This window comes from Pseudomonas sp. ENNP23 (genome assembly GCF_001728945.1).
Lineage (GTDB): Bacteria > Pseudomonadota > Gammaproteobacteria > Pseudomonadales > Pseudomonadaceae > Metapseudomonas > Metapseudomonas otitidis.
Window position 1 is genome coordinate 57,672 of record NZ_LYSP01000017.1, and the last position, 49,265, is coordinate 106,936.

At 65.3% G+C, this 49,265-nt stretch carries 45 protein-coding genes, 3 tRNA genes and 1 pseudogene (1 of these 49 only partly in view); 12 read left to right on the top strand and 37 right to left on the bottom strand.

Features of this window, described 5'->3' with window-relative positions:
- Positions 1 to 1,781 carry the 5' portion of a phosphogluconate dehydratase gene (gene edd / locus A9G05_RS11815; protein ID WP_069561163.1) on the bottom strand. The gene continues 46 nt to the left of window position 1, outside the view, so 1,781 of the gene's 1,827 nt are visible here — the first part of the coding sequence; it begins with the start codon at positions 1,779 to 1,781; its stop codon lies off the left edge, out of view.
- A 232-nt stretch (positions 1,782 to 2,013) separates the two neighbouring features.
- Positions 2,014 to 2,817, bottom strand: coding sequence for a dienelactone hydrolase family protein (locus tag A9G05_RS11820; protein WP_069561164.1), 804 nt, complete (start codon positions 2,815 to 2,817; stop codon positions 2,014 to 2,016).
- 120 nt (positions 2,818 to 2,937) lie between these two features.
- Here A9G05_RS11820 and A9G05_RS11825 point away from each other — a divergent pair, with 120 nt between their 5' ends.
- Entirely contained in the window at positions 2,938 to 3,366 is a 429-nt protein-coding gene (locus A9G05_RS11825; RefSeq protein ID WP_069561165.1) for a copper chaperone PCu(A)C, read from the top strand.
- A 4-nt stretch (positions 3,367 to 3,370) separates the two neighbouring features.
- Here the strand turns inward: A9G05_RS11825 and A9G05_RS11830 are convergent, their stop codons facing one another.
- Genes A9G05_RS11830 through gorA form a run of 3 tightly spaced genes read right to left on the bottom strand, consistent with a single transcriptional unit; the run spans position 3,371 to position 5,744 of the window.
- Entirely contained in the window at positions 3,371 to 3,751 is a 381-nt protein-coding gene (locus tag A9G05_RS11830; RefSeq protein WP_069561166.1) for a VOC family protein, read from the bottom strand.
- A gap of 3 nt (positions 3,752 to 3,754) precedes the next feature.
- Positions 3,755 to 4,378 (bottom strand): trimeric intracellular cation channel family protein, encoded by a 624-nt coding sequence (locus tag A9G05_RS11835; RefSeq protein ID WP_069561167.1) that lies wholly within the window; start codon positions 4,376 to 4,378, stop codon positions 3,755 to 3,757.
- Positions 4,379 to 4,385: 7 nt separating this feature from the next.
- Positions 4,386 to 5,744, bottom strand: coding sequence for a glutathione-disulfide reductase (gorA, locus tag A9G05_RS11840; RefSeq protein WP_069561168.1), 1,359 nt, complete (start codon positions 5,742 to 5,744; stop codon positions 4,386 to 4,388).
- Positions 5,745 to 5,845: 101 nt separating this feature from the next.
- Between gorA and A9G05_RS11845 the strand changes: the two genes are divergently transcribed.
- On the top strand, positions 5,846 to 6,268 hold the full coding sequence (locus A9G05_RS11845; protein WP_069561169.1) for a VOC family protein: 423 nt from the start codon (positions 5,846 to 5,848) through the stop codon (positions 6,266 to 6,268).
- A gap of 89 nt (positions 6,269 to 6,357) precedes the next feature.
- On the opposite strand, the gene galU is transcribed toward A9G05_RS11845, so the two are convergent.
- The 3 genes from galU to A9G05_RS11860 all read right to left on the bottom strand — a co-directional run bounded on the left by galU (position 6,358) and on the right by A9G05_RS11860 (position 8,972).
- Positions 6,358 to 7,197, bottom strand: a complete 840-nt coding sequence (gene galU, locus A9G05_RS11850; protein ID WP_069561170.1) for a UTP--glucose-1-phosphate uridylyltransferase GalU — start codon at positions 7,195 to 7,197, stop codon at positions 6,358 to 6,360.
- A gap of 48 nt (positions 7,198 to 7,245) precedes the next feature.
- A complete protein-coding gene (locus tag A9G05_RS11855; RefSeq protein ID WP_069561171.1) occupies positions 7,246 to 8,607 on the bottom strand; it encodes a UDP-glucose/GDP-mannose dehydrogenase family protein in 1,362 nt (453 codons plus the stop codon).
- Between the two features lie 77 nt (positions 8,608 to 8,684).
- Positions 8,685 to 8,972, bottom strand: a complete 288-nt coding sequence (locus tag A9G05_RS11860; RefSeq protein WP_069561172.1) for a hypothetical protein — start codon at positions 8,970 to 8,972, stop codon at positions 8,685 to 8,687.
- Positions 8,973 to 9,166: 194 nt separating this feature from the next.
- Between A9G05_RS11860 and A9G05_RS11865 the strand changes: the two genes are divergently transcribed.
- Positions 9,167 to 9,358, top strand: a complete 192-nt coding sequence (locus tag A9G05_RS11865; RefSeq protein WP_069561173.1) for a carbon storage regulator — start codon at positions 9,167 to 9,169, stop codon at positions 9,356 to 9,358.
- 7 nt (positions 9,359 to 9,365) lie between these two features.
- Here A9G05_RS11865 and A9G05_RS11870 read toward each other — a convergent pair whose 3' ends face one another.
- Positions 9,366 to 10,067, bottom strand: coding sequence for a YoaK family protein (locus tag A9G05_RS11870; protein ID WP_069561174.1), 702 nt, complete (start codon positions 10,065 to 10,067; stop codon positions 9,366 to 9,368).
- Between the two features lie 85 nt (positions 10,068 to 10,152).
- Positions 10,153 to 11,031, bottom strand: a complete 879-nt coding sequence (locus A9G05_RS11875; protein WP_083272552.1) for an oxygenase MpaB family protein — start codon at positions 11,029 to 11,031, stop codon at positions 10,153 to 10,155.
- Positions 11,032 to 11,115: 84 nt separating this feature from the next.
- Here A9G05_RS11875 and A9G05_RS11880 point away from each other — a divergent pair, with 84 nt between their 5' ends.
- Positions 11,116 to 11,724, top strand: coding sequence for a TetR/AcrR family transcriptional regulator (locus A9G05_RS11880; protein ID WP_069561176.1), 609 nt, complete (start codon positions 11,116 to 11,118; stop codon positions 11,722 to 11,724).
- Between the two features lie 16 nt (positions 11,725 to 11,740).
- On the opposite strand, the gene A9G05_RS11885 is transcribed toward A9G05_RS11880, so the two are convergent.
- From A9G05_RS11885 to uvrY, 7 genes are all read right to left on the bottom strand, one after another.
- Entirely contained in the window at positions 11,741 to 12,175 is a 435-nt protein-coding gene (locus A9G05_RS11885) for a hypothetical protein (RefSeq protein WP_069561177.1), read from the bottom strand.
- Between the two features lie 156 nt (positions 12,176 to 12,331).
- Positions 12,332 to 12,418, bottom strand: a tRNA-Leu gene (locus tag A9G05_RS11890).
- Positions 12,419 to 12,609: 191 nt separating this feature from the next.
- Positions 12,610 to 12,683 (bottom strand) — tRNA-Cys (locus tag A9G05_RS11895).
- 43 nt (positions 12,684 to 12,726) lie between these two features.
- Positions 12,727 to 12,802 (bottom strand) — tRNA-Gly (locus tag A9G05_RS11900).
- A 68-nt stretch (positions 12,803 to 12,870) separates the two neighbouring features.
- The gene (pgsA, locus tag A9G05_RS11905; RefSeq protein ID WP_069561178.1) at positions 12,871 to 13,431 is read right to left on the bottom strand and encodes a CDP-diacylglycerol--glycerol-3-phosphate 3-phosphatidyltransferase; all 561 of its coding nucleotides are present in this window, start codon (positions 13,429 to 13,431) and stop codon (positions 12,871 to 12,873) included.
- 33 nt (positions 13,432 to 13,464) lie between these two features.
- Positions 13,465 to 15,288, bottom strand: coding sequence for an excinuclease ABC subunit UvrC (gene uvrC / locus A9G05_RS11910; RefSeq protein WP_069561179.1), 1,824 nt, complete (start codon positions 15,286 to 15,288; stop codon positions 13,465 to 13,467).
- Positions 15,288 to 15,932 (bottom strand): UvrY/SirA/GacA family response regulator transcription factor, encoded by a 645-nt coding sequence (gene uvrY, locus A9G05_RS11915; RefSeq protein WP_069561180.1) that lies wholly within the window; start codon positions 15,930 to 15,932, stop codon positions 15,288 to 15,290. The genes uvrC and uvrY overlap by 1 nt, the downstream gene beginning before the upstream one ends.
- Before the next feature lie 841 nt (positions 15,933 to 16,773).
- Here uvrY and A9G05_RS11920 point away from each other — a divergent pair.
- The 8 genes and pseudogenes from A9G05_RS11920 (at position 16,774) to A9G05_RS26555 (ending at position 22,719) form a co-directional block, all read left to right on the top strand.
- Positions 16,774 to 17,016 (top strand): hypothetical protein, encoded by a 243-nt coding sequence (locus A9G05_RS11920; RefSeq protein WP_069561181.1) that lies wholly within the window; start codon positions 16,774 to 16,776, stop codon positions 17,014 to 17,016.
- A 237-nt stretch (positions 17,017 to 17,253) separates the two neighbouring features.
- Positions 17,254 to 17,385, top strand: coding sequence for a hypothetical protein (locus A9G05_RS28430; protein WP_338135439.1), 132 nt, complete (start codon positions 17,254 to 17,256; stop codon positions 17,383 to 17,385).
- A gap of 228 nt (positions 17,386 to 17,613) precedes the next feature.
- Positions 17,614 to 18,126 carry a GNAT family N-acetyltransferase gene (locus A9G05_RS11925; RefSeq protein ID WP_069561182.1) on the top strand — a complete coding sequence of 171 codons (513 nt, stop codon included), beginning with the start codon at positions 17,614 to 17,616 and terminating at the stop codon, positions 18,124 to 18,126.
- A gap of 42 nt (positions 18,127 to 18,168) precedes the next feature.
- A pseudogene (locus tag A9G05_RS11930) lies at positions 18,169 to 18,459 on the top strand (integrase); the annotation flags it as partial.
- A gap of 385 nt (positions 18,460 to 18,844) precedes the next feature.
- The gene (locus A9G05_RS11935; protein ID WP_069561184.1) at positions 18,845 to 19,513 is read left to right on the top strand and encodes an SOS response-associated peptidase; all 669 of its coding nucleotides are present in this window, start codon (positions 18,845 to 18,847) and stop codon (positions 19,511 to 19,513) included.
- Positions 19,514 to 19,579: 66 nt separating this feature from the next.
- Positions 19,580 to 20,344: a hypothetical protein gene (locus A9G05_RS11940; protein ID WP_069561185.1), complete on the top strand. Its 765-nt coding sequence runs from the start codon at positions 19,580 to 19,582 to the stop codon at positions 20,342 to 20,344.
- 33 nt (positions 20,345 to 20,377) lie between these two features.
- Positions 20,378 to 21,559, top strand: a complete 1,182-nt coding sequence (locus A9G05_RS11945) for an ATP-dependent Clp protease proteolytic subunit (protein WP_069561186.1) — start codon at positions 20,378 to 20,380, stop codon at positions 21,557 to 21,559.
- 11 nt (positions 21,560 to 21,570) lie between these two features.
- A complete protein-coding gene (locus A9G05_RS26555; protein WP_083272553.1) occupies positions 21,571 to 22,719 on the top strand; it encodes a DnaJ domain-containing protein in 1,149 nt (382 codons plus the stop codon).
- Here the strand turns inward: A9G05_RS26555 and A9G05_RS11950 are convergent.
- The 20 genes from A9G05_RS11950 to A9G05_RS12055 form a co-directional block, all read right to left on the bottom strand.
- Positions 22,688 to 23,299, bottom strand: a complete 612-nt coding sequence (locus tag A9G05_RS11950; RefSeq protein WP_069561187.1) for a KilA-N domain-containing protein — start codon at positions 23,297 to 23,299, stop codon at positions 22,688 to 22,690. The genes A9G05_RS26555 and A9G05_RS11950 overlap by 32 nt on opposite strands.
- Before the next feature lie 169 nt (positions 23,300 to 23,468).
- The gene (locus tag A9G05_RS27225) at positions 23,469 to 29,321 is read right to left on the bottom strand and encodes an LPD38 domain-containing protein (protein WP_139131137.1); all 5,853 of its coding nucleotides are present in this window, start codon (positions 29,319 to 29,321) and stop codon (positions 23,469 to 23,471) included.
- Positions 29,314 to 30,975 carry a hypothetical protein gene (locus A9G05_RS11975; protein WP_069561192.1) on the bottom strand — a complete coding sequence of 554 codons (1,662 nt, stop codon included), beginning with the start codon at positions 30,973 to 30,975 and terminating at the stop codon, positions 29,314 to 29,316. The genes A9G05_RS27225 and A9G05_RS11975 overlap by 8 nt, the downstream gene beginning before the upstream one ends.
- 61 nt (positions 30,976 to 31,036) lie before the next feature.
- Positions 31,037 to 32,056 carry a hypothetical protein gene (locus A9G05_RS11980; RefSeq protein ID WP_139131138.1) on the bottom strand — a complete coding sequence of 340 codons (1,020 nt, stop codon included), beginning with the start codon at positions 32,054 to 32,056 and terminating at the stop codon, positions 31,037 to 31,039.
- 3 nt (positions 32,057 to 32,059) lie between these two features.
- On the bottom strand, positions 32,060 to 33,001 hold the full coding sequence (locus tag A9G05_RS11985; RefSeq protein WP_069561194.1) for a hypothetical protein: 942 nt from the start codon (positions 32,999 to 33,001) through the stop codon (positions 32,060 to 32,062).
- Positions 33,002 to 33,005: 4 nt separating this feature from the next.
- The gene (locus tag A9G05_RS11990; RefSeq protein ID WP_069561195.1) at positions 33,006 to 35,027 is read right to left on the bottom strand and encodes a hypothetical protein; all 2,022 of its coding nucleotides are present in this window, start codon (positions 35,025 to 35,027) and stop codon (positions 33,006 to 33,008) included.
- On the bottom strand, positions 35,027 to 37,045 hold the full coding sequence (locus A9G05_RS11995) for a hypothetical protein (RefSeq protein WP_069561196.1): 2,019 nt from the start codon (positions 37,043 to 37,045) through the stop codon (positions 35,027 to 35,029). Before A9G05_RS11995 ends, A9G05_RS11990 begins: the two co-directional genes overlap by 1 nt.
- A 9-nt stretch (positions 37,046 to 37,054) precedes the next feature.
- Positions 37,055 to 37,498, bottom strand: a complete 444-nt coding sequence (locus tag A9G05_RS12000) for a hypothetical protein (protein WP_083272554.1) — start codon at positions 37,496 to 37,498, stop codon at positions 37,055 to 37,057.
- Position 37,499: 1 nt separating this feature from the next.
- Entirely contained in the window at positions 37,500 to 37,883 is a 384-nt protein-coding gene (locus A9G05_RS12005; protein WP_069561197.1) for a hypothetical protein, read from the bottom strand.
- A gap of 7 nt (positions 37,884 to 37,890) precedes the next feature.
- Complete coding sequence (locus A9G05_RS12010; protein WP_069561198.1) at positions 37,891 to 38,409, bottom strand: hypothetical protein; 519 nt, start codon at positions 38,407 to 38,409, stop codon at positions 37,891 to 37,893.
- Positions 38,406 to 39,602 (bottom strand): hypothetical protein, encoded by a 1,197-nt coding sequence (locus A9G05_RS12015; protein ID WP_069561199.1) that lies wholly within the window; start codon positions 39,600 to 39,602, stop codon positions 38,406 to 38,408. The genes A9G05_RS12010 and A9G05_RS12015 overlap by 4 nt, the downstream gene beginning before the upstream one ends.
- A 2-nt stretch (positions 39,603 to 39,604) precedes the next feature.
- Positions 39,605 to 40,240 carry a hypothetical protein gene (locus A9G05_RS12020; RefSeq protein WP_139131139.1) on the bottom strand — a complete coding sequence of 212 codons (636 nt, stop codon included), beginning with the start codon at positions 40,238 to 40,240 and terminating at the stop codon, positions 39,605 to 39,607.
- An 8-nt stretch (positions 40,241 to 40,248) separates the two neighbouring features.
- A complete protein-coding gene (locus tag A9G05_RS12025; RefSeq protein WP_069561201.1) occupies positions 40,249 to 40,656 on the bottom strand; it encodes a hypothetical protein in 408 nt (135 codons plus the stop codon).
- 59 nt (positions 40,657 to 40,715) lie between these two features.
- Complete coding sequence (locus A9G05_RS12030) at positions 40,716 to 41,114, bottom strand: hypothetical protein (protein ID WP_240921087.1); 399 nt, start codon at positions 41,112 to 41,114, stop codon at positions 40,716 to 40,718.
- A gap of 11 nt (positions 41,115 to 41,125) precedes the next feature.
- Positions 41,126 to 42,229 (bottom strand): N4-gp56 family major capsid protein, encoded by a 1,104-nt coding sequence (locus A9G05_RS12035; RefSeq protein WP_069561202.1) that lies wholly within the window; start codon positions 42,227 to 42,229, stop codon positions 41,126 to 41,128.
- A 263-nt stretch (positions 42,230 to 42,492) separates the two neighbouring features.
- Positions 42,493 to 43,545 (bottom strand): hypothetical protein, encoded by a 1,053-nt coding sequence (locus A9G05_RS12040; protein ID WP_083272555.1) that lies wholly within the window; start codon positions 43,543 to 43,545, stop codon positions 42,493 to 42,495.
- 18 nt (positions 43,546 to 43,563) lie between these two features.
- Positions 43,564 to 43,737 (bottom strand): hypothetical protein, encoded by a 174-nt coding sequence (locus A9G05_RS27640; protein WP_160158578.1) that lies wholly within the window; start codon positions 43,735 to 43,737, stop codon positions 43,564 to 43,566.
- The gene (locus tag A9G05_RS12045; protein ID WP_069561203.1) at positions 43,734 to 45,836 is read right to left on the bottom strand and encodes a genomic island protein; all 2,103 of its coding nucleotides are present in this window, start codon (positions 45,834 to 45,836) and stop codon (positions 43,734 to 43,736) included. Before A9G05_RS12045 ends, A9G05_RS27640 begins: the two co-directional genes overlap by 4 nt.
- A 1-nt stretch (position 45,837) precedes the next feature.
- Positions 45,838 to 47,379 carry a hypothetical protein gene (locus A9G05_RS12050; RefSeq protein ID WP_069561204.1) on the bottom strand — a complete coding sequence of 514 codons (1,542 nt, stop codon included), beginning with the start codon at positions 47,377 to 47,379 and terminating at the stop codon, positions 45,838 to 45,840.
- A gap of 113 nt (positions 47,380 to 47,492) precedes the next feature.
- Positions 47,493 to 49,265 (bottom strand): GDSL-type esterase/lipase family protein (locus A9G05_RS12055; protein WP_218187193.1); only part of this gene is annotated, 1,773 nt, incomplete at its 5' end.

Sequence of the window (49,265 nt, forward strand, 5' to 3'; positions counted from 1 at the left end):
TCGGCGGAGCTGAAGGCAGCCCGCATGAAGGCGAACAGCTCACGGCCGCAGCCGACTTCGGCCTGGTGCATGGGGGGGGCGGGTTCGCGGGCGGCGAACTCGGCGGCGTCCACCTTCAGTTCCAGGGTGCCGGCCACGCCGTCGACGCGCACGATGTCGCCGTCGCGCACACGGGCCAGGGGGCCGCCGTCATAGGCTTCGGGGGTGACGTGGATGGCGGCGGGGATCTTGCCGGAGGCGCCGGACATGCGCCCGTCAGTGACCAGCGCGACCTTGAAGCCACGGTCCTGCAGGACGCCGAGGAAGGGGGTCATCTTGTGCAGCTCGGGCATGCCGTTGCAGCGCGGCCCCTGGAAGCGCATGACCGCCACCAGGTCGCGATCCAGCTCGCCGGCCTTGAAGGCATCGGCCAGGGCCTGCTGGTCGTGGAAGACCCGTGCCGGGGCCTCCACCACGCGGTGCTCGGGGGCGACGGCGGAGACCTTCATCACCCCACGGCCGAGGTTGCCCGTCATCACCCGCAGGCCGCCCTCCGGGGAGAACGGCCGCGCGACGGGCCGCAGGATGTTCTCGTCCAGGCTCGCGGCCGGGCCTTCGCGCCAGACCAGGTGGCCGTCCTCCAGGAAGGGCTCCTGGGTGTAGCGTCGCAGGCCACGGCCGGCGACGGTCTCGACATCTTCATGGAGCAGGCCGGCATCCAGCAGTTCGCGCACCAGGAAGGCGACGCCGCCGGCGGCCTGGAAGTGATTGATGTCGGCCTTGCCGTTCGGATAGACGTGGGCCAGGGTCGGCACCACTTCGGACAGCTCGGCCATGTCCTGCCAATCGAGCTGGACCCCGGCGGCGCGGGCGATGGCCGGCAGGTGCAGGGTGTGGTTGGTGGAGCCGCCGGTGGCGTGCAGGGCAACCACGGCGTTGATCAGCACGCGCTCGTCGACGATGTGCCCCAGCGGCACGAACTGGCCGGCCTGGCGGGTCAGGCGGGTCACCTGGCGCGCGGCTTCGGCGGTCAGGGCCTCGCGCAGGGGCGTGCCGGGGTTGATGAAAGAGGCGCCCGGCAGGTGCAGGCCCATGATCTCCACGAGCATCTGGTTGGTGTTGGCGGTGCCGTAGAAGGTGCAGGTGCCGGGGCTGTGGTAGGCCTGCATCTCCGCTTCCAGCAACTCGTCGCGGGTGGCCTTGCCTTCGGCGTAACGCTGGCGGACTTCGGCCTTCTCCTTGTTGGAGAGGCCCGAGGGCATGGGGCCGGCGGGTACGAACAGCGACGGCAGGTGGCCGAAGCGCAGGGCGCCCATCATCAAGCCGGGGACGATCTTGTCGCACACGCCGAGGAACAGCGCGGCGTCGAACATGTTGTGGGACAGGGCGATGGCGGTGGACATCGCGATCACTTCGCGGCTGGCGATGCCCAGCTCCATGCCCGGCTCGCCCTGGGTGACGCCATCGCACATGGCCGGCACGCCGCCGGCGACCTGGCCGACGGAGCCGATCTCGCGCAGGGCCTGGCGCAGCACCTCGGGGTAGGTCTCGTAGGGCTGGTGGGCGGAGAGCATGTCGTTGTAGGCGGTGACGATGGCGACGTTGGCCGAGTCCATCAGCCGCAGGCGCTGCTTGTCGATGCCGCCGCAGCCCGCCACGCCGTGGGCGAAGTTGGCGCATTGCAGGCTGCCCCGCTGCGGGCCCTTGCTGGCCGCGTCCTGGATCATCGCCAGGTAGCGTTCGCGGGTCGGTCGGCTACGGGTGATGACCCGCTCGGTGACTTCCAGAATGCGAGGGTGCATGTTGGGGCTCCAGGGGAATATCTTGTTTTAATTGCGTCAAGATAACGCATAAAGACAAAATATCACCACATGCGTGCGGATATTTTGTTATTAAAACAACATTTTTCGAACAGTTGCTCTCGTCTGACAGCGCGCCCCGGTCGAGGTGCCGGGGCGACGACGGGCGCGCGAACGGGTCGTGCTGGCGGGGTGAGCGAGCCGGCGCCAGGGAGCCCCTGCCGCAAGCCCGTCATTAGGGGAAGATTTCCTTGAAGAAGCCCTGCATGTCGGCCCAGGAGTTCTCATCGGCGACCTTGCTGTAGGCCAGGTCCGGGCCTTTCTCGCTGCCGTGGCCGGCATGGCTGAGGCGGTCGGCGTCGGGGTTGGTGAAGCCGTGCTTGGCCTTGGGCTGGAGGACGAAGCGGTAGTTGGCCTCGGCGGCGTCCATCTCGTCCTTGAAGGCGGCGACGTCGGCCTTGGTGACCATGCTGTCCTGCCCCCCGTGCTCCACGAGGATGCGCGCCTTGACGCTGCCCTTGGTAGCGGGGGTGGCGGTGGCGAGGGCGCCGTGGAAGCTCACCACGCCGGCCAGCGGAACGCCCTGGCGGGCCATGTCCAGCACCACCTTGCCGCCGAAGCAGTAGCCGATGGCGGCCAGGCGGCGATTATCGGTCAGGGGCTGCTGCTTGAGCAGGTCGAGGCCGGCGAGGAAGCGTGCCTTGGCGGCGGGGGCGTCCTTGAGGGCAGCCTGCATGAAGGCGGCGGCGTCGGCCGGGTGCTCGGTGTTCTTGCCTTCGCCGTACATGTCGATGGCCAGGGCGCTGTAGCCCAGCTCGGCGAGGTCGCGGGCACGGCGCTTGGCGTAGTCGTTCAGGCCCCACCATTCATGTACCACCACCACGCCGGGGCGCTTGCCCTCGATGGCATCGTCGTAGGCGTAGTAGCCCACCAGGGCGGTGCCGTCGGCGGCCTTGTAGTGGAGTTCCTTGGTCCTGACCTCGGCCTGGGCGATGCCCGCGAAGGCCAGCAGGGCGAACAACAGCGACGATCTGCGCATTTCGATTTCTCTCCGGGTTCAGCGAAGCTGGGCAGCGTGCAAGTGTCGCGGTTTTTCGGGGCTTTCGCCAACCGCCGTTGCCAGGTGAAATAGCACTCCCAACACCTTGCCGAGGTTGCCATGCGTCGCTCGTCGTTCCTCCTGCTGTTCGCCCTCGCCTGCCCCTGGGCCCTGGCCGATGGGCCACGGGCGGGGAATCTGGAGCTGGGGCCAGCCTGGAGCCGGGCCTCGACCTGGGACGCCACGGCGCGGGAGGTCTACCTGGACATCCACGACCGGGGCGGCGATGGCGACCGGCTGAGCGGCGCCAGCTCGCCGCTGGCCTGGCGGGTGGACCTGCAGACCACGGTGCGCATCGGCGAGGCCCGCCGGGTGATGACCCTGGTGTCGTTCGGCATTCCCGCCGGGGGCACGCTGGCGCTCAAGCCGGAGGGCAGCCACCTGACACTGGTGGGGCTGCGCCAGCCGGTGACGCCCGGACAGCGCATCCCGCTCATCCTGCGCTTCGAGAAGGCCGGCGAGGTGCGCGTGGAGGCGACGGCGCAGTGACGGTTCAGGCGAGGTAGCGACCGATCTCGATCAGGTTGCCGTCCGGGTCGCGGAAGTACACCGACTCGATGGGCCCGAGGGCGCCGGTGCGGCGCACCGGCCCCTCCTCCACCGCCACGCCCTCGGTAGCCAGGTGGGCCAGCAGGCGCTCCAGCGGCCAGGTGGTGACCAGGCACAGGTCGATGGCCCCCGGCTGCGGGTGCGCGGCCTTGGGCTCGAACTCCCGTCCGGCCTGATGCAGGTTGAGCTTCTGCTGGCCGAAGGCCAGGGCGCTGCGGCCCTCGCCGAACACTTCGTGACGCATGCCCAGCACGCGCTGGTAGAAATCCACGGTGCGGGGGATGTCGGCGACGGTGAGGACCAGGTGATCGATGCGTTCCAGCATGGGTCAGTGCCTGTCGAGCAGGTGGAAACGGGGCAGCGAGAGCCCCCAGCGGATGGCGGCCAGGCGGGTGCCGAGCACCACGGCCATGGCGATGCCAGTGTCGAGCCAGCGCGGCAGCCCGACGGCCAGCAGCCCGACGAACACCAGGGAACCGGCGATGCAGGCGATGGCGTAGATCTCCTTCTGGAAGATCAGCGGGATCTCGTTGCAGATCACGTCGCGCATCACGCCCCCGGCGACGCCGGTGATGACGCCCATGATCACCGCCGTGCTCAGGGGCACCTGGTGCTGCAGGGCGACCTCGGTGCCGTAGACGGTGAACACGGCCAGGCCGAAGGCGTCGGCCACCAGCAGCCCGGTCTCGTGGATGGGCCGGGTCAGGCGGACCCAGAGCACGGTGCCCACAGCGGCCAGGGAGGCGACGAGGATGTAGGTGTCGTCGCGTATCCAGCTCACCGGGTGGTTGCCGAGGATGACGTCGCGCAGGGTGCCGCCACCCAGGGCGGTGATGATGGCGATCACCAGCACGCCGAACAGGTCCATGGACTTGCGCCCGGCCATGAGCGCGCCGGTGATGGCGAAGACGGCGACGCCGAAGAGGTCGGACAGGTAGAAGAGCTGTTCCATGGACCGATCAGTTCCCCACCGGGGTGCGCATGGTGACGAATTCCTCGGCGGCGGTCGGGTGCACGCCGATGGTCTCGTCGAAGATGCGCTTGGTGGCGCCGGCCTTGAGCGCCACGGCCAGGCCCTGGATGATCTCGCCCGCCTCGGGGCCGACCATGTGGCAGCCGAGCACGCGGTCGCTCTCGGCGTCCACCACCAGCTTCATCAGGGTGCGCTCCTGGTTGTCGGTGAGGGTCAGCTTCATGGCGCGGAAGCGGCTCTCGAACACCTTGATCTTGTGCCCGCGGCCCCGCGCCTGCTCTTCGGTCAGGCCGACGGTGCCGATGTTGGGCAGGCTGAAGACGGCGGTGGGGATGTTGTCGTAGTCCACCGGCTGGTACTCGGCCGGGCGGAACAGGCGGCGGGCAACGGCCATGCCTTCGGCCAGGGCCACCGGGGTCAGTTGCACGCGACCGATGACATCGCCCAGGGCGAGGATCGACGGCTCGGTGGTGCGGTATTCATCGTCCACCTTGATGAAGCCGCGCTGATCCAGCTCGACGCCGGTGTTCTCCAGGCCGAGGTTGTCCAGCATCGGTCGGCGACCGGTGGCGTAGAACACGCAATCGGTCTCCAGGCTGCGGCCGTCCTTGAGGGTGGCGAGCAGGCTGCCATCGGCCTGCTTCTCGATGCGGGTGATGTCGGCGTTGAACTGCAGGTCGAGGCCCTTGCGGGTCAGCTCGTCACGCAGGTGGGTGCGCACGGCACCGTCGAAGCCGCGCAGGAACAGGTCCTGGCGATAGAGCAGCGAGGTGTTCGCACCCAGGCCGTGGAAGATCGAGGCGAATTCGACGGCGATGTAGCCACCGCCCACCACCAGCACGCGCTTGGGCAGTTCGCGCAGGTGGAAGGCTTCGTTGGAGGTGACGGCGTGCTCGCGGCCGGGGATGTCCGGCACCTGGGGCCAGCCGCCGGTGGCGATGAGCAGGTGCTCGGCCGTGAAGCGCTGCTCGCCAACTGCCACGGTGTGGGCGTCGAGGATGCGCGCATGGCCTTCGAGCAGGGTGACGCCGGCGTTGACCAGGAGGTTGCGGTAGATGCCGTTGAGGCGGTGGATTTCCTTGTCCTTGTTGGCGATCAGGGTCGCCCAGTCGAACCCGGGCTCGCCGATGGACCAGCCGTAGCCGCGGGCCTGCTCGAAGTCTTCGGCGTAGTGGGCGCCGTACACCAGCATCTTCTTCGGCACACAGCCGACGTTGACGCAGGTACCGCCCAGGTAGCGGCTTTCCGCTACCGCGACACGGGCACCGAAACCGGCAGCGAAGCGAGAGGCACGTACGCCGGCGGAACCGGCGCCTATGACGAAGAGGTCGAAATCGTAGGCCATGGCAGGGGTCTCCAGAAACAGGCGGCCAGCATACCTGAACCGGTGTTCCTGACCAGTTGCCGCGCCTATCCTTGAGCCTGGTACGCCGAAGGAGGAGCACCATGCGCCCTACCCTCACTCATCTCGCCCTGCACGTACCCGAACTGGAGCCGTGCATCGCCTTCTACGAACGCTATTGCGGCATGCGGGTGATCCACTCGCGTGCCGGCAAGGGCTCGCGCATCGTCTGGATGGCCGAACCGGGCCAGGAGCACCGTTTCATCTTCGTGATCATGCCCGGCGGACGCCCGCGTGACCTGGCCGCCGACGACTACAGCCACTTCGGTTTCGCCCTGGAAAGCCGTGAGGCGGTGGATGCCCTGGCCGCCCGCGCGGCGACCGATGGCTGCCTGGTGTGGGCGCCCCGGGACGAGCCCTTCCCGGTGGGCTACTACTGCGGCCTGCGGGACCCGGCGGGCAACTATGTGGAGTTCAGCTATGGCCAACCGCTGGGGCCGGGTTCGGAAGGGATGGAGATTCCCTGAGACAGTCTTCCCGGGCGGAAGCCAGGGCTACCTGAAGCAGATACGACAAGGCCGCCCGGAGGCGGCCTTGGCTGACGCGGTGGGGCCTGTCAGTAGGCCTTGCCGGTCTTGTAGAGGTTCTCGAAGCAGTAGTTGGTCGCGTCGATGTAGCCTTCGGCACCGCCGCAATCGAAACGCTTGCCCTTGAACTTGTACGCCAGCACGCAACCGTCCTGGGCCTGCTTCATCAGGGCGTCGGTGATCTGGATTTCGCCGCCTTTGCCCGGCTCGGTCTCTTCGATCAGCTTGAAGATGTCCGGGGTCAGGATGTAGCGGCCGATGATCGCCAGGTTGGACGGGGCGTCTTCCGGCTTGGGCTTCTCGACCATGCTGTTCACGCGGTAGATGTCGTCACGGATCATCTCGCCGGCGATCACGCCGTACTTGGAGGTTTCCTCCGGCGGCACTTCCTGGATGGCGACGATGGAGCAGCGGAACTGGTTGTACAGCTTGACCATCTGGGTCAGCACGCCATCGCCTTCGAGGTTGAGGCAGAGGTCGTCCGCCAGTACCACTGCGAAGGGTTCGTCGCCGATCAGCGGACGGCCGCTGAGGATGGCGTGGCCCAGGCCCTTCATTTCCACCTGGCGGGTGTAGGAGAAGCTGCACTGGTCGATCAGGCGGCGGATGCCGACCAGGTATTTCTCCTTGTCGGTGCCCTTGATCTGGTGTTCCAGCTCGTAGCTGATGTCGAAGTGGTCTTCCAGGGCGCGCTTGCCGCGACCGGTGACGATGGCGATCTCATTGAGACCGGCGTCGAGCGCCTCTTCAACCCCGTACTGGATCAGCGGCTTGTTCACCACCGGCAGCATTTCCTTGGGCATGGCCTTGGTAGCGGGCAGAAAACGGGTACCGTAACCAGCGGCCGGGAACAGGCATTTCTTGATCATGTTGAACCTTGAATAAGGTGGGTGTGGGCTGAGTGCGGCGAAGTCTAATCACGCCGCTGTCGCCTTACAATGCCCCGCAGGTGGGCGTCCGACACCGCGATAGAGGAACCCCAGGTCGGCCAGTTGCAATGGGTCGTAGAGATTCCTGCCATCGAAGATGACCGGCACCTTCATCAGACCGCGAATCCGCTCGAAGTTCGGTTGGCGGAACTGCTTCCATTCGGTCACCAGCACCAGCGCTTCGGCCTGCTCCACGGCCTGGTAGGGGGACTCCCCCAGCCACAGCCGGCCGCTGGCGAGGGCGTCCGGGTAGCGGGCTGCGACGGCCTCCCGCGACGCCGGGTCGCAGCCGCGCACGAAGGCGCCGGCGGCCAGCAGGGCGTCGATCAGCACCAGGCTGGGCGCCTCGCGGATGTCATCGGTGCCCGGTTTGAAGGACAACCCCCACACCGCCACCACCCGCCCCTGCAAACGCCCCTCGAAATGCGCCACCAGCGCCCGGAACAGCAGGGTCTTCTGCTCGGCATTGCGCGCCTCCACGGCCCGCAGGATGCCGGGATCGATCCCCTCCTGTTCGGCGCAGCGGATCAGCGCACGCACGTCCTTGGGGAAGCACGAGCCGCCGTATCCGCAGCCGGCATAGAGGAAATGCGTGCCGATGCGCCGATCACTGCCCACGCCGCGCCGCACCTCCTCGATGTCGACGCCCAGGCGGGCGCAGAGCCCGGCCATCTCGTTCATGAAGGAGATGCGCGTGGCGAGAAAGGCGTTGGCGGCGTACTTGGTGAACTCCGCAGCACGGGTGCCCATGCAGAGGATGCGGTCATGGTTGCGCGAGAACGGCGCATAAAGGCGCCGCAGCAGCTCGCGGGCTGCCGGGTCTTCGGCGCCGATGACGATGCGGTCGGGGCGCATGAAGTCGTCGAGGGCAGCCCCCTCCTTGAGGAACTCGGGGTTGCTCGCCACCTGGATGCGAAAGGCCTTGCCCCGGGCGGCGAGTCGCCCGTTGATGCACGCGGCGACCCGCTCGGCGGTGCCAACGGGCACGGTGGACTTGTCCACCACCAGGCAGGGCCGCTGCAACACCCGCCCCAGCTCGTCCGCCACGGCCAGCACATGGCTGAGGTCGGCGGAACCGTCCTCGCCGCTGGGCGTGCCCACGGCGATGAAGGCGACGTCCGCCTGCTCCAGCCCCTCGGCCAGGCGCGCTGTGAAGTCCAGTTGTCCGCTCTCCAGGTGCTGCGCCAGCATGGGCGCCAGTCCCGGCTCATGGATCGGCGACTGGCCCTGGCGCAGCTGCGCCAGGCGCGCCGGGTCGCGCTCGACACAGCGCACCCGGTTGCCCATTTCGGCGAAGCACGCCGCCGTCACCAGCCCCACATAGCCCGCCCCGATCACGCATATCCGCATGGCTGCACCTCCGCTGTCGTTGCAGGGATTGCAACGGACTCCGGTGGCAGGGGCGTGACAGTGAGGTGACGACGAGGTTATCCGGAGCCGCCCTCGTCGACGGGTTGCAGTTCGACTTCGACGAGCCCCTCCACCGGTTCTTCCGGTGGGCCGCCGCCGAAGTCGCCCAGGGCTTGCCAGTGCTCGTCGAGGCCGGCACTGATTACGGCGAGGTGGTCGATCATGCGGCGTCCGGCCTGGCGCGCGGCGTCATCTTCGCTGCGCATCAGCTCGAACGACATTTCGGTCATGGCCGCCGACAGATGGGTGAGGCTGCGGGTGGTGAGGCCGAGCAGGCGGATCAGATGCTGTTCACGGGTGTCCATTCCACGTCTCCTGGTTCCTTCAGGCAGTCTCAGGCTAGACCATCCCCTGCCATCCGCCGTTCGACCGTGTATCGCCTGCCGGGGTTCACCGGGTGGAACTTGATCGGCCCCGCTAAGGTCAGGTGTTCAAGCCCACCGTCGCTGAGGCGTGCCGCAGCGACCCTTGCCACCGATTCCAGTCAGGAGAGCCTGATATGCAGCTCGTCATCCGTTCCGTCGGCGAACGTTTCGTCATCGAAGGCGGCATCACCCTGGAGGTGATCAGCGTCCATGGCCATCAGGTGAAGTTCGGCATCATCGCACCCAAGAATGTCGCCGTGCACCGCAAGGAGGTGTATGAGCGCATCCAGGCCGGGGTGCCCCATCCGCGCAAGATGACGGCCTGAGCACTGCTCAGCGGGGCATGTAGCCGCGCTGCCAGGGGCGCGGCACCCACAACGAGGCAATGGCCAGCAGCGCCGCGAGTCCGGCGCTGAAGGTGAGCGCCAACAGGCCCATGCGGAACTCCAGGAACGCGCCAAGCGCGGCGCCCGCCAGCATCCCGCCCCAGGGCACCAGTTGGACCCGCCACCCTTCGCGTCGCTCGCCCAGCAGCCAGCGGCCGAGCCCCCGACCGAAACGCGACAAGGCGCCCGTGACGTAGGTGAGCCCGATGGGCAGGCCGTTCACCTGTTCGACCACGGCGTTGAGCATGCCCATGGCCAGGATCGACAGCACCACCGCCGGCACTCTCCAGGCAAAGGGCCAGAGGGCGGCAATGGCCAGGAGGGTGGCGATCACTGCCAGCAGCGGCGCGGCGCGGCGACCGGAAAAGCGCGCGACCACTACCCCGAGAGCATTGCCCAGCACGAAGCAGAGCACCGCCAGGGCCAGGCGCCCGAAGGCGTCTAGGTGCCCCTCGCTCAGGGACACGGCCATCCGCGTGGTGTTGCCGCTCATGAAGGAGACGAAGTCGCCGGTGGCGAGAAAGCCGATGGCGTCGGTCATCCCCGCCAGCACGGAAAGCCCGGCCACCAGGCCCAGCCCGACACGTCCACGGACCCTGTGCAAGTGAAAGCGCCGCGCGCTGCCACGGGGAATCGGAGATGGAAGCATGGGGAGACCTCACTGCTCGGTGCGGCGGCCGGCACTGCCTGGCCGCGAAACGTGAGGCCGAATTGTCCGCCGCACGCCGGGGCAGTCAAGCCCGGGGCGCCGGGTGCTCTTCGGTGGCAGCCCTGCGCGCACGTCGTATCGCACGCCGCGCCCGGGGGAAATAGCCCCACTCCCAGGGCAATCCACGCCAGGCAACCTGCAGAACGCCGGCGAGCAACCGCAACCGGCGCTGATCCGATGCCGTCCACCGCAACCCCAGCCGCTCCCGCAGCACAAGCGGCAAAGTGCCCCGCGCCACCCAGCGCACGCCACCCACCAGCAGGGGTTGCAGGCACCACCACAGCGGGCCGCGCATCCAGGGATAGGGCGCGGGCAGGCGCCCGGTCGAGCCGAAGTACCAGGTGGTGATCTCCGTCGCCTGCAGGCGCTGCTCCAGCATCTGCTGCCAGTACACCCGGAAGGCTGCGTAGTTCGCCGGCACCTCCCCCATCGGCAGGCCGTAGAGGGCGTACCAGTGGATGGACTCTTGGTAGAGGTGCTCGCATTGCTGTTCGTCCAGGGGGGTGCCAAGCCATTCCTGCAAGGCGATCTGCGCTTCGAAGAAGGTGGCGTGGGCCCAGTAGAACAGCTCGGGGCTGAGGGCGTGATAAGGGCGCCCCTGTCCGTCCCGTCCCTTGATGTCACGATGAAAGGACCGCACCTGGCGCGCGGTGCCGGCCGCCTTCTCACCGTCGTAGACCACGCCGAGGATGGGCGGAATGGAGCGCAGCAAGCGGTTCCAGGGGTTGGCGAACAGGTCGGAATGCTGGAGCACGCCAGCAGCCAGCCCGGGGTGCATGTTCTGCAGGATGCCGGTGCGACCAATCAGCAGCACGCCACGCAGGTCACCGAAGTAGCGCCAGATCAGGGAATCCGGCCCCAAGGGACTCGACTGGACGGGTTGAGCGGTATCAGGTGCGTGCATGAAGGCGGCTCCGGCAGGTGCTTGGAAACGCCTTCACGCTAATGCGACTATCCGCTCGCATTCAATTCGCGTCCGGAGCCCGCCATGCGCAAGCAGCCCCGCCAGCAACGCTCGCAACAGATGGTCGCCGACCTGGTGGAAGCCTGCGCCCGGGTCATCGCGCGCGAAGGGCTGCCACGCCTGAGCACCAACCTCATCGCTGCCGAGGCCGGGGTCAGTGTCGGTTCGCTCTATCAGTACTTCGACTGCAAGGAGGCGCTGGTCGAGGCATTGCTCGACCGGATGAGCCAGGACCTGGTGAGCGTCATCCGCGACAACGCCCCGGCCCTGTTGGCGGACGACGTTCACGCTGCGGTGGAGCGGCTGTTGCAGGCGGTATTCGCATTCCTCGACCGCAACGCCAGCCTGCATCTGGAACTCGCACGGCACTGGCAGGACCTGCGCACGCTGAGGGTGGTCGACGAGATGGAACAGCACCTGTTCGATTTCTGCCGTCTCTACCTATTGCGCCACCTACGGGAAATCCCCATCGAGAACCCGCTGCCCACCTTGTACGTGGTCATCAACAGCGCGCTGATGACCATCATCCGCTTCATGAGCCACCCTCACCCACCGCTCACCCGCGCCGAACTGATCGGGGCGTTGAGCGACATGTTCGCGGCCTATGTGAAGAGCCTGGGCGAAGCGGAGTGAGCGCGCGAACTGCGCGTCAAACCAGGAACAGGCCGACCTGATTGACGACAAACCCCAGGAAGAAGCCAAGGAACCCGGCGGAGAACAGCCTGGACTCACGACGCCACTTGCGCCGCCGACTCACGACGCCGAGCGCCACGACCCCAACGGCGGCACCCGGCAGCGACAACAGGTGAGCAATCCCCAACAGGCCGCTCCTGGCGTTGGGATGCCAGTTGAGCCAGACATAGAGCGCAAGGCTGAGCCCTGCAGCCAGAACGGCGCCACCGGCGAAAAATGGCCTGGGATTGGCCAGCACTGCCGAAACGAACGCACCCCCGATGACCGCCAGGTAATACCAGAGGCCGATGAACAGTACGTCGCCCCTGATATCAATCAGCGCTGCGAACACGACCACAAAGATCACACCGATGGCGATATCCAGGCTTCGGGCCTTGATGAAATCCCGCATAACTCACTTCCCTGTCGTGTATCGGAAGGCCGGGAGTATAAGCGCAGGGCCTTTTCACATCAGGCGGGCATCAAAAAGTGCGGACTGCCCCCCGAATTGCGTACCGAGAAACAACAAGGGCCTGCCCGAAAGAATCGTGCAAGCCCTTGATTTATATGGTGCCCGAAGCCGGGGTCGAACCGGCACGCTGTTGCCAGCGAGGGATTTTAAGTCCCTTGCGTCTACCGATTTCGCCATTCGGGCGGTAGCGCTCAATGAAATACGGAGCCGAACCCCGTTTTTTGCGAGGGCAGGAATATATACACCCCCTCCCCCGCACGCAAGCACTCGCAAGGCCATGACCGGACAGCAAAAAAGCCCAGCCACAACGAGGACGCCAACACGCTGCGGAAATGAAAAAGCCCCGTAGACGCGAATCTACGGGGCTTCTCATATGGAGGCCGAAGTCGGAATCGAACCGGCGTACACGGATTTGCAATCCGCTGCATGACCACTCTGCCATCCGGCCTTAAATGAAGACGCCGCTTTGAGGCGGCGTCTTCACGACAATCTGGAGCGGGAAACGAGACTCGAACTCGCGACCCCGACCTTGGCAAGGTCGTGCTCTACCAACTGAGCTATTCCCGCTTTGTCTTGGTGACGGGCGCCATTCTATAGAATCATTAGCAGCCGTCAACCCCTTGATTCAAAAAAGTTTATTTATCTTTCGGCTCGGTGCTCAGGTGCGGCCAGGCGGCCAACAGGTAATGCAGCATCGACCACAGTGTCAGCGCGGCGGCGATGATCAGCAGCAGGAAGCCCACCACCACCCAGAAGCTCAGCACCGGCGGATTGGCCAGCAGGATGACCAGCGCCAACATCTGCGCCGCCGTCTTCCACTTGCCGAGGTTGGAGACCGCAACCTGGGCACGCGCGCCCAACTCTGCCATCCATTCCCGCAGCGCCGAAACCACGATCTCCCGCCCGATGATGATGGCAGCCGGCAAGGTCAGCCACAGCGTGTGGTGCTCCTCGACCAGCAGCACCAGTGCCACCGCCACCATCAGCTTGTCTGCCACCGGGTCGAGGAAGGCCCCGAACGGCGTGCTCTGCTCCCAGCGACGCGCCAGGTAGCCATCGAACCAGTCGGTAACAGCCGCAACGGCGAACACCGCGCTTGCGGCCATGTGGCTCCCCGAAAACGGAAGATAGAACAGCAGGATGAAGACGGGGATCAGCAGAACACGCAGAACGGTGAGCAGGTTTGGAATATTCATCGTCACAGCAAGACCGAAAAAGAGGGGAGCATTCTACTCGCTGTGCAGGGCCGCATAAATCGACTCGGCGAGCTTTTTGCTGATGCCTGGCGCCTTGGCGATCTCCTCGATACTGGCGCGGCTCAATTCCTGCAACCCACCGAAATGCTTGAGCAGCTCGCGCCGACGCTTCGGTCCTACCCCCGCCACCTCTTCCAGACTGGAGGTCCGACGGGCCTTGCCGCGTCGCGCACGGTGGCCGGTGATGGCAAAGCGGTGCGCCTCGTCGCGAATCTGCTGGATCAGGTGCAACGCAGGCGCATCGGCCGGCAGGGTGAATTCGTTCTCCGGGCCGTTGAGGTAAAGCGTCTCGAAGCCCGGCTTGCGGGTCACGCCCTTGGCCACACCGAGCAGGATGAGTTCCGGCACTGCCAGCTCCTGCAGCACCTCCCGTGCCATGGCCAGCTGGCCTTTGCCGCCGTCCACCAGCAGTACGTCCGGCAACTTGCCCTCTCCATCCTTCAGCTTGCTGAAGCGTCGGGTCAGCGCCTGGTGCATCGCGGCATAGTCGTCGCCGGCGGTCACGCCCTCGATGTTGTAGCGGCGGTAGTCGGACTTGAGCGCCCCTTCCGGGCCAAACACCACGCAGGATGCGACGGTCGCCTCGCCGCTGGAATGGCTGATGTCGTAGCACTCCAGCCGCTGCGGCGGCTCTGCCAGGCCGAGCACCTCGCCGAGCGCTTCGAACTTGTCCGCCATGTGCTGGCGGTTGGCCAAGCGCGCTGCAAGGGCCTGCTCGGCGTTGGTGACCGCCAGTTGTTGCCAGCGAGCGCGGTTGGTCCGCACCCGGTGGCTGATGCTGAGTTCGCGCCCGCGTGATTCGGCGATGGCTTCGATCAGCGTCGGGAAATCCTCATGGACGGTATTGACGATCAGCTCCTGCGGCAGATCGCGCTCATGGCTACCCAGGTAGTACTGCGCAATGAAGGCCACCAGCACATCCCCCACCTCTTCCTCGATCGCCACCTGCGGAAAGAAGTTCTTGCTGCCCAGCACACGCCCACCCCGGACGCTGATGAGATGCACACAGGCGCCCCCCGGGTTGACGATGGCGGCAACCACATCGACATCGCCGGTGCCCCCCTCGATGCTCTGCTGGTCCTGCACGCGCCGCAGCATCGACACCTGGTCGCGCAACTCGGCAGCCCGCTCGAACTCCAGGTTCATCGCCGCCTGCTCCATGCTGCTGGTCAGCTCGGCCGCCAGGGCATTGCTCCGCCCTTCCAGGAACATCACGGAATGGCGCACGTCCTCGGCGTACTCGTTCGCCTCGACCAGGCCGACACACGGCCCTTTGCAGCGCTTGATCTGGTATTGCAGGCATGGCCGGGTGCGGTTGCGGAAGTAGCTGTCCTCGCACTGGCGCACGAGAAACGCCTTCTGCAGCAGGTTCAGGCTTTCACGGATGGCCCCCGCGCTGGGATAAGGCCCGAAGTAGCGCCCCTTCTGCTTCTTCGCCCCGCGATGGATGCTCAGCCGCGGGAACTCGCCATCGGAGAGGTGCACATAGGGATAGGACTTATCGTCCCGCAGCAGGATGTTGTAAGGCGGCCGCCATTCCTTGATGAGCGTCTGCTCCAGCAGCAGCGCTTCCGTCTCGTTTGCGGTGATGGTGGTCTCGACCTGCGCGATGCGGGCCACCAGGGCGGCCGTCTTGGGCGCCAGGCCGGTCTTGCGGAAGTAACTGGCAAGACGCTTCTTGAGGTTCTTGGCCTTGCCGACATAAAGCAGCTTGCCGCCCTCGTCGAACATCCGGTAAACCCCCGGACGCCCGCTGCAGGCGGCAAGAAAATCACTTGCATCGAATGTGGGTTGCATCAGTTGACGGCATCCACCATGCCGTGGCGAACCGCCAGTAGAGCCAACTCGACATCGCTGGAGATGGAGAGCTTGTCGAAGATCCGGTAGCGGTAGGTGTTCACCGTCTTAGGCGACAGGCACAGCTTGTCGGAAATGGTCTGGACCTTCTGACAGTTCGCGATCATCAGCGCGATCTGGATTTCCCGCTCCGATAACAGGTCGAACGGCGAACCGCTTGTCTGCGGCTGGAAGGACTTCAGCGCCAACTGCTGGGCAATCTGCGGGCAGATGTAGCGCTGCCCGGCGAAGACCTGGCGAATCGCCTGGACCATCTCTTCAAGCGCAGCGCCCTTGGTGAGGTAGCCCGCCGCACCGGCCTGCAGCAGCCGGGTAGGAAACGGGTCCTCTTCGCACACCGTCACCGCCACCACCTTCAGATCGGGGTAGCTGCGCAGCAGCTTGCGCGTCGCCTCGAGACCGCCGATGCCGGGCATCTTCACATCCATCAGCACCACGTCGGGCTTGAGCTCGCGCGTCTTCTTCAGCGCTTCCTCGCCGCTCTCGGCCTGTCCCACCACCTGCAGCCCATCGATGTCCGAGAGCATGCGGCTGATGCCTGTTCTAACCAGATCGTGGTCATCGACCACCAGTACCCTAATCAAGCGACACCTCGCAGTGCACCGCCCGCCAACTGGGGAGCGTCACATGGAAAGGCCGATACATTAGCAAGTCGGAGCGCTCAGACCTAGCGCGACCGCCACCGTCAAATCACAAGCGCCAGGAAAACATAAGCAGCAAGGACTGACAATCGAGTCCGCCTATCACCCCCGAAGGGGTCCGCCGTAGCGCGCGCCCTCACCAAAGGGAAAATCACCCCCGGAACTTCAGCGTAGGACGCCCTGACAGGGCGAGTCAGGCGCCTTGACGACCGGCTACGGGCAGACCGGAAACTGCCGAAGCGCCGAGCGCAGAAATCGTCTATCGCCATGCCATCGCGCTTTAGGAAATGAAGAGACCGACGGGCGCCCCAAAATCACGGCTGTCAATAAAGCAAGAGCAAAGCCATTGGAAGCGCAGCCACGAAAGGGCCAGCGTTGCCCGGCCGGCAACATCATCGCCGCAAGGTACCGGCGAGCCGCCACCGCAGAGCCATGACACAGTAACTGAAGTGGCTGGGGGCACATCGAGAACTACGCCATCGACTTCTGAAAAGAAAACCCGCAGCGCCTCGATAGACCCGAGCCGCTGCCGATTGACACCCCCTTCCCCACCCCCTAACGTTGCTGCGCTGCCCAACCTGGGCAGTCGGGATTGGCGTCCCGCACAAGGGAAGGAGCATGGCTAAAGCCAGGCTCCTGGCATGGTCGCACCCAAGTTATGGGAGGGCCGTGCAGGGCATCTTCGGATGCACCGGTTCTCTTGACGGTACGCCAACCTGCACGGCCCGCCCTCCCTGATTGGCGTCAGGACGCGGTTTCTCGTCCTCCAAGAGATAACGACACCATGCCCACCTCATTCCTACATGCTCCTGGCGATCTCCGTCACCTGACCCTCTACGAAGCGGCCTATATGCGCCAACGCGCCTTGCTCGGCATGCTCGGCTTCCTGTCCAACATTCCCGACCACGGCACGCCATCACCCGAACTGCTGGGCGGCGCATTCGCCTGCCTGGAGTACCTCGCCGAAGATGCCGCCCGGCTCTATGAGGCCGCTCAGGACGAAGCGAAGAATCACACGATAGGCTGACCAAGTCAGCCTCATCTGGCACCCGCGCCGACGGCGACCAGCACCGCGACCTGGTGGCCGACGGCGGCGACAACCTCAAAGACCGACGCACTGCGCGCCGCCCGCAACGAGTGGAGCCACCTGCAGCGCCAGCCTCAGCTACAGACTGGCCAAGGACTGGCCGGCCCCATCCCAGAACTCACCTACACCCTGCTGGGCGTAAAGACGCGATCAACGTCATCGTCTGGCAGCCGCAACGTGCAACACAGCCTCACCGCCAGCGGCGGCTACACCACCAGCCTGGAGTTGGAGAGCAAACTGCCCGAAGACCTGGTGGACGCGCTGTACGAGGACGTGCCCGGCGACTACAACAGCGTGATCGCCTACTAACGGGTCAAGAAGACGGGGAAGGAAGCCAGCGTCACCGCCGGCGACCAGGAGAAGCCCAAACGCCTGCGGCACCTGTATGCGAGCAAGGCGAATGCGAAAAGGGCAGTGGAGCGGGAGTATCAGAAGCTCCGCGAGCGCAGAATCTGACGGACGCTAACCCTCGACCGGTAACTTCCTGTCCCAAGCCTGGTCACAACTTGCGTCAGTCTTGAAGGAGGATCCACCACTATGGATTACGAGGTACGTCGCGCGAGCATTGAAGATGCGGAAGCCATCAGCACCGTCATTATCGCGGCCTTGCGGGAGTCCAACACACGGGACTACCCGCCGGAAGTCATCGTACAGGTCGAGACCAGCTTCTCCCCTGCCAATGTCAAAGACCTCATGGCGAAGCGCTGGGTGTTCGTCGCATCTTTCGACGGGCAGTTGGTGGCTACCGCCAGCTTGCACGGCACAGCGGTAAGAAGCGTCTTCGTTTCCCCTCAGCATCAAGGACGGGGAGTTAGGCGCATGCTGATGGATGTAATCCATGCCAGGGCCGCCAGCGCGGGCATCAAAGCACTGCGCGTTCCGTCCTCCATCACCGCAGAGGGCTTCTACAGGACTTTGGGCTACGAGAAGATCCGCGACGAGCTCCACGGCGAGGAGTGCACCATCGTGATGGAAAAATCCCTCTCGGCCGAGCCTGTCACAACACCTCCCGAATCTCCCCCCACCGATTCACATATCCCGGCGACTTGAGCGCCTGCCTCGCCCTTGCGCCTCCCTGGTGGCCACCTACGCCTGCGCGGGTCCTATCTGATCACTACCGAGGACGGCCGCAGGCTGACCAGCAGCATGCTGCGCAACCGGCCCGACGAGGCCAGGCGCCAGGCGATTGCGAAGGCGCAGAAGGGAGACGACGAAGGGCTGGCGGCCGCAATTCGTATGTTCCAGTTCCGGGACATCCGGCCCAAGACAGCCAGCGAGATCACCGACCCGAAGGACGCGAGCCGGCTTCTTGGGCACACCGGAGAGGAGCTGACGGAGCGCGTCTATCGCCGGGTTGGGGCCATCGCCAAGCCCTCGAAATAGTCAGAGTTTGGGAACGAATTCCGAAAAGTTTCGGAACACCGAGCCGGAAACTGACGGCAACGCGCAGCGAATACCGCCGACATGAAATGAAAAAGCCCTGATAAATCAGGGCTTTGAATATGGCGGAAGCGGTGAGATTCGAACTCACGGACAGTTTCCCATCGGCGGTTTTCAAGTCCGCCACAGGATTGCAGGAATTTAGCGCCTTTGGCATCTATATCAGTCCCAAAATCGACTCGATACCTAGTGCTATGTAACCCGCGTCATTACTGAATACCGGCTCCGAGTTCTTGGACCGGTTTTCCTCCCTCCACGCCCGTTCTGGGCACCCTCTCCCATTCCTTTTGTCTACCCTCTAACAGCCCAAATCCCACAGGTACCGACCATGTGCGGCCGAGTCGTCCAAGCAATGTCTTGGAGCGAGATCCACCACCTGCTGAACATCCACAGCGAGCCGCCGGCCCAGGCGGAGCCTCGCTACAACGTCGCGCCCACCACCCAGGTGCATATGGTGCTGCCGCTCGAAGCAAGTGGACGGCTGGCGCCGGTGCGCTGGGGATGGCGGCCACACTGGGCGCAGGACCGAGCCGCACCGATCAACGCCCGGGCCGAGAAGGTCGCACATGGTCCGTTCTTCAGGGCTATCTGGCCGCACCGCATGCTGTGCCCCATCTCGGGCTGGTACGAGTGGGTGGACGAGGGAGGCCCAAAGAAACAGCCGTACTACATCCGCAGGCGTGACGGGAACCCTACTTTCTGCGCCTCCATCGGCCAGGTGCACGACGAGCCCCAGGATGACGACGGCTTCGTGATCATCACCGCCGATGCCCTGGGCGGCATGGTGGACGTGCACGACCGCCGGCCGGTGGCGTTCGCACCGGAGCTGGCCCGGGAGTGGCTGGACCCGGCCACGCCCAAGGAGCGCGCCGAGGAGATGATGCGCCAGGGAGAGGGGCCGGAGGCATTCGAGTGGTACCGCGTCGACCGCGCCGTGGGCAATGTGCGCAACCAGGGGCCGCAACTGATCGAGCCCCTGCCCTCGCCTCTCATCTGAGGCCACTGGCGAGAACCGGGGCGCTAGCTACATACTGGATGCATATCCAGTTATGTTGTCGGCGCCATGCACCTCCAGATCGACGAACGGTTGCGGCAGTACCAAGCCGCATTTCGCTACCCCACCCAAATTTACGGCGACCCGGAGCGCTGGCGGCGCCAGCAGTTACAGGCGGCAGACGAACTGCTGCGGGATGGAGTGATTGAGGCGCCCGAATACCTGGACATGCGGGACGAGGTGCTGGCCGTTCACACCCACGCAGTCGAGCGCACGGCAGGGGACGCGCTGGAGATGGCCGGTGTATATGCCGTACTGGATGCATCCAATGGCGGCCCGGTTGGGCGCCTGGAGCGCCGATTCCTCAGCGCCGGTACCCGGCCAGAGCTGAACCACCTCACAGCACTGCATGATGCGAATGGTCAGCTGCAGCTGATGCGTGACCGGCGCGACCCGGTGGGCCCGGTGTACGGCCTGGAGTTCCACCACCAGAACGGCAGCCGCTACCAGTTTCGGCCGCTCGGCTTTTTCCACCTGGGCCGCATCGTGCCCCTCATCACCGACCCGGATCACCACCAGGTGGTGGCAGCGCTGCTGCTGGCTGCGATCGAGGCAGGCGATCAGTTGCAGGTGGAGCTGTACAGAAAGCGCCTGAGATGGTCGGAATTTCGCACCTGCCCGGCATGCAGCGGTAGATTCTCTCTCCGCGAGGATTGCCCCAGCTGCAACGGGATAGGCCTCACCGAACGGTCACTCCCCCCTAGCTGGAAGGCGCCACCGTGCTCCACTCCGCAAGGTCCTATCCAGCCCCTCCTACTGCCAAGCCCGAAGTGATAGCCTCCGCCCCGTGTAGGATGGAGTCTCACAATGAAACCTCGCCGCCTGGCCCCCCTCTTTGCTGCCCTGGCTTTCACATCGGGCGCCGCCCTTGCTGACGTCACCAAGGTTGCTGACTGCTCGACGCCTGCAGGGTGCTTCCTGATATCCGGTGAAATCACCGATGCCGATGCCACCGCCCTCGCGCAGATTTCCCAATTCCTGGACGGACGCAAACTCAGCCGGCCGGCCATTACGCTGAACTCGCACGGTGGAAGTGTCGACGCTGCGATCGCTGCCGGCCGAACGATTCGCCAGATGAGGGCCTGGGTGAGCGTCCCATCCAAGGGGCATTGCCTCAGCGCCTGCGTCTTTCTGCTCGCGGGCGGGGCGACGCGACTAGTCAGCGGGGAAGTCGGCATCCATCGCCCCTACACGCCTCAGATAGGGCAGCTCGACATTCAGCAAATCCAAGAGAACTACCGCGCTACCCAGGACAAAGCAAAGGAGTTCCTGCGGGACATGAACCTGTCCGACAGGCTTTACGATGCCATGGTGCAAGTTCCTTCGGAGCAGATGCGGATCCTTGACTTCAACGAACTGGAGTACTTCGGTCTCAACCGTGGCGACCCAGTAGAAGACGAGTACGTCGACTCTGCCAGCGCTGCAAAGTACGGGATCAACAAAGCCGAATACCTGAAGCGAAAGGCTGTCGCCGACAAATGCCCCAACGTCGTCGAGACCTTCGATGCCTGCGTGGAGCACGTCTTCAGTACCGGGTACCTACCCTCCCAGAAGCCGCAGCAGGACAGCACCATGGAAGCCGTGCTCGCCCAGGCCTACCGGGATTTTCCCTTCCTCGACCACACCAGGCCGTATGCCTACCGCCCGGCTATCGACGAGGTGGTCAAGGTGCGTGACGCACTCATAGCCAAGGGCTACAGCGGCGCCGATGCGATACGTGAGGCAGTCCGGCAGGTGGGGCCCAAGTACGCTGGCAAGGCCGCTACAGCGAATGGAGATGGCGCCGCGCTGGCAGCTGTACTGCGGGAGGCTTACGCCCGTTATCCCTTCCTCGATTACGAGCGGCCCGATGCGAACCAGGCAGCGATTGACGAGGTGTTGCAGGTCCGCAACGCACTGATGGCGCAAGGCTACGGCGCGGCGGAGGCAATAAGGGCTGCTGTTAACCAAGTTGGTCCGAAGTACACCAACGCCTCAAGGAACAATTAGAGCAAGAACACATGGACGTAAAGCTTCGAACCCATTACGACAACCTACACATCACTGAAAACGCAAGCCAGGAAGTCGTAAAGGCTGCCTACAAAGCCCTTGCGCAAAAATGGCACCCTGACAAACACCCAAGCAATAGAGTAAAGGCCGAGCGGTACTTTAAAATCATCACCCGCGCTTTTGAGGTGCTCTCCGATCCGAAGGCAAGGGCGGAGTATGACGCATGGTTAAAAAAACAGCGCGATAATCTTGATGGCGACCCCAAAGAAAAGAGTGCTGCCGACAATCACTCGCCGGAGCCTCCTGTACAAAATCACGGCAAGCAAGACAGTCACCCTGCGCACCCGTGGCGTCGCTTCTTTGCGCGTTTCGTTGATACATTGATCTTCACTTCGGCATCGATATTATTTATCTCTTTCATAAACCACTTATTCGGCCAAAATATCAATGATTATCTTGGCGACTCCCCATTGAAGTGGTTTGTTATCGGGGCAGTAGGCACGATCATCATCGAAGCGTTCTGTGTACGCAAAGCCTCCACGACCCCTGGAAAATTCATTTTCGGCATCTACATCACAGACGAGCACGGCAACAAGCCCGGTGCAAATGAGGCACTTGAGAGGAGCTTGTTGGCGAACCTGATTGGCCAAGGCGCCTGCATACCTTTTGCCGGAATAATCACTTACCCAATCAGTTATTTTTTACTTAAAAAAAATGGTCTCACCCCCTGGGATAGTAAGGCCGGAACCCGAGTTGCCTGTAGACCTCTCTCAAGTGGACGCTGGGCGCTATGCATCACCGCTTCTGTTGTCGCCGTGTTAATGAACGGGGTTTTATTTAATCTGCGAGAATCCGCCTGGATGGATCATTTAATAAGTAAACGGGAAGCCTCATTGGCTGAGCGCGATCGTCCTCCTGTGTCTTCTGGCACCACATACGGCTCCCCACAGCAGGACGATGAATATGATGTCGACGTTGCTATTCAGCTTGGCATTGCATACCGCAATTTCCCTTTCTTGGATCACACCAAACCCTACGCCAACCAGGCAGCGATCGCTGAAGTCATTCAGGTTCGCAACTCGCTAATAGCGAAAGGCTACAGCGTCGCCGATGCGATCCGTATTGCTGTCAACCAGGTAGGCCCAAAGTACGCGAAGTAGGTTCATCCAGGCCGAGCACGAGCTGCATCTGCTCCCGCCAGTACTCCACTTCCCGCTTCAGTGGGGATTTCTCGACCCGCCAGGCTGCCAACCCCTTGCCGTGAAGGCTTGCAAGAGCTTTGCGCTCTGCAAAGACAGCGCTGGCTCGCTCGAACTCCTGCAGCGGCTCGGCCTCACCACGCAGCAGTGCATCAATGTGAAGGTCGCACCAGACCGCGAAGTCCACATTCAGCCAGCGAGCGAACGCAACGGCCAGTTTCGGGTGAAGCCAGGTACCGCCGCCATTGGCTGCTGCGCCCCTGCGAGTCACGACCAAACCCGCGCAGTTGCTCAATTCGGGGCGGAAACCGGATTTGCCACCCTGGACTTTCTTGCTCTGCTTACGCTCGACCATCTTGGGCTCAAACGGGATGCCAAGGTGCTTGGCAAGGGCGCGCATGTAGCATTCAGTTTCATGAAGCCGCAGCCAATCTCGCGGTTCCTGGCCAAATACGGCCGCCGCCGCTGTGGCATTGATCCATCCATCGCGGTTGAAACGGATAGCCTGCCCTTGGTAATGAAACGGAATGACGTTGTTCATCGGTTTCTCCCTCCGCCTAGAAGAAGGGTCAGCAGGCAGGGGCGTAGGCGGGAGTAGACCATCCCTTTTCGGTAGCGAACCTAGCCTGCTGCGGCCTGCAGAGAGGCCGACCTGGTTGCCCAAGCCCGCTCGACGCTATGTCACTGGCGTGCCTGGGCAACCCCCTTTTTCAGCCCGCTGCCCGCCCCCGCTCGTCCGCCAGTTGCGCAGCCCGGTTCCGGGTCGCGTTCAGCTGCTTCAGCAGTTCCGCCTTCTCCGCCGCGCCCAGTGACCGATCATTCGTCACGGCCTTGATGCGCTGGTTGATGGCGGTGATCTGCCGGTTGGCGGCCTGGTAGACCGGCCGCAGCTTCAGCATCTCATTACCAGCCAGCTGCTGCAGACGCTCCAGATCCCCCACCTTCCGTGCCTCGCCGGCCGAGGCGTAGAGCTGGTCGATCTGATGCTGCATCTCGTAGAAGCGGGTCAGGTACTTGCTGCCACTGCCCGGGTCGGCTGCCTTCACGAAGTCCCCGAACAGCGTCCAGTTGTCCGGGTTGGTCAGGTCGCTCTTCGGATTCGACGGGAGATCAGTGATGCCGCGAGTCAGGTAGTCGGCGGTGTTCAGCGCCTGGGTGCCGAGCCACCCAAAGTAGCCGCGCACCAGGTGCTCAATCCGCTGCGGCGAGATCCCGGTCAACTGCCCGGCGGCCACGGCCGACGCGCTGGTCCTGGCGGTGTAGCGCTCCTCCGCCGGCAGCCGCTCCTGGCCCATGCTATCGATCGGGCGGTCGCGGAAGCTATCGTAGTTAAAAGCGGCTTCCATCAGGGGCTTGAAGGCCTGCGGTACCGGGCTCATGGAAAGCTGGTTCCACAACAGCGAGCCAGCCGTGCTGGCGAAGTCGCCGGCCTGGTAGTCGTCCCCGGAGAGTGCCAGCTCCGTCAACCGCTCGGCCACCGACCCCATGACCCCGACCTCGAAGGGCTTGGGCAGGTACAGCGCCTTCTCGGTACCCGGGATACGTACCCACCAGTAGGTGTCGCGGACCCAGTCCGGCAGCTGCTTGAACTCCTCGTCGTCCTTGTTGAGCAGGAACAGCAGGGTCGAGGCCATGGCCACCGCGCCGGCGACTGCCAGGAAGCGGCGCGGATCTGCCGAGGCACCGCGCCCCAGCTTGTACATCCCCTGCAGGCGGGCGTTCATGAACGGCACGATCTGCGTCAGGAAGCGCACGCTGGCCCACTTGCCCGCCGAGGTGAAATCCATCAGGTCACGGGCGGCGTAGCTGGCCTCCAGGTGGCTTTTGCCCTCGGCGCGCAGCTTCTCGTAGAGGGCCGCACGGTTGACCGTCTCCAGTCGGTCGCCGATCTCCTGGTACTTGTCCCAGGCACTGCGCAGCGCCTTGGCAGCCTTGGCGGGGGTGTTGAGGATCTGGCTGGAGTCGACACCCCGACTGATCAGGCGCTTCGCGTAGGTGGCCTGGTCGCCATCGTTCAACGAGCCAAACCGCACAGCGCCGCCGCCGGCCAGCAGCCGGTGCAGCGTGGGGCTGTCCTTGCCGGTTCCCTTCCAGCCCGCGGCCATGTTCTTCAGCGGGTTGTAGCCCAGGTCGTTGGCGGCGATCGAGGAGATGCTGTCACGTAGCAGGTTGCGGGCGCGGAACGCGGGGCTGCTGGTGACCCCCACGGTCAGCGCATGCTTGAAGGAACGCATAGCCTTCATGGCCGGGTTGTTCCAGTCCTGGTGATTCAGCATCGTCAGTGCGTCCAGCACCAGGGGATCGTCCACCAGGTAGTGCCGCTCCTTGCCGTTGACCATTACCCGAAGGCTGCCCTTCTCCGCCTCGCGCACGCGGGTGGCGATGTTCATCTGCTCGGCAGCCTGCAGCGCCTTGTTCGCCGCCATGTTCTTCATGGATGCCGAGAGCAGGTGCGACCAGTTGGCCAGGGTGTTGGCCATCAGGTCGCCCAACGGCTCCTTGCCGCCCTTGAGCTTCTTGAAGGCCTTCTGCCCGGTCAGCCCGCCGATCTGGCCAGGGCCGGCGGTACCATCCCCCTCCTCCATCACCCGATAGAACGGGACGTAGAACTCGCTTTCCCAGAGCTTACGGCTGCTGCCGTCGATCAGGCCGGCCTGCTCGGCCACGTCCATCACCGCCTTCTGGTAGGCGTTGAAATGCTTGAGCACGTCGCGGTAGACCACCGCGCGGCTGCGGCCATCGTCCATGGTGCCCTGGTTGAGCGAGCGCAGCGCTGCGATGTCATCCGGGGTGAAGAGGTTCTCGCGCCCCTCCTGGGCCAGCTTCTCGGCGCGGTTGCCGGCGATCCAGGCGAAGAAGAGATCGTGCTCTCCCTTCAGCTCCGCCAACACCCCACGCAAGCCCTGGCCGTCCGCCTCTACGTCCAGCGCCCCGTCGGTGATCGTTGGCCGGCCATGGAAGAAGGTGGCCTCCAGCGCTCCGTCCGTGCCTTTGGACAGGCGAGCCTGCATGTAGGCGGCCTGGTCCAGCTTGGCGATCGGCGCGAACTGGTCGAACACGCCCTGGATGACTTTCTCCTTCCAGCGCTCGGACAGCGCTCGCGCGGTCTTGGCCAGCGGTTCCTGTCGGATGAAGGCGCCGATCTTGCCGAGCGCATCCCGCTGGGCCGAGGTGGCGTGCTCCGGGAAACGCACCTCACCACGGTTGGTCACCTGGTCGAAGAAGTCGGCCGCCCGTTGGCTTGCGCGGCTATACCGCACGTCACCCGCCTCCTTGCCAATGTCCTCCGGACGCAGTACCTTTTTGCCGAGCCGATGTTTTGGTCCCGCTTTGGGCAATTGGAGCCCTCTAGCCTTGGACCAAGCATCGGCTTTTTTATTGTCCACGTATCGCAGCAAGCCGGTCTCCATCCACTGCCTGATGAAGCCTGTGCTGTCCTTGGCGTGGATGCTGGCGATCCGGTTCACGGTGACCCTTTCCGCGCGGTTCATGTGCACCGCCACCACCACCGAGCGCCCACGGCTCGCCGTCTCCACCAGCGCCACCAGGCCGTCCGGCGCAGTAGCGGAATCGAACACCATCACCGGCTCGCCGAGTGCAGCCAGGGCGGCCTTCACATCCCTGGGCGTCAGGCTGTGCTTGTCCACGGCCTTCCACAGCGTGTCTTCGGTGATGTTGATCGGTGCATCGGCAGCCCCCAGTGCCTTCAGCACGTCAGGCGTTCCGCCGAGGGACAGGGGCTTGGTGAGTGTCTTGCCCCTGAAGACTTCGTCGATTTCCTTCTCCAGCGTAGCGGGGAGCCCCGTTCCAGGCTCCCGGGAGTAGGTCTGTACCAGCGCGCCGGTGCCCTTGTCCCCGCCCTTCTCGATGAAGCGCCGCGCAGTGCCCAGCAGGGCCGCGATGTCCTGGTCGGTCCAACGCACCTTGAACCCGATGTCGCGCAGCGCATTGCGGACAGCAGCAACCAGCCTCGGCCAGAAGCGCTGCTCAGTCAGGCGGCCAGCAGCGGCGAGGTCGGCCAGGACCTCCTCCATAGCCAACGCCTTGTCGTAGCCGAACCGATCGCGCAGGCGATCAGCCGACGAACGCAGAGCTGGATGCTCCTTGTAGATGCTGAGCAACAGCGGACTCAGCCGCTTGCCGAAGGCTCCCTGCAGGCCGGCATGGCCGATTACTTCGTGCTGGAGAACAAATGCAGCATGCTGCAGGCTGGTGAGGTTGTCGGCGATGAGGTAGACGCCCTTTGGATCGTAGAGTCCTTCGGCATCAAGAGCACCATCGCGCTTCACCTGCTGGCGGAGCCGCGGCGGAAGGTCATCAATTGACTGGACGACATTGACCTGAGGAGCATTTTTCCAGCCGGCAACCATCCCACCAATCGACCTGGCCAGTGTTTCGGCACGAACCTTTCTGACCCTCGGAGCCGCCATGCGATAGGCGCCACGGGAATAATTGGTGTTGGCCCCCTGCTGTTCTACGCGATTGAAACCTTCGCGCTCCAGCGCTGCCCTGACCTTTTCGCCTGCCGCCTTGCCCTTGAACTGCTGCACATCGTCAGGGCCCCATTCGACCTGGAAACCCTTGGCAGTAGGCGTAACGGTGGCGCGGACGGCCCCGTGCCGGCCATGCTGATATTCACCCGCTACGCTGGCGTCGCCTTGCTGCGCCGAGGCTGCAGCCTCCGGCACTTCATTCAGTGCACGCTGTCCGTCGGCCCCCGCAGCTGCAGGAGGAACACCAGCTCCGCTTTCCACTGGCTGGACTGCGGGAGCTTGCGGCGTTGCTTCAGCATTCGGTACTCCTGCCGGGTCAGTCGGCTGGAACGGCGCAGCACCCTGATCGCCTGCTGCTCGCTCATCAACAGGCCCTGTCCCACTATCAACATATGCACGCTCCTGTACGGGGCGCCGCTGCACCGCCCACTGCCGGCTACCGGTTTTCACCACCTCGAACTCGTCGGGCAGCGGCAGACTCCTCAGCGCCTTGTTGGCGCCGGGCACGCTCTTGTAGGCGGTTGCGGTGACCTGTTGCTCTACCTTTGCGCCAGCGAGCGCCCGAGTCGCCATCGCCCGGCTTGCGCCCGTCCGCTCTGCCAGGGCCTTGGCGTCCAGCGCACCCTGTGCCTGGCGCGCCTGCTGCAGCACTTCGCTGAACACCGGCCGCTGTGCCGGCTGCGCCTGCCTGTCCATGCCCGCGCCAAAGCTCGGCCCCTGGTCCTCCACTGGCCTTGGGGTGGGCACCCGGGCGAACGACGCCTGACCACTGGGGTCCACCACCACCGCCTCCGGGCGCAGATCCGGCAGGCCGGGGTAGATCGGGCTGGCGTCGAAGGTCCGCACCGCCATGGGCGGGGTTTCCCGGACGGCCGGCGGCGGCGCCTGGATCAGCTCACCGGACAACGGCACCACGCCGCGCGGCACAGGCTGATCGATCCCGCCACCGCCGAAGGGCGAACGAGGCTGGGCCTGCTCACGACCCGGCACCGGGCGCTGTTCCCTGTCCACGTCACGTACCGGGCCGGTGTCGCGAATGGTGCCGCTGGAGTCTCCGTAGAGCACCGGGTCAGGCGCGGGCAAGGCCGCCAGCGGTGCTGGCCCAGGAAGGAGCGCAGCGGAGCGGCTGATCGGGCCCGCCGGTTCCGGAGTGGGCGGCTGGGCTGCCGGCGAGGCAGGTGCCTGCAGGGCACGCTGGGCAATGCGCCCCGCAGCATCGACGCCACCGCCGAGAATGCCGCCGCCTATACCGCCCAGAATGGCCGCGTTCAACAGCTCGCTCCGGCCTTCCGCGTTGAACGCCTCCTGGCTGGGGTCGACGCGCTGCACTGCCAGGCGCTCGACAGCCGTCTGCCCTGCCTCCGTTGCGGCCTCGGTTGCGGCCTGCTGCCCTGCGGCACGCAGGAGCCCTTTGCTGGGCCGCATCGCCTTGGAGAGCAGGCCCAGTTCCGGGACCACATCCAGTGCGCCCGCGGCGGCTCCATAGGCGAGGGCGGTGCCTGGGGCGTATTGCCCGGTCTTCTCGTAGATGTCGCCGTAGATGATGCCCTGCTCCGTCCCAATGGACGTGCCCGCCAGCCCGGCCTGGATGCCTCGCTCGGTCATCTCGCGCGCAGCAACCTGGCCTGCGCGCTCTGCTGCCGCACGCTCCAGCCCCTGGGCGATCCCCCCTTTGACGATCCCCTCAGCAGCCGATCGGCCCGCCACCCGTGCCGCCGCCCCGCCGATGCCGCCGCCCGCGATCGAGCTGGCGGCGAACGGCACCAGTTGGCCCAGCCCTTGTGCCGCGTAGAGTCCGGCATCCTTCAGGCTGCCCACGTCCTCGACTCGCTGGACGAGGGCGGGGTTCTGCTGTGCTTCATCCTGATTGCGCAGGTAGCCTGCGATCCCCCAGTCACGCAGCCCGGGCTCGGCCACTACATCGCCAACCACACCCGCCAGGCCGTACAGCGAGCCCTGGAGTGCGTCAACGCCGGAGGCAATCCCCTTGCCGAACTCGCCGCTGAGCGTGGCTTGCTTGCGCGCCATCCTGCTCTGAATGTCAGCAAGCGCATCGTAATCGTCAGCCATTGGTAACCTCCGGGACGGGAGGCAGCCTGAGAGCGGCTCTCTGTTCGTTGATCTTTCTAATTTTCGCGGGATCTTTCGCCACAGCCCTTGCAGCTTCGATGCTGCTCTCATCGAAAGAAGCTAGCTGTTCAGGCGTCATAGCCTGGGCCTGCTGGCCACCATCGATACGGGTACTGGTGCCCTTGATCAGGTCCACCAGCATCGGACTCTTGATCGCCTGGCCGGTGGCCGGATCGACTGTCTCGCCGATGCTGACCATGCGCTGATCCTTGAGCGGGGTGGTCATCTGCAAGTAGGTCTCCCGCAGCAGAGCCCGCTCTTCTGGCGATCTGTTCGGATCGTCCAACCCTGCAAGCAGCCCGTTGAGCCGCTCCTGCTTCTGCAACTCCAGCCCGCGCGCCGCAATCTGTTGCTCAGTGGCTTGCCGCTGCAGCTGGTTGTTGAAGAACTGGTCCAGCCCCCCAGCGATACCGCCTGCCTGCCGGGCCTCCAGCTTCGCTTGCTGCTGGCGATCCCAGTTGGCACTGGCAACGCGCTCGGCCTGCTGCTGGTCAAGGCCACGGCCACGGGTGGAGTCACCGACGATGGAGAGTCCACCGCCGGCGTTGTCACGACGGGTCTGCCGAATGATCTCCGCCGCGGCCAGGTTGCGCTGCATGCCCTCGGCGCCACCGCTCATGATGCTGAGCGTACCGATGCCATCGCCGATGCCGCCCCCGGCCTTGCCCTTGGCACCTGCCACGTCGTTGGGGTCGTTGGAGAACTCCATGACACCGTTGGCGCCGCGCCGGCCGACGACGCCAGCAATGCCGGTTTCGCCGAAGCCGCCGATTCCATTGGGCGCAGCCTTCACGGGCTCTGCTGCGGGCAGAGAAATTCCCTCCTCAGAGGGAGGCTGCACCGGCTTCTGGGCGACCGATGTCGGTGACGACCCTCCAATACCTTTAGGATGGGGAGTCGAGGGGTCGGAGCCATCACGGCGGGTGGCACCCAAGGTCGTCAGCGCGACATCGCCAGCAGCCCGGCCTGTTCTGCTGAGCTGCTCAACGCCAGTGTCGAACTGACGAAAAGCGGTATCACGATGCCATGTAGAGCCCCCTGGCAGGGAGTTAGGATCACCGCCCGCAATCGAGGTGATGGCGTTTCGCGTCCAGTCCAAGGGGGCTGCCACTAAGCCATAAAGCGCCCCGACGTTGGTGTTCACCAGGCCGGTTGCGTAGTCGCTGACGCCCTCTGCGACACCTCTCAGCAGGCTCCTATCTTTCGGCTGCTCTTGTTGAACTGGCGCACCGCCAATACCCCCCTGGGGAATCCCCTTCATAACGGGTTGTTCGTATTGAGCCTGCATGGCCTTGGCTCGCGCGGGGTTGCCAGACACCGGACTATCGCCGATACCGTATCGCTGTTCCGGAGGCGGCGGCTGATAGCCTTGGATGCCACCATCAATGCGCAACGGCGAAGGCTTGGTCTGTGCCTGAGAGTCACGCGAGAGCAAGCCCCCGTCCATACGCATCGGGTCCGGGAGTTTGAAAGGTGCAGACGGCGCCCCGATGGGCATGATGCCGGGCAAAGGCGAAATGCCTTTAGACTTCTGGGTAGCGAGCGGCGTATCGCCAGCGATCGAGCCGGGTTTGTACGGATTCTGAATAGCCATGTGGGGTGCTCCCTGGGGTGGATGCACCCGACGCTATGTCACCGGACGGAATGGGCAAGCCCTACACGACTTCGACGGCGCGCCTCATGTTCGTCCAGAAAACCGGTACCGGCGGGGTCTCGAAGGAAAGCAGCAGCGTGCTCATCGTCGAGTCGAAGAAGTAGTCATCCGGATTCGCGGCCACCCCCGACGCATTGATCATGTCCGTGGTGGTGCACACGGGGGCCGAGGTGTAGGTCTGGCTGGTGAGCGTGGTACCGGTCAGGGTACCGCCCGAAGTGAAGGTGTCGAAGCTCGCCTCGCCGATCTGCCCCTTGGTGACCTGGTAGCCGGACATCATCATCTGGCCGCCGTCGGCGAATGGCGCGCCGATGGCAACGCCCACGAACAGGTTGGCGGTGCCGTCGTTGCTGCGGTCGGCATTGCGGAAGACGCAGTAGTCGAATGCGCCCATCACATGCGGGATCAGCCCGGTGTACCAGTTGTAGTGATCCTGCTCGACATAGGGCCAGGTGACGCTGCCGGCGTACTGCGGCCCCTGCTGCAGGTCGATCACGGTGCCGAACGGCGGAGCCGCCAGGTCGAAGCTCAGCACGTAGGCGTGCTGGTTGGTGTTTCCGCGCGTCACGTAGAGGATGCGGATGGTGGTGCCGGCCCTGGAGATCGCGACGGGGTAGTGGTTGCCGTTCACTGCCAGCCCTGCGAGCTGGATGCTCGGGCCGCCCTCCTCGGCGTCCGGCTCGGAAACATACACGTAGACACTGGAGGCGATGACGAACCGGCCATCCTCGAGGGGCATCACCAGGCATGGGCCATTGGTCCAGGTGACACCGAACTGCAGGATATCGCCCTGGTCGGGCGGGTTGGTGTCGATATCCGCCAGGTAGGTCCCGATCGGGTCAGCCGTCTGTGGGTCACCGGTCACGAAAAGGTCCTGCCGTCCGATCATGCTGAGCATCCTGGGCGCGAGCACCGCCGGATAGCGCCGCTGCACGTCCGGCGAACCAGGCGAGCGGGTCAGCACGAGGTGGCCCGGGGCATCCACCCCGATGCCGTACATCGCGAACATGGGATAGATCATGGCTTACCCCGTGGTGATCTCGGCGACCAGCGCCGAACCCGCGTTGGATGCGGAGCTGGCCACATCGGTGAATCCGCGCACAGCCTGTGCCAGGGCCTCAGCCGGGCGGTTGCTGGAAAAGGCGGCGATCTTGTTGCGGTCGATGCCCATGGCCGCGTCGATGCCGGTCTCGGCCGCGCGCAGGCGCAGCTGCTCGAAACCCAATTCGACGTTGTAGTAGCTGCTCAGGGCCTGGTAGAGGGCAGCCTGCGCCTGGGCGCGGATGCGGGCGCGCTCGATGTCCTTGTCAGGAATCGACAGCCAGGAGACGTAGAAGGCGCGGAGCGTGTCCATGACGCCCAACTTGAGCTTGATGGCCTGCTCCTCGGCGAACTTCAGCAGGTCCAGCTTCAGCTCGGCCATTCGTGCCGTCTCGGTACGGTTGACGTCGGCGATCGCCTGGCCGGCGCGCTGCTCCGCTTCGCTCACCAGACGAACGGCGACCCCCGGCGGTAGCGTGAAGCCGCGCTCGGAGAACGCCGCCAGGACCCCTTGCGTCTCGGTGCTGGCCGCACGGTAGGCACGATCGCGGGCCTCATGCCACAGGGCGTCGATCACCGCGCCGCTGTCGCCGAACGGGTCGCTGCCGCTGATGATCTTGCACAGCCACTGCTCCGGCTTGTCGCGCAGGCAGGCGGTCAGCTCCGGGAAGTACTTGCCCAGCCACTTCTCGGTTTCGGCATCGAGCCGGATCAGCTCGGAGTTCGTCTGATCGACGCCCGGGAACAGGTCGCTCATGGTCGGCGGCGGCGCCAGGTTCGGCTTGTCGACCTGAAAGTCGAACGCATGTGCCAGCAGGTCAGGTACCACGGAGCCGGTGATGCGGGACGCGGTTTCCCGCGCCGACCGCAAGGTGCTCTCGACGGTACCCTGCAGGCGGGTGACGGCATCTTCTACGGAAGCCATGGGGTCAGTCCTCCAGAATGGCGGCGCCGCCCCTGGTCGAGGCCAGCAGGGGGCTACCGAGGTAGTAGGCTCCGGCGCGCGGCCGGGGGAAGGTGAGGTAGTCGCTCCAGGTCCTGCCGCTGTCCCTGCTGATGCGCACAGCGTTTTCCGTCTCGACGGTGGCGAAGAGCACGGCCTCGAGGACGGTGTTGCCGGCGGCATCGAACACGGTCCGCTGCATGCAGCTGATGTGCACCGGGAACTGGTGTTGCACTGCTGGCTGATGGCTGAACCCGATTGCCGAGCGCAGGCCGGCGCGCCCGGTGCGCAGATCGAACACTGCCAGGTGCACAGGGCTGGCTACGCCGGTACCGAAGTCCTGCCAGGCCTCATAGCAGACGAAGGCAACCTCGTACTTGCTGATCGGCACGAACATCGGAGCCAAGGGCCACAGCTTGTAGCTGCCCGTCGGCGGCATCAGCACGGGACTGGTACCGGAGGAAAAGACCGGGATCGTCGGCCCTTGAATGCCAGCGCCCAGCTCCTCGAAACGGACCTGGTACACCACCGCCGGGAGTTCCTGGCCAGCGGCGTCCAGCAGGGTGACCGAGAACTCCAGTCTTCCGGACGCCAGGTCGGCGGGCATGAAGGGGCCCTCACCCAGGCTGAAGATGCCGGCACGGTTGCCCTCCATCCGCCAGGTCACCTCGACCAGCGCCCCCGGGAGGGGAATGGTGGCCACCGGGTTGACCGCATGGACCCGGGCTTCATCCAGATGCCCAGCCACCCAGACGTCGTAGGGCCTGCGCCTGCCCGGGCTGGTTGGATCGGCGCTGTCCCACACTTCGTGCGTCAGCTCGGCCACCAGGAAGTCACCGTCGAGGCCAACCTCGAAACGCACGGTGGCAGCGCCCCCGGCGTCGACGTACTCGAAATCCCAGCCTGCGCCTGGGTCGGAGAGGGTCGCGTTGAGCGCGCAGAGCCTGGCGTTCACCACGAAGCGCCCATTGAACCAGGCAACGCCGAGGGCATCGGTCCAGTTGGGTCGGCTGCCGCCGGCCGGCACAACGCGCCCGCCCGCCTCCCAGGCATCCCAGAATGCAGACCAGGCATTCTGCGGCGCCTCGAAGGGCGAGCTGATGGAGCGCCGGGGCCTGGCCAGCCAGGGGCCATTGTGGAAGAAGTCCACGCTGTGCTCATCCGGTGACCAGAGCTTGCTCCAAGCGACAGTCGCTGGCAGCTCTCCGGCGGCCGCGCCCTGGTAGTTCAGCAGCAGGAACAGCAGCGCGCTGTTGCCCCAGCTGTGCGCGGCGTCCGGGTCAACGTTCGTCACCACGGGCAGGACCAGCAGGGTCCACGGCCCGGTGGATGCCGATGCACCCTGCATCCCCTGGTACTCGAAGGACATGTAGCCCAGGTTGGTCCTGGCGAGCAGTTGGTAGCCGGGGGCGTACTGCTCGATGATCGACTCTGCCAGCCAGTAGCCGGGAAGTGCCTCGGATCTGGGGTAGGCCTGGACACCGCTGTACACCAGAGACCCAGCAGGCACCTGGTCGGCGGAGTCGTAGGGATAGCTGCTGCCCGGCGCCGGGTAGACCCGCAGGGCGTGCGCCCGGATGACGTCGCGGTGCACGGTGCTGTAGGACCTCCACAGGAAGGCCTGCTGCCAGGGCGCGAGCGGCCCCTGCTGTGTTGGGTCGAAACCCAGGGCGACGAACTTGGGGACCACAGTCTTCGGCTCCACGTCCTCGTAGCCCAGCGGGGCGGATGCCAATCCGATGCGGCTGTCGAACTGGTCGCGGGGGCCGGTCGGGTAGGCATTCCCTCGGTCGTCCAGCCGCGCATCGAAGACCAGCAGTTGCCCCGGCGGGTCGATGATCACTGCCGTGGCGGAGGCCCCATTGCGCGTGGCGCGGATCAGGTAGCCGTCGATGATCTCGGAGTTCGACTGCCGGTTGAACCGGACCAGGCGCAAGGCCAGGCGCTTCGCACGGTCCAGCAGGTAGGTCCCCGACACGCACAGCGACTTGGCGTTGACGATGGCCATCAGGAGAGCCTCCGGCTGGACGCTGCGACCGATGTTTCGACGGTGGCCAGTTCCGCCTGGCTGGCCGCGTAGATCTTCAGCTTCAGGCGCCAGGATCGCCCGGTGACCCCCTTGGCCGTGGTGGCGCGCAGGGTAGGCTCGCGGGAGACGACCTTGTAGGTATGCTCGGCGCCGTCGTCAGCGCGCAGCACGGCCAGCACCTGGCCGTCCGTGCAGAGCCCGAAGTACACGGCATCCACTCGCTTGAGCTGGTTGGTCCCGTAGTCGGTGGCACCGAAGTCCACCTGCATGTCGACGGTGTCGCCGTCGTCATCGCCCGGCGCGATCCGGTAGATCCCGTCCTCCCGCACACCGAACGAGCCGTAGGGCGTGCGCCCGATCGCCAGGAAGTCGAAGTTGCTGTAGCGCGTGATGGCGCCGGTGAGGATGTTGGAGGCGTACTGGATGCCCTCCAGCTGCGGGATGTTGGACTGGGTGCTCACCAGCACTTGGTCAGCGAAGGCCAGGTCGACATCGCCCTGCTCTGCCATCAGGCTGCCGGCGAAGATGGTCTCGAACCACTCCAGGCCCTCGGTGATCTCCACCTCCAGCAGCACGCCGTCGCCGACGGTCACGGTCGAGATGAAGCTGGCCTGCAGGTCGGCGCCGAGCGAGAACGTGTCTCGCACCAGGACCGGCTCGACGAACTGGGCCGAGCTGCTGTCTAGCCAGGGCGCGTAGCCGATGCCGATATAGCCGCCTCGGTAGACGCCCACGCCCAGGGCGTAGCCATGTTCCCCGCCTACGCCCTGGGCGGCGGCTGCCACACCGGACCCGCGACCGACGCCGCCGCTGATGACTCGACCGGTACCGAGCGGCTTCGGTCCGTACCCCACGCCGTAGGAGAAGGAGATCTCGGGGAACCCGGCGCGCCCATCGCCCTGGTAGCCGCCCCGGTAGACGCCGACGCCCTGCGCGTAAGCGCGGTCGCCGCCGATGCCCAGGTAGCCGCCACGGAATGTCCCGACACCGCCATTGGCGGCGGGCGTCGCCTGGCCCTCGATGCCGATGTCGACGGCGGCGCTGGAGTGGTTCAGCGTGTGGCCGACCGCGCTGCTCTGGATACCGACACGACCGGACGCCGAGCTGTACCGCCGATCGCCAACGCGGCCGAGTGCGTAGCCGCTGACGCCCACACGCCCTTCCGCCCGGGGGCGCCGGTCGAAGCTGGCCGTGATGCCAACCCGCCCGGATGCCGTGCCGAAGCTGTAGTTGGCCAGCAACGGGTCTTCAACGAAGTCGCCGGCCGCGTAGAGGGAGACGTCGAGCCGCGCGAAACCGGTGCTCCGGGTTGGACTGGTGCGGACCACCACCCCATCCACCAGGTACTGCACGATCCCCTTGGACCTGGCCACGCGCAGGACCGGGCGGGCCGACAGTGGCGTGGCCACCGACTGCACCACCACGCCGTCTTCGAAGATGTCCAGGGCACCCTGATGGCCGTAGAACGCATGGCTGCAATCGGCCGGGCTCACGGTGTCGGAACGGCTGTTCAACCCCACCACCGCGCCAATGGAGTTGGGACCGATGATGAACTGGGCGTAGCCGTCGCCAAGCAGGCCGCCGATGGACTGGCCACCACTGTTCCAGCCGGGCAGCGCGTCGTACACCACCTTGGGCGGCACCGCAGGAACAGCAGGCGTGGCTGGGTAGCAGCGCTTCTCGTAGTACCACACCAGCGGCCCACCCGCGCCGCCGGCCCCGACGAACATGTCGCGGATCTCCGGCGGCACGCCGACCACCTTCGGGCCGTAGAGCGGACGTCCTGACGCATCAATGCCAACCTCACCGTAGTAGGTGTTCCCCAGCTTCTGCTGGGTGAGCATCTGGGTCAGGCTGGCCATCAGCTGCAGGTTGTTCGCATAGGCGCCAAAGTCGGAGAAGACCGGGACGTCTACGCAATACGCAGAGATCGCCGGCACCCCCGGCGTCCCGGGGATGTTGCGCACCGCCGGGACTTTACTCAGCCGGTTGGCCATGGCCGCTCCTTAGAACTCGGGAAGCGCGATCGCGTAGGCCTCAAGGCGCTGAACGGCGCCCACCACCAAGGCCGTGCTGCTGAAGTTCAGATCCGCGCCGGCAATGGCGACGCTGCCCTGGATGCGCACAGCGGAGGTAGAGGCGGCATCGGTATCCGCCGGCAGCACAAAGCGGAAGAAGGTCGCGGCGCCGGCCGCAGCGACGGTGCCCCGCCAGTCTTCGGCCAGGTTCTTGGTGATGACGCCACCCGGCGCATCCGCCTCCCAGGTCAGGCCTGCATCGGCGTCGGTCTTGATCGTCAGCAGTAACTGGTTGGACGCGGCGATGGCAGCGTCGACGCTGGCAGGCTCGGGCCCGGAATAGATCCGCAGCTCACAGCCGTTGAGCGCGGTGCGCAGTGGCGCTACAGCAAGCATGGCCCGGCGCAGGCCGGTGCTGAATTTCAGGCTCATGTCAGTCTCCGCGGATGACGATGTCGTTGAGGGCGAAGGCGTTGATGGCGCCGGCCACCACCGGCAGCGCCGCCGGCAGCGGCAAGGCCGCCAGGAAGTTGCCTCCAGACGCGGCATCCCAGATGCCGAGGTGCGTCACCGAGTAGCTCGCACCGGCCGCCGCCGCGTTGAACACCACGTCGGCGCTGTTGCGGGCGCGGTAGATGGTCCCGGACAGGCTCTTGACCAGGGAGGTCGCCTTGCGCGCGTAGTTCGCATCGACACCTGCCGCCACTTCGTTGGCGCCGGTCGCGCCGGGGTCGCCGGTGTGCGCCGACACGTACTTGGTGGAGTTGGTGAACAGCAGGTCGATGATCTGCTCGCTGGTATAGGTCGGGGTCGACATGAGGGCCTCACACCACGTTCGTGGGAATCAGGGACAGTTCCGCGCGGACGCGCAGCACCTGGCCGGCCTCCACGTCCTTGGGGGAGTTGAATCGCGCCACCGACAGCAACATCCCGGTGTTGCCGCCCTTCTCCGCGCTGGACACCAGGAAGCCGCCGTACAGGCGCTTGTTCTGGTTGGAGGTGAACACCGCACGGCTGGCTGCGTTGGTGATCAGGCCGTTGGTGTTGACCCGGTTCCACAGTGGGCGGGCGGCCTCGCTGTACCCCACGAACTCGCCGATGACGCCAGGCAGGTCCGAAGCCAGCGCGCCGGAGGCCGGGAGGTAGTTGTTCTCGAAGAGGCCGACGTAGAAGGTGCCGATCGGCGAGGTATCGCCGAACATGGCCTGGGCCATGTAGTTCAGGCCAGCGAGCGGCACCAGGTTGTGCTCATACCACTCGCTTACCAGGCGGCCCTCCTCCATCAGCTCGAAGTGGTAGACAAAGCCGAATGTCACGGCGTCTTCGTTTCGAACGTGCATCATTCAATCTCCATGTCGAAGGAGTCCTCGACGCCGAGGGTGTTGGGGGCCACGGGCCCCTTCATGGTGGTGACCAGCATCTGCAGGCCGTTGTTGTCCACGACGCCGGACGTGGCATAGGCCGCCAGGCTGGGCGCGTAGCGCTGTTGTTGGGGCAGGCTGACGGTGCCGTCGACCTGGGCGATGGCCATGCCGTAATGCGTCATCCAGGCGGCCTGGCCACCCGGCAACGTGACCCCGCTCCCGCGCACGGCACCGAAGCCGAAGATGTCGCGCTGCGAGGCGTCTTCGGTACCGGGCGCCATGAGCAGGTAGGTGCGCTGTCCAGCAGCGATGAAGATGCCGGCGTCGTTGACGGCCACCATGTCGATGGCCGCGCCGTACTGGACGAAGCCGAAGGCGGGATTCACCAGGTGAGGCGCGAACGGCTCGGTGATCCAGAGGGCAGAACCCACCACCAGCACCAGGCGCCCCTTGTAGGCGGTGACATGCGTGGCCACCGGCGGCTGCACGAGGTTGGTGGTGGTCAGCCTGGCGCTGGAGTCAGTGACGCTGGTCAGGCTGAAGCCATCGGTGTGGCTGCTCGACTGCAGGTAGAGCGTCTCGCCATTGGCGACGCTGGCGTAGAGGCGGCAGCTGGTGGCCCCCGCCGGTGCAGTCCACAGCAGGTCGATGGAGCCAGGCGCCTCCAGCGTGACCAATAGGGGCGCCGCCCCGGATTCAGCGCCGAAGCGATCGAGGGCCGTGACCGCCACCCGGTAGATGCCGGCCGGCAGGTTGCCGCTGCTCAACACCACGCGCGGCATGATCTCGGGCAGTCCCCAAGGGCCAACCTGGTCCCCGCGCACACGGATCATGTCGATGGCGGAGCACAGGAAAGCGTCACCGTTCAGCTCTGCGCCGCAGAGACCACCGGTAGCCGGAGCGGCACCGATGGTCCGAAGTTCGTTGGTGGTGGCGGAGTACTGCAGCAGGTTGCCACCGGCAGCCACCAGCAGCCCATCCCGATACGGAACCGCGCCATGGGCACCTGCGAGGTCGGCCACCTTCCGCTGTCCGGCCCGCTGCTGCAGGCCGCCCCCGCCCACCGGGTCGAGGTTGAGCAGGTCGCGCACCTGCTTCGGCGGGATGCGGTCCACCTGGGCCAGGTTGTTCATGCCCTCGGACCAGTCGTCGACGCGAACCAGCTCAGGCATGGCTACCACCTGAACCGAATGGGCCCAGATGCCGCCGAACGACGCCGCAGGCCGGCCTCGTAGACGCTCTGGCACTCGTTGTCGAAGAGGGCGCGGGACGCCATCGCCTTGTCCGGGTCGTAGAGCTCCCCGTCCTTGTCCATGTAGGCGATGAAGCGCATGTAGTGCAGCAGGTGCGGGCGGTAGTCGCTCGGCACGTCGGGGATGTTGGAGCCCTTGTTCACCTCGCGCAGCGGCTTGCGCACGACGGACAGCACCAGGCTGCCAGCCTCGGCCGGCGTCGGCACGATGCGCATCTGCCCCTTCACCACGTCCGCGATCAGGTACCGGGGATACCCGGCGCGCGGCAGGCTGGAGCGCGGGATCACCCCGGGCGCCACGACCTCAAGGTCGCGCTCACGCGGGTTGACGATGGAGGCCTCGACGATATCGAGGATCGATTCGGACAGCGGCAGGTCACGCTCGCCCGCGGCGAAGTCGGCCTCGATCTCGTCGTAGACGATCCTGGTCTGCTCGCAGAACGCCGCCAGCGCCCCGTTCACGGCCCGCACGAGCTTGTCGTCACTCCACAGGAACGGAGCAACGGCGTCCTTCTCGTCTTCCCGGAAGGCCTTGATCAGGTCGCTGACGGTGTTCATGGCCACGATCAGGCGTCCGCGTCGTCGTCGAGGCTTTCCTCGAAGACCACCCAGGCGGCCTCGAACTCATCGCGGGTCACGCCGAAGCCGGCCTCTTTCTTCAGCGCGTTCAGGCTCGGTCGGCCATCGCCGTTCAGCTCCGAGTCGTCCTTGCGCTCAAGGATGGCCTGGATGGCCTTGACCACGACTTCGGTCTTCTGCCCCTCGGGCGGACCTTCTTCCTCGCCGAGGTCCAGGCCGACGACATTGCAGCCGGCAGCCAGTGCGTCCTTGCGAAAGCGCAGCGGGACGAGGGTGCCTTCCTTGTCATCGCTCGGGTCCACGGCGTGGATCACGATGGAGTGGCCATCGGTACGGCTGATCTGTAGCAGGTCCTGGCCACGAGGCGGCAGGAAGCGGACGTTGTCTTGACTCATGGTGATGCCCCTGTGTTGGGTGAAGGAAACAGGGGCCGGCTGCCCGGCCCCCTGCCAGGTCAGCCCTGGGTCCACTCGGCCTTGCCGGTGTCGATGTACTCGACGAACAGGCGGGCCTTGCCGGTGGTTGCCGCAGCGCCGGTGCTGGCGTAGGTCACGGTCAGGTAGCCCTGGGCCGGCATCTCGTAGCCGGTGATATCCAGGTCCTTCTTGCCCGTGGTCTTCAGGTCCACCGGGGAGGCGGAGTAGCGGTCGTCGTCGGCCGCATCGCCCACCTTCGCGGTCGCAGTGGTCGCGGCGTTGAACGCCTCGTCCACGACCAGGAAGGCGCGGGTGACGATGGCGCCGGCCGGCAGCTGAACCGCTTGTTGCACAGCGCCGTCGGCGAAGTTCGCGAGAGCGATCGACTGGAGGGCGAAGGCCACGCACTGACGGTTGTAGTTGCGGGAAATGCTCATAGTCTCTGCCCTCAGCCCAGGTAGTGGTCGATGGCGAGCACGCCGAAGTCCTCGACCGACTTGTCGTAGATCGAGTAGAACTTCGGTTTCAGCAGCCCGAACATCTTGTCCACGGAGATGCCGACCTTGGAGTCGTAGTCGAACTTCTTCTCGACCCACTCCGGCACGCTCAGGTCAGCCATGCCCAGCGCCTGCGCGCCGCACAGCAGGGTGCGGGTGCCGTTGACGTTGCCGTCGGCGCCCCACTTGCTGCCGGCTGCGGCGCCGGTGGTGCTGTACACCATGCGGTGCTCGTGAAGGATCGCGCCGTCCACGGTCACGGTGCCGCCGGTGAAGAAGGGGCTATTGGCACCTTCCTTGGTGGCAATCGCCACGACTGCGCGCAGGTAGTCCGCGTCCTTCTTCAGCTGCGCCAGGGTGCCGGGCTTCACCAGGAGCACGTAGTACTCCTTGCCGCCGGCCATCAGCGGCTTGATGTAGTGGTCCTTCGCGTAGGCAACGGCGTCCACGATCATCTTGTAGCTGGCGGTGAAGGCGCTGGTGATGGCTGCCGTGCTGCTGGGCACGAGATTGGAGCCGTTCCACATCAGGTGGCGCTTGGACGAGGGGGCAGTCACGTCGGCAGCGAAGCTCAACTGAGGGAACGGCGATTTCTGCCGCGGGCTGCCGTCGGTGTTGAAAGCATACGAGATGCCCGACAGGGTCAGGAAAGCCAGCTGGTCAATACGGTTCGAGAGCCAGTAGGCCAGGCGGCTCTTGGCCTGCTCGCGGAAGTTGATGACCGTCTTCTGGTCGGCGAGCTTGCCCTTGTTGCGCACCTGGTGGGAGATGAGGTCGATGCTCAGCTCGACTTCGAAGTTCTGGATCTCTTCTTCGTTGCCTTCACGCTGGTCGTCGCCGATCACACCATCGTCGACCAGGTCGGCCACGAGTTGCATGATCACCCGCTCACCCTTCTCGGTCTGGGTCAGCTCGGTGATGCGCTGGATCATGGCGCCATCGCCAGTACCCAGGAATTTCTTGATGAACATCTGGTCGCGGGCGGCTTCCCACACATCGCGCGACCAGACGATCTTCTGCTTGGCGTTCAGCCGCGCAAAGTTGGTTACGGACATGGCCGTCTCCTATCGTCGAATTGCTGTCGTCGGGTCTGGGTTGTGTCGCCACCCTGGCGAAGACGGGCTGTTGGGGGAGTGCCCGGGAACTCGGATGCAGGTAACGCTCTGCGGGCGAGAACGCCGTGTCTCGGCGAGCGAGCAGCAGGAGGCGGCTGCGCTGTTGAGAATCGCCCCGGCTCTACCAGCCCGGGGCGCCCCTCACCTCCACGGGGCCGTCCGATGGCCCTCGATGCACTGGTTATGTAACTGGCGAGCCGTCGTCAACGGCTGATGTAGTCCCCGCGTTCACGTTTTTTGTCCTCGGCGGAGAGCTTGGCGAAGTCCTCTTCCGACATGTTGGCCACATCCACAGACGCACCGCGCTCGCCCACTCCAGGGGTCAGCGGCGGAGTTGCGCGCTCACGCTTGAGGTTGCGGTCAATCTGCTCGGTCGTCAGCGTCACCCCTTTCTTCGGCGTCTTGTCGTCGCTCACAGGCTCTGCGTAGCGCGGCCCGACCTTGGCCACGGCCCGGGCAAGCGCTCGGGCAATGGGTTCACCATTGGCCATGTAGTGGTTCCGCAGCGCGATCACGTCCTCGATCGCCTCCATGTTGGGCGCGCTCCCCTCGTAGTCGAGGAAAGGAAACTTCTCGTAGGACTCCTTCAGCACCCCGGGCAGCGCGGCCTGCTGCTGTCGTTGCGCAGCCTCCTGGGCGCGCTGCTGGTACAGAGCGTCAGCACGCTGCTGCGCGGCCTCTTCAATCTCCTTGCGCTCGGCCGCACGGATCTCGCGACGGATCGCCTTGGCCGCATCGGCATCGCCCTCGAGGATCGCCTGGTTGTAGCGGTCCTCCGCTTCGTCGTAGTCGAAGGCCGTGGGCTTCGGGTCCTCCTCCCTCTTGGCCGGTACGGCCCCCCTGGTACGGGCCAGTTCCTCCTCCAGCTCCAGGCGACGCTTGCGCTCTTCCTTGAGGCTCTCGTTCACCTCGTTGAAGCGGGCATGGGGCACGGTGGCGGACCTGCCGGTGCCGGCGATCTTGGCGAGGGCGTCCTCGTCGAGCTCGTCGTCCTGGCCGTCTCCGTCCGGGTCTGCGTCCTGTTCGTTGTCGCCCTGGTCGTCCTCTTCCAGCTCCAGGCCTTCGTCCTCTTCGGGAGGCAGGTCAGGGTCGACCTCGTCGCCGCGGTCCTCGGCGCCCTCCTCTTCTTCCTCCTCTTCCTCAATGCTGGAGCCCAGCAGCTCGGGGTCCGGCTCGTCGTACTCGGAGACGACACGGCCCGCGAGGATGGCCAGGGCCAGGTCGTCGCTGGCGTGCTTGATGCTGATCGGTTTCATGGGTGCCCCCTTGGGTGGTTAACGTGTGCTGAGCTGCTTCAGCTCGGTGAGTTTTTCGCCGGCCATGCGCCGCACGGCCGCCATGCGCTTGCTGTCCTTCTTGATTTCCTCGGCCCTGAGCAGGGTTCGGAGGTCGTCCTCGATACGCCACTTGTCGCTCTCGGCGACCTGCGGCGCGCTGCCTTTACTCATGCTGCGGCTCCTTCAATGCGCGGGGTTTCGATGCCGGCCTTCAGCCCTACGCCAGGGTTGGCCGGAGTCAGCGGGTTGGTGTTGGTGGGCAGCCCCCCGGCGATGCCGGGGCCGTTGTAACTGGGGACGATCGGCGCCATGTCCTGGTCGACGTAGCCGGCCGAGCGCAGCAGCGCATCGGCCAGGGCGGAGGTGGCCGGGTTGACGGAGATGGTCCCGGCGGTCTGGATCGCGCTGTACTGCGACTCGACGGACTTGTTGACGGCCTCGTTGACCGTCTTCTGGGTCTGGGCCTCGGTGAGCTTGACCTTGGCCTCGGTGAGCGGGTCGACCGGCGGCTGGCCCTGCTGCTCCATCGCTTCGAGGATCTCGGTCTTGTCGGCCAGGTTGCTGTGACGAACCACGAACTGCGGCGGGATGCGGATTCCCGCTTCGAGCATCTCGATCAGCTGCAGGAACTGGCTGTTCTCGAAGGTGACCTGCAGCGGCACCTCGGTGATGACCACGTCGTACTCGCCCAGGGTCAGGTCGTTGAGCACGGTGCCGTCGTTGGCCGGGTAGTTGAGGTACAGGGGCTGGGTCTGCTCCTTGCCGTTGGAATCGGTCTCGGTGATGCGGACGATGCGCGGCTCGTCGTAGAAGCCCTGGATCAGCTCCAGCGCCCGGCTGGCAAGCAGCGCGCGGGTGCGGCCGAGGTTGTCCAGCGGCACGGCCAGGCCCTGCTGGGCAGCAAACTGCTTGGTCTGGATGGCGATGCCGCTGACTTCGCGCCCCTGCCCGCCTGCCATGGCGTCGTTGATGCCGGTGGTCTCGTCCACCAGGCCAGAGGCCCGGTCGATCATTCGGTCCACGCCAGTTGGAACCTGGTTGGGCTGGATCTTGCGGGGGATCTGGTCGGTCGGCGTTCCCTTCTTGAGGACCATGTTGAGGCCGGTTTCTGCGCCCCTGGTCTCGATGTCCTCCTCGCGCATGTTGGCGATGGTGTCCGCCCAGCTGATCCAGCCGCTGTTCGCCGTGGTGTTGATGATGTGCAGGAATTGGCTCAGCGACTTGTTGAGCATTTGCTGCGGGCCGATCGCGTTGTCGACCAGGCCGCGCGTCTTGCCGCGGCGGAAGAAGGGGAAGTACGGCACCACGGTGAAGTGGTTGTAGGGCGACCAGTCGTCATGGAGCGTGGTGCACTGGGTGCTGACCACCCAGCGCACGCGACGCATCCGGCGATCGGCGATCACGACGCCCTTCAGGGCCGCAATCTGCTCCTCGCTCAGGTCGTCTATCGGGCGGATGTCGCCGGTGAGCGTGATGGCCACCTTGCGCTTGACCATCTTCCAGAACTGGCGCTCGATGACGCGCACCCGCCGGCTGCCATCGGAAAGCTGGGTGGTCCCCATGCGATCAGCGAAGCCGGTGTCGTCGTTGCCGAACTTGTTGCGCTGTTCGTCATCGGCATCCTCGCCATAGTCGCTGTCGTCGGGCCTCTCCAGTTCGACCTCGCTGCGCGCCTCGGTCCCGTAGTTCTCCTCGATCTCGTCGTAGGTCAGCCACTTGGCGATGGTCACGTCGGACCAGCCATCGGGGTCATAGGATTTCGCGTCAGGATCCGGCACCACGTCCAGCGGGTCGAGGTCGGTGATCTGGATCTCGCCCAGCAGGCTGTCCTTGTAGGTGACGCGGATGTCGTAGTAGCCGCGCTGCTGGATCAGCCCGTCGGCGAACACCTGGGTCTCGGTCCAGTGCAGCTTGTTGTTGTCGGCCACCTGCATGATCAGCTTCGACAGGGTGGTGGCGCGGGCCTGGTCGGCATCACCACCGCGCGGGCGGAACGCAATGTCCATGCGGTTGTGGATCTGGTAGCCGATCGCAGTGTTGATCTTGCCGAGGATCTGGTTGAACTCGAACGCCGGCCGCCCGCTCTCGCGCAGCTTCTCCACGTCGGCCTGGTCCCACTGAAGGCCGCCCCCCAGGTACATGCCCTCGTTGATCTTCGCCTGCCGGCAGTAGTCGCGGTGGCCACGGTTGCGGCCGTACTCGTAACGCTGCCAGTTCTGGCGCGCCGCCTGGTTGCGGTCGGTCGATTGGGGCTCGGTAGCGGTCGTCATCTCATCCACTCATGGCAGTTTTGCGGCCTCGGGAAGCCAGGTACTTCCGCTTCCACGCGGGTACCTCTATGTCACTGGCTGCGATTGGCAAGGCGAAAGTGAGGGCGAGTGCATCGCCAGCGTCGGGGGACTTCCCGGTGTCCTCCTTGATCTTTTCCTTCGGGTCCAGCTTGATCTGGCCGTTGGAGCTGTAGCGGTAGCTGGGCGCTGTCAGGTCGCTGTGCAGGCTGTCGTCGTCCGGGATCGACGGGGTAATGAGGTCGTGCAGCCACTCGGCCAGCAGGCCCCACATTTCGGAGCGCTTGTTGAAGTACTTGCGCTCGTCGATGGCCTTGTCACCGAAGTTCACGGCCGTGACGCGGTCGCTGTAGCCCAGCTCCACCAGGCGGTCGTAGATGCCGGCACCGAGCCCGCCGATGTCGATGAACACCATGCGGATGGTGCGATCGTCCTCGAGGAGGCGGACGATCTTGCCGACCACGGCCATGGTGTCGAGTCCGTTGACCTTCTCCAGGCCCCAGGCCTTGCGCCCCTGCCGGTGGATGATGGCCGTGTCGTCGTCGCCGAAGCGCGCGGGGTCGACACCGACGACGTGGGCGCCGATCGCCTGCAGGTGCTTCGGGTTGACCTTGCGCGCCTTCTGCACGCGCAGCGTCTGGATCAGTGCCTTGTGGCCGACCTTGGTGAATGCCAGGTCCGGCGTGGCGGGATACTCCTGGTTGAAGCGGTCGAGGTCGCCGGCGAACTCCGAATCGATCTTCGCCCGGCGCCAGGCCATCTGCTCCAGGTCGAGGCCGAAGGTCTCCATGTACTCTTCGTCATCGGCATCCATCTCGAAGTCGGCCGGCACCTCCCGGCGGTACTCCTCCTGCACGAACCACGGGATGAAGATCGCGATGAAGTCGCCCTTCCCCGCCGTGGCCTGCACCCACATCTTGTGGAACAGGTTGCCCAGGCCGTCGGCCGTCGATTCCAGGATCATCTCGCTGCCGGGCAGCAGCGGCACGGTCTGGCCCAGGCCGGCCATGATGTCCTGCGCGTTGGGCCAGAACGCCACCTCGGAGCCGTGCAGGTACTGGACGGTGTCCGAACGACCCGCGTTACGCGAGCCAGCAGTGGCCACGGCATAACCGCTGCGCAGCTTGGCGAAGTTCAGCTCGGTGCCCGAGTTGTTCTTCGTCATCGGCCGCAGCGTGTCGTCGCTCAGCTCGAAGAAGGTCTTCACCATGCGGAAGAGGTTCTTCGTCGCCGAGTCGAGGTGCGTCAGGATCATGGTGCGCTTGCCGAAGCGCATGCTGGTCCGCTTGAAGAAGCGGGCGCCGGTGTATGTGCTGACGCCCTGCTGCCGCCCCTTCAGCACCAGGGCGCGCACCCAGCCGGAGTGCTGCAGCTGCTCTTCGACACGGCTGTGCAGCATCCGCTGGGCAGCGTTCCACACGAACGGGACGATGGTCCCGGCCTTCGTGCGGATCTTCAGGTTCTTGGCGCAGTAGAGCTCGTCATCCTCTAGCAGGCGCGCCAGCATGTTGTCGGCTGTTGTCATCCGGTACCCCAGGTGCGATGGGGTTACCGGATGTCACTGGAGAGAGCCTGTCTATAGGTCAGAAGAGGATCTGCAGCAGTTGCTGCTCGGTCAGTTGCATGGTGGGTCCTCGATCATGACCTGCGTACACGCAGGCCGGAGCTTCTGACGTACATCTGGCACGCGGTGGTGCCGATGGATTTGGTGATGCGGAACGAGTTGCCCACCGCGATGCCTGTGGAGCGCACGGTGTTGTAGTGGCAATCGGTGGTGTTGAGCACGGTCACTCCACCCAGGGACACCTGCAGGCGATACAGCCCGGATGCCTCGCGCAGGCATGACGCCCGCAGCATGACGACGCCCCCAGCCGACGGCGCAACGCCCGTGTCCACGGTGACGGTAGTGCCGGCGGAGTCCTTGTAGGAGAGCTGCCAGCGCCCCGAGTTGACCGAGTCCGTGTAGCTGCAATAGACCCCGCCGTAGCCGGCGGTGAACAGGGTGACGGTGGCGGTGTAGCGGTTCGTCGAGTTGGACAGGTTCTGCACGCCAACCCGGGCGAATGCCAGCCAGCCGTCAGAGGTGTTCGCGGGCCAGATCTGGTTATCCGCCAGGCTGACCAGCTCCAACAGCGCCCAGCCCGTTGCCGTCGATCCCGAGGTCAGGCGCTGCGACATGGGGCTGCCGTAGGTTTCCAGCCCGGCGCCGGCGCCCGACACCGTGAGGGCGGCCTGGGGGTGGCACAGCACCGTCAGCACGCCCAGGGCTGCCGGGTTGAGGTACGGCAGCGAAATCACCTCGCCGACGTTCGGGTCGTTGAACGCGACGCCATTGCCCTCGCCGAACGGGTACGCCAGGAACGTCGATTTCGCCAGCCCGAGGCCATCCCGCGCGGCCTGGACCGAGTCGGCCAGGGCGTTGTTCTCGCGCTCGCGCTGATGGGACGCGACATAGCGGGCCAGCACGCGATAGCCCAGCTCCGTCAGGTGCAGGGCATCCGGCGACAACCATTCGGCACAGTAGCCGCCATCAATCAGCGGCTGGTTGATGTCCACCCGGGCGTCAGCCCCCACGCTGGCGGAATAGGTTTCCCACCAGGTGCGCAGGAACTGAGCGCGACCGGGCTGGGCGGCATGGGTGGCGGTGCCGTAGAGGGCGTTCAGCAGGATCACCCGTATGCCGGCCGCGTGCAGGGCGCTGATGGTGCTCTGGATGTTGGCCGTCCGGGTGGCGGTGTCCACGACGCCGTAGTCGTTGCTGCTGGCATGCAGGATGACGACGCGGCAACCGGTGGCAATCACCTCGGACACCCGCGCCAGGGTCTGCCCGCTGTTCTCGCCACCTACGCCACGGCTGATCACCAGGTTGTTCAGCCGCTCCGGGTACAGACGGCAGTACTGCTGCCAGCTCGATGCGGAGATGCTGTCACCCATCAGCACCACGGTCGGGCGCGTGACGTAGACGTGCTGGATGTCGACCCATGTCCCGGCCGGGGCGGCGCCGATGGGCGTGACTCGCAGGGTGTTGACGGCATTGCGGGTCACCCCGCTCAGCCGACCCCGCAGTATCCAGTTGCCGACGGCATCCGGCACGTAGCAGTCCAGCCGGCTGTTGGCGGTGTCCATGTGCAGCAGCAGGCGCACCGGGCTCAGGGTGTCGAGGTCATCGAGCACGTTGAAGAACTGCGACGGCTGGCCGGCCTGGGATGCGGTGATAGAGAGCGCGCCCTGGCGGGCCACCGTGGCGCTGCGGTCGTAGTTGAGGAACAACCCGTAGAGGTTGCTCAACCCCTCGTTGGCCAGCCAGATCGCCGCACCGCTGTTGATCCCGACGCTCATGCGCACCTGGATGTCGAGGATGAAATCGCTGGTACCGGCGGGCATGACGATGGGCCGCTCGGCGTAACTAGC

What these genes read in the sequence shown, in the direction of transcription:
- A9G05_RS11820 (WP_069561164.1), bottom strand. Translation starts at nt 2,817, where the DNA reads ATGCGCAGATCGTCGCTGTTGTTCGCCCTGCTGGCCTTCGCGGGCATC.
- A9G05_RS11825 (WP_069561165.1), top strand. Translation starts at nt 2,938, where the DNA reads ATGCGTCGCTCGTCGTTCCTCCTGCTGTTCGCCCTCGCCTGCCCCTGG.
- A9G05_RS11830 (WP_069561166.1), bottom strand. Translation starts at nt 3,751, where the DNA reads ATGCTGGAACGCATCGATCACCTGGTCCTCACCGTCGCCGACATCCCC.
- A9G05_RS11835 (WP_069561167.1), bottom strand. Translation starts at nt 4,378, where the DNA reads ATGGAACAGCTCTTCTACCTGTCCGACCTCTTCGGCGTCGCCGTCTTC.
- gorA (WP_069561168.1), bottom strand. Translation starts at nt 5,744, where the DNA reads ATGGCCTACGATTTCGACCTCTTCGTCATAGGCGCCGGTTCCGCCGGC.
- A9G05_RS11845 (WP_069561169.1), top strand. Translation starts at nt 5,846, where the DNA reads ATGCGCCCTACCCTCACTCATCTCGCCCTGCACGTACCCGAACTGGAG.
- galU (WP_069561170.1), bottom strand. Translation starts at nt 7,197, where the DNA reads ATGATCAAGAAATGCCTGTTCCCGGCCGCTGGTTACGGTACCCGTTTT.
- A9G05_RS11855 (WP_069561171.1), bottom strand. Translation starts at nt 8,607, where the DNA reads ATGCGGATATGCGTGATCGGGGCGGGCTATGTGGGGCTGGTGACGGCG.
- A9G05_RS11860 (WP_069561172.1), bottom strand. Translation starts at nt 8,972, where the DNA reads ATGGACACCCGTGAACAGCATCTGATCCGCCTGCTCGGCCTCACCACC.
- A9G05_RS11865 (WP_069561173.1), top strand. Translation starts at nt 9,167, where the DNA reads ATGCAGCTCGTCATCCGTTCCGTCGGCGAACGTTTCGTCATCGAAGGC.
- A9G05_RS11870 (WP_069561174.1), bottom strand. Translation starts at nt 10,067, where the DNA reads ATGCTTCCATCTCCGATTCCCCGTGGCAGCGCGCGGCGCTTTCACTTG.
- A9G05_RS11875 (WP_083272552.1), bottom strand. Translation starts at nt 11,031, where the DNA reads ATGCACGCACCTGATACCGCTCAACCCGTCCAGTCGAGTCCCTTGGGG.
- A9G05_RS11880 (WP_069561176.1), top strand. Translation starts at nt 11,116, where the DNA reads ATGCGCAAGCAGCCCCGCCAGCAACGCTCGCAACAGATGGTCGCCGAC.
- A9G05_RS11885 (WP_069561177.1), bottom strand. Translation starts at nt 12,175, where the DNA reads ATGCGGGATTTCATCAAGGCCCGAAGCCTGGATATCGCCATCGGTGTG.
- pgsA (WP_069561178.1), bottom strand. Translation starts at nt 13,431, where the DNA reads ATGAATATTCCAAACCTGCTCACCGTTCTGCGTGTTCTGCTGATCCCC.
- uvrC (WP_069561179.1), bottom strand. Translation starts at nt 15,288, where the DNA reads ATGCAACCCACATTCGATGCAAGTGATTTTCTTGCCGCCTGCAGCGGG.
- A9G05_RS11920 (WP_069561181.1), top strand. Translation starts at nt 16,774, where the DNA reads ATGCCCACCTCATTCCTACATGCTCCTGGCGATCTCCGTCACCTGACC.
- A9G05_RS11925 (WP_069561182.1), top strand. Translation starts at nt 17,614, where the DNA reads ATGGATTACGAGGTACGTCGCGCGAGCATTGAAGATGCGGAAGCCATC.
- A9G05_RS11935 (WP_069561184.1), top strand. Translation starts at nt 18,845, where the DNA reads ATGTGCGGCCGAGTCGTCCAAGCAATGTCTTGGAGCGAGATCCACCAC.
- A9G05_RS11940 (WP_069561185.1), top strand. Translation starts at nt 19,580, where the DNA reads ATGCACCTCCAGATCGACGAACGGTTGCGGCAGTACCAAGCCGCATTT.
- A9G05_RS11945 (WP_069561186.1), top strand. Translation starts at nt 20,378, where the DNA reads ATGAAACCTCGCCGCCTGGCCCCCCTCTTTGCTGCCCTGGCTTTCACA.
- A9G05_RS26555 (WP_083272553.1), top strand. Translation starts at nt 21,571, where the DNA reads ATGGACGTAAAGCTTCGAACCCATTACGACAACCTACACATCACTGAA.
- A9G05_RS11950 (WP_069561187.1), bottom strand. Translation starts at nt 23,299, where the DNA reads ATGAACAACGTCATTCCGTTTCATTACCAAGGGCAGGCTATCCGTTTC.
- A9G05_RS27225 (WP_139131137.1), bottom strand. Translation starts at nt 29,321, where the DNA reads ATGGCTGACGATTACGATGCGCTTGCTGACATTCAGAGCAGGATGGCG.
- A9G05_RS11975 (WP_069561192.1), bottom strand. Translation starts at nt 30,975, where the DNA reads ATGGCTATTCAGAATCCGTACAAACCCGGCTCGATCGCTGGCGATACG.
- A9G05_RS11980 (WP_139131138.1), bottom strand. Translation starts at nt 32,056, where the DNA reads ATGATCTATCCCATGTTCGCGATGTACGGCATCGGGGTGGATGCCCCG.
- A9G05_RS11985 (WP_069561194.1), bottom strand. Translation starts at nt 33,001, where the DNA reads ATGGCTTCCGTAGAAGATGCCGTCACCCGCCTGCAGGGTACCGTCGAG.
- A9G05_RS11990 (WP_069561195.1), bottom strand. Translation starts at nt 35,027, where the DNA reads ATGGCCATCGTCAACGCCAAGTCGCTGTGCGTGTCGGGGACCTACCTG.
- A9G05_RS11995 (WP_069561196.1), bottom strand. Translation starts at nt 37,045, where the DNA reads ATGGCCAACCGGCTGAGTAAAGTCCCGGCGGTGCGCAACATCCCCGGG.
- A9G05_RS12000 (WP_083272554.1), bottom strand. Translation starts at nt 37,498, where the DNA reads ATGAGCCTGAAATTCAGCACCGGCCTGCGCCGGGCCATGCTTGCTGTA.
- A9G05_RS12005 (WP_069561197.1), bottom strand. Translation starts at nt 37,883, where the DNA reads ATGTCGACCCCGACCTATACCAGCGAGCAGATCATCGACCTGCTGTTC.
- A9G05_RS12010 (WP_069561198.1), bottom strand. Translation starts at nt 38,409, where the DNA reads ATGATGCACGTTCGAAACGAAGACGCCGTGACATTCGGCTTTGTCTAC.
- A9G05_RS12015 (WP_069561199.1), bottom strand. Translation starts at nt 39,602, where the DNA reads ATGCCTGAGCTGGTTCGCGTCGACGACTGGTCCGAGGGCATGAACAAC.
- A9G05_RS12020 (WP_139131139.1), bottom strand. Translation starts at nt 40,240, where the DNA reads ATGAACACCGTCAGCGACCTGATCAAGGCCTTCCGGGAAGACGAGAAG.
- A9G05_RS12025 (WP_069561201.1), bottom strand. Translation starts at nt 40,656, where the DNA reads ATGAGTCAAGACAACGTCCGCTTCCTGCCGCCTCGTGGCCAGGACCTG.
- A9G05_RS12030 (WP_240921087.1), bottom strand. Translation starts at nt 41,114, where the DNA reads ATGAGCATTTCCCGCAACTACAACCGTCAGTGCGTGGCCTTCGCCCTC.
- A9G05_RS12035 (WP_069561202.1), bottom strand. Translation starts at nt 42,229, where the DNA reads ATGTCCGTAACCAACTTTGCGCGGCTGAACGCCAAGCAGAAGATCGTC.
- A9G05_RS12040 (WP_083272555.1), bottom strand. Translation starts at nt 43,545, where the DNA reads ATGAAACCGATCAGCATCAAGCACGCCAGCGACGACCTGGCCCTGGCC.
- A9G05_RS27640 (WP_160158578.1), bottom strand. Translation starts at nt 43,737, where the DNA reads ATGAGTAAAGGCAGCGCGCCGCAGGTCGCCGAGAGCGACAAGTGGCGT.
- A9G05_RS12045 (WP_069561203.1), bottom strand. Translation starts at nt 45,836, where the DNA reads ATGACGACCGCTACCGAGCCCCAATCGACCGACCGCAACCAGGCGGCG.
- A9G05_RS12050 (WP_069561204.1), bottom strand. Translation starts at nt 47,379, where the DNA reads ATGACAACAGCCGACAACATGCTGGCGCGCCTGCTAGAGGATGACGAG.